Source organism: Dysgonomonadaceae bacterium zrk40, from assembly GCA_016916535.1.
In the GTDB taxonomy this organism is placed as follows: Bacteria; Bacteroidota; Bacteroidia; order Bacteroidales; family Dysgonomonadaceae; genus Proteiniphilum.
Window position 1 is genome coordinate 979,472 of record CP070276.1, and the last position, 57,671, is coordinate 1,037,142.

Genomic DNA, 57,671 nt, shown 5'->3' on the forward strand with positions numbered 1-57,671 from the left:
CAACTGGGGCGGTGCACACGGAACCCAGATTGAACAGCTGCTGGAAAACAGCATTGGCTGGCCGGGAGTCCTGCTGCTGATCATCCTCTTTATCGTCTCATTGATCGTGATTTTGCGCAAGAGCTCTATACAAACCATCCAGCAGAGTCTGATCAACAGCAAACCCTCAATGTTCCGGCGGGTGGAGGAAGAAGAGTTGCCCATTGAGGATGATTCAGATGATCCATACATTGAGCAACAACCGGGTCTGTTGAGCCGCCTTTTCAGTCGCATGAAAGCAATGTTTGCTGCTCATGCAGATGAAAAAAAGAACAGCAGTGCTGACGAGGGTTCCCCCGAGAGCGATGAGGATTCCACCGTGATACTCACCTTCAATGAGGAGAAGATTAAGCGTTCCCCATCAGATGTAGGTGAAACGATTGATGATGGCTTCCAGGTGATCGTTCCCAAGGACGACATTCCACAACCTGCTACAACAAGCGATGCTGAGCAGGAACCAGAACAGGATCAGGAACTGCATACCGGATTACAGGAAGATTATGATCCGCGCAAAGATCTCTCCACATTCCGATTTCCCACGATGAACCTGTTGAAGGTTTACAACACCTCCGACAGGGCTGTCGACATGAAAGAGCAGAACGACAACAAGGAGAAGATTATTCACACGCTTCGCAACTATGGTATCGAGATCACCTCCATCAAGGCAACCGTGGGTCCCACCATCACACTCTACGAGATTGTACCACAGGCAGGCGTGCGCATCTCCAAGATCCGTAACCTGGAAGATGACATCGCGCTGAGTCTCTCTGCCCTGGGCATCCGCATCATCGCACCCATGCCGGGCAAGGGAACCATCGGTATCGAAGTGCCTAACAAGGATCCCCAGATCGTTTCGATGCAGTCGGTAATCTCCTCACGCCGTTTCCAGGAGTGTGATTACGAGCTGCCGGTGGCACTGGGCAAGACCATCACCAACGAGGTGTTCATTTTCGACCTTACCAAGATGCCCCACCTGCTTGTAGCGGGTGCCACCGGACAGGGTAAGTCGGTAGGTCTGAACGCGATCATCACCTCACTGCTCTATAAGAAGCACCCCTCGGAGATGAAGATGGTGCTGATAGACCCAAAAATGGTGGAGTTCAACATTTACTCCACCATTGAGAAACATTACCTGGCCAAGCTCCCGGATGAGGAGAAAGCAATCATCACTGACGTGACCAAGGTGACACAGACTCTCAATTCGCTCACCAAGGAGATGGACGATCGCTATGAGCTGCTGATGAAGGCACATGTGCGCACCGTAAAGGAGTACAACGAGAAATATGTGAAGCGACGCCTCAACCCGGAGAAGGGACATCGCTACATGCCCTACATTGTGGTGGTGATTGATGAGTTTGGCGACCTGATCATGACCGCCGGCAAGGAGATAGAGATGCCCATCGCACGCATCGCGCAGAAGGCACGTGCCGTGGGAATGCACATGGTGATTGCCACCCAGCGACCCACCACCAACATCATCACCGGCACCATCAAGGCCAACTTCCCGGCCCGTATGGCATTCCGCGTAACTTCTCAGATCGACTCACGCACCATCCTCGACATGAGTGGTGCCAACCAGTTGATCGGTCGCGGTGACATGCTTTTCTCACAGGGGAGCAACCTGATTCGCATTCAGTGTGCTTTCGTAGACACCCCTGAAGTGGAGGAGATCACCCAGTACATTGGCAAACAGAACGGCTACGACAGGGCCTTTGCGCTGCCTGATGTGGCGACGGAGGCTGATGCAGCCCCCGGTGCTGTGGACCTGAACGACCGAGATCCGCTCTTCGATGAGGCTGCACGTCTGATCGTGGTGCACCAACAGGGCTCCACCTCGCTGATCCAGCGCAAGTTCTCGATTGGGTACAACCGTGCGGGGCGACTGATGGATCAACTGGAGGCTGCCGGTATCGTGGGGGCCACCCAGGGTAGTAAACCGAGGGATGTCTTCATCGCAGACGAATATTCACTGGAGAAACTGCTCTCCTCCCTGCACTGAGAGAAAACAACATCATCGGATCCGAATAACACTAAAAGGGAGTAACACTCAGTGTAATCAACCGTTGCTTTAAACCGGAGCACATCTTTGCTGTCTAAACGATAAACCAATTAAAAAGGATCATGATGAAGAAAAGAAATATACTCACCATCGCAGTTTTGCTCATCACCCTCATGGTGCATTCGCAGCAGCCTTCTGCCGAAGCAAAAGTATTGCTCGACAAGACCTACGCATCTTTTGAAGCATCAAAAGGCATCCGCCTCACCTTTCGTGCTGCCACCCTCGGCAACGACGGCAGCGAACAGGCGGCGATGGAGGGCACCGCTTTCATCAAAGGTAACAAATTCAGACTTGAAACCGACCAGATGGATGTCTGGTTCGATGGCTCCACACAGTGGGTATTGATGAAAGAGGTGAATGAAGTGAACATCAGCTCCCCTACACAGGATGAGATCACGGCTGTCAGCCCCCTGGCCCTGCTGGGCATCTACCGCAACGGTTACATCCGTACAGCTCCGGTCAGCAAAACCATCCATAACAAGCAGGTTCAATTGATCAGGATGGTACCAACCGTCGGAAACATGGAGTATAAAGAGGTGGAAGCTGCGATCGATCAAAAGAGCCACACATTGGTACAGGTGACGCTGACCATGCAAAACGGCAGCAAGCAACGAATCGACATCTCGGACTACAATGCCAACCACAACTTCGCAGACGGGGAGTTTCGCTTCGACAAAAACGGTCATCCCAACGTCGAGATAATCGACCTGAGATAAAGCATCAGGGGATGCAACTCCCTCCATATTTTCCATTTACCGCGGATAGATATTGCAAATATCGGTTCCCGGTGTAAGAGATAATTTGTACCTTTGAAACAATTATTCAACCAAACCCCTTCTCCCGATGCCTCCCTGACGGAGAAGGTTTTAAATTGTAACGAAACATATGAACGAGAAAGTAAGATGTCTGATCATTGGATCAGGACCGGCGGGCTACACCGCTGCCATCTATGCATCAAGGGCCAACCTGGAACCGGTGCTCTACGAGGGAATGGAACCAGGCGGACAGCTGACCACCACTACAGAGGTGGAGAACTTCCCCGGATATCCGGAAGGCATCACTGGTCCCGAGATGATGGAAGACTTAAAAAAACAGGCCAGCCGTTTTGGTAGCGACGTCAGGTCAGGCAGGGCTACCGCTGTTGACTTCTCAGTGCGCCCCTTTAAGGTCACCATCGACAATGAAAAGGTGATTGAAGCCGACACGGTGATCATCTCCACAGGTGCCACCGCAAAATACCTGGGGCTGGATGATGAGAAGAAATACGCCGGTCAGGGTGTCTCAGCATGTGCCACCTGCGACGGCTTCTTCTATCGCAAGAAAAAGGTTGCTGTTGTGGGCGGAGGTGATACTGCATGCGAAGAGGCCACCTACCTCTCAGGTCTGGCCGATAAGGTCTACATGATTGTACGCAAACCCTATCTCCGTGCTTCACAGATCATGCAGGAAAGGGTAATGAACAATCCAAAGATTGAGGTCCTTTTCGAGCACAATGCAGTAGGCCTCTTCGGCGAAAGAGGTGTGGAAGGTGTGCACCTGGTGAAACGAATGGGCGAAACAGATGAAGAGCGGTATGACATTGCCGTAGATGGATTCTTCCTGGCCATCGGACACAAACCCAACACCGAAATCTTCAAGGATTATGTGGAGCTCGACGAAGTGGGATACATCAACACCGAAGCACCCACTACGAAGACCAATGTGGAAGGTGTTTTTGCCTGTGGTGACGTAGCTGACCCAATTTACCGCCAGGCAGTGACTGCTGCCGGAACAGGCTGTCGTGCAGCCATGGATGCTGAACGTTATCTCACTGAAAAAAGTCTCTGAGCAAACGGAACATAACCATTCAAAATGATTTAACTCCCTGTACCACTACAGGGAGTTTTTTTAATCCGAAGTGCAAAATATCGTCAAAATGAAATAAACTCGTTTCGTTTTAACACTACCACGGTTCAAAACAGGCCTTTTTAAGTTTCATAAATGTTAAAGTGGATTTTTTTTGTAAATGAATTTAAATTGAAGTTGTATATTTGCGCAACATTTATGAAATAATGCGAATTCAATTAAGTAATTTTAATTTTTGGGGGAAATTTTTTATCAATGTCAATGAGCAATACAAAAGCAAGTCAAACCGAAAAGAGCCAACATGTGTTAATTCATTAATTTTCAAACAAAAAAGAATGAAACGTAGAAATTGTATTCCATCAAGAGGGCTGTTCACACTCCTGCTGAGCGTGATGACCCTGTCTCTGTTTGCACAGAATCTCACCGTGCGGGGTACGGTGACCGACAATCGACAAGAACAGGTGATCGGTGCGACCATCATCCTGGAGGGAGATGCGTCACGCGGTACGGTCACCGATATTGACGGCAACTATATATTGCCCAATATTCCATCTAACGCAACACTGCAGTTCAGCTATGTGGGCATGGTAACACAGAGTGTACCGGTGAACGGGCGCACCACTATCAACGTGGTGATGAACGAGGATTCCGAGATGTTGAGCGAGGTAGTGGTGACCGCCCTGGGCATCACCAAGCAAGCCCGTTCGGTTGGTTATGCCACCTCGAGTGTCTCCACCACAGAGATTGAACGGGTGAATGCCATCAACCCAATTACCGCCCTGCAGGGCAAGGTAGCGGGTCTGGACATCAACCTGACCGGTGCTTCGGGAGTCACCTCCAGTTCTTCCATCACCATCCGTGGTGCTAAATCGATCGACAAGAACAACTCCCCCATCTTCGTAGTCGACGGTATGATCATCCAGGAGCCGCTGCGTGGTGCATTGGACGGCACCGACTGGGGATCACAGCTGAAGAACCTCAACCCGGCCGATTACGAGAGTGTCACCGTGCTGAAGGGGGCTGCCGCCACCGCACTCTACGGATCACGTGGAGCCAACGGCGCCATTGTGATCAAGTCGAAAGGTGGTCGTTACGGCAAGCAGGGACTGGGTGTGGAAATCTCCCAGATTTTGGAAACCACTGACATCTACAAGTCTCCCATCGAACTGCAGAACGTCTATGGTGCTGGCGCACCCGGTAACGGATACGAAGGGGGCTTCCTTGCCGACGGTTCGTTGCAGCGCACAGCCGCGAGCTTTGGTCCGAAGATGGATGGATCGATGATTAACCAGTATCTGCCGCACGGTCAGGCCACACCCTTTGTGGCTCATCCCGACAACTGGAAATCGCTCTATCAGGCTGGACTGAACAGCACCACCAACGTTGCAATCAACGGTGGCGGTGAGAAATCCTCCTTCCGCCTCTCCTATTCATTTACCGACAACAACGGTGTATTCAAGCGGAACAAGTTCAGCCGTCATGCAATATCCTTCCGGGGGCTAACCGAATTAAACGATGTCTTCTCACTGGAGGCTGGTGTCAACTATGCCTTCTCACGCGCACAGAACGGTGCCAACCAGGGAGGATGGAACTGGGGCGGCAACCTTGGGATGATGACCACCTACTACACACCCCGTAACATGGATGTAGCTGCATACGAAGATCTCTATCGTGATCCGGAAACAAAAGCAGTGGAGACCGACAGCCCCTGGGGCACTCTGAGGGGATATCTCCACAACCGTGATATGAACCTGGACCAGCGGTCTGAGAACTCAATGCTGAGCAACCTGACACTCAGGGCCAAGATCGCCCCCAAGCTGACGGCCAGCATCCAGGGCAACTACAACTACTACGGTATCTCCACCATGTGGCAATCCTACGGACAGGGTGCCAACTACGGACCTACAGGCAGCGGCGGTTATGGCCGTGGCGGCAACAACTCAGGCTCCTACAACTTCCTCGGGATGTTGCAGAGCATGAACAATGAATTGCAGCTTGGTGATGAGACCATCACGATCGACGGCATCCTGGCCGCAGAATTGTATGGCAACACCGAGTCCCACTCCTGGAACAAGAGTACCAACGGTGGTCTGGTTTCACCTGCCGTGTTTGCCTTCTCCAACTCAGTGAACAGGATCACCCCGAACTTCGACTACACGCCACGCAACAACCAGGCGTTCGGTCTCTCGGCCATCCTCAACTTCGCCTGGAGGGACCAGCTCTTCCTCGAGCTCACCGGCCGTAACGACTGGCTCTCCACCCTCACCTACCCCTCGTACATGTCTACAGGGATGAACAACTACACCGTGTTTTACCCCTCGGCCAACGCCTCCTGGGTCTTCAGCGACACTTTTGAGGTGCCTGAATGGCTCTCCTACGGTAAGCTGCGCGCATCCCTCTCACGAGTGGGTATGGGCACTTCCGCTTATTACACCACCCGCGGTTTCGGTGTCTTCTCGCAGAGTGCACAATATGACCCCAACAGGGAGAGCGTACTGATTGCCAACCCCAACCTGGGAACGGCATGGAACAACGACCTGAAGCCTGAGGTACAACAGTCCATCGAATTAGGTACCGACCTGCGCTTCTTTGACGAGCGGTTCAACATCGACTTCGCTTACTACAAGACCAACACCCGCAACCAGATTCTTACGGTAGCTGCTGTTACCGAAGCCGGAGCCAGCAACCAGCTGATCAATGCCGGTAATATTCAGAACCAGGGTATTGAGCTATCTCTGGAAGCAACACCTCTACGTACGGCCGACTTACGCTGGACGGTGGGAAGCAACTTCTCACTCAACAGGGGCAAGATCATCGAACTGCACGAAAATGTGAAGGAGTGGCAGCTGATGGGTCAGTACGACGGTGGCCCCGAAATCTGGGCCTACGAAGGGGGTAAATTTGGTGTGCTCACAACCGCCTACAACAACCCCTACGGAGCTGCTATCGCACGTTTCAACAACGAGGCAGACCCCTCAGACCCCAGAAACGGTAAGCCACTGATCTCCTACTGGGGAGCTGCAGGCAGTCCCACCAGCGTACCGGTATATGGCTATACCACCAATTACGACAAGGGGGTACCCGACAGGGTGGAACTGGGCAAGGTGGAACCCGATTTCCTGCTTAGCTTCAACACCTCCTTCTCCTACAAAAGCTTCGACTTCTACGCACTGGTCGACGGCCGCGTGGGTGGTAACTTCTTCTCGAACACATACAAGTACGCCTCCTCCATGGGTACCCTTCAGTCATCGCTCTACGGACGAGACATGGAAAACGGTGGCTGGCAGCGTACCAACTACAAGGGTGAGGAGGTATACGATGTCTATCCGCTGGATGGAGTATTTGACGAAGGCGCTACCGCGCCGCTCGCAAGCGACCCCAACACACGGATTGATGTAAGTGGTCTCACCTATAAGGAGGGACTTGAAAAAGGTATCCGTCCGATGCCTGCAGGTGCTTTTTATTACTACAACCTGGGCTGGGGCATGCCGGGCGAACTGGGTATCCAGGACAACACCTGGTTCTCGCTGCGCGAAATCACTATCGGATACCGACTGCCGGAGAGCATCCTGAACAAGCTTGGTGCCAATTATTTCCGCATCGGTCTCACCGGCCGCAACCTGGGATACCTGGTAAACAAATTGACCGACGGACTCAACCCCGCTTCCATCTCGAACAACAACCCGTTGACCCCGATGGATATCGGTACCGTACCTTTTTCCCGTACTTATGCCATAAACTTTACCCTCAGATTCTAACATTTCATACATTATGAACAAGATAAAATATCTCATACTGGGAATTGCATCCCTCCTACTCTTCTCGGGATGCCTGGAGGATTATCAGGAGCTGAACACCAATCCGGAACTGCTGGGAACAGTTGATCCCAGAAACGCCTTCAGCGGAGCCACCGAAAACTGGAACAACTCACAGCGCCATCATCTCACCGGCAAATATAGCGGCGTGATGCAGCTGATGCAATACATCGTGGGCAGCGGCGGAGCCTCTGCCGGCATCTATGTCAACCCGAACGGCACCTCCCGCCCTTCTCCCTACACTCCCTACTACAGCGACTACTTCGGCCAGATTGGCCTGAGGCTGCGTTACCTTGTGAACACGGTCATTCCCCTGAATCCCGAAAAAGAACGGTATCAGGATGTGGCCGCCATTGCAACCATGCTGGAGACCTACCAGGCCTGGCTGATGTTTGACGTGAACGGAGCTGCCCCCTACACTGAAGGTCTCAAGCTGGCCAGCGAAGGGATCGCCACTCCGCGATATGACCTCTATCAGGAGGATATCAACGGCAATCCTCTCTACAAGGTGTTCGACGAAAAAGTAAAGGAGAGTGTGGCACAGTTGCAGGGCTCCGATGAAAGCCAGTACAACCTTGGCAGAAATGATTTCTTCTACGGAGGTGATGTGGCCAACTGGATCCGTTTCGGCAACACACTTCGTATCAAGATGGCCCAGCGACTGGAGAAAGCTGACAACTCCTTCTACAACAGCGTGATCACCGAAGTGCTGGCCCATGCCGGCGGCATCATCGTCTCGCACGAACAGTCAGCGGTTTACCATCACCCCAATGAACACAACAATAACACCGACGACATGCAGGGGTTAACCAACAACTATGTGGCCTCACGTGCATTGGTGAACTATCTGAAGGCATACGATGATCCTCGATTGCCCATCCTGGTGCGTAGAAACGGCTTCGGATACGGAAACAACAACGCCGAGAATGATGCGGTTTTTGCAACGCTGGAGAAGTACTACCCCGACTATGCCACCCAATTCGCACAATGGACGGACCGCTATACCGGCATGGCAGCCAACCCCGACAGCACCAACAGCCTATGGTCGACCAATGCCTATTTCACCATTCCCTATGTGGATGATGAGGGTGTGGATCAGACCATGACGGTACGCAACAACAGCCAGATCGAGAGTCGCTTTTACGTGAAAAACGGCGGCAAGGTAAGCAACACCCTGGGTGTGCGTGACAAAGAAGATCAGGCCCTTTATGATGTTTCACAAGATGAAATCACCCTCTTCACCCCACTAATCACCTACCCGGAAGTATGCTTCATGATGGCTGAGATTGCCCTGAAGAAAGGTAGCTCCGTGGGTGGCAAGAGCGACCTGAACTGGTATCGTGAAGGCATCCGTGCCTCAATGGAGCAGTACCAAAACTGGGCTGAGGCGATGGCTGTTCCCTCCGCGATGAACGAGAACAGTGACAACTACAACCCCATCACTACGGCGAAAATTGATGCCTACCTGGCTCAGCCGGAGTTCCAGAGCGTATCAATGGCAAAGATTGCCTCTCAGCAGTGGGTCAATCTCTTCATGCGTCCCGAGGAGGCGTGGGCTTCCTGGAAACGCACCGGGCTTCCGGCGTTCAAGGCGCAGCCGGAACCGGTTGATGGCATAGCTTATTTTGAAGAGATCAAGACCGGTGGCGACGGGTTGGTCATTCCCAGAAGAAATGTGCTGCCAACACCCAACACCGCAAACGTGGATAACTTCAACGCAGCGGTTGAAGCTCTCAAAACAGACCCCAACTACGGTACAGCTGTTGACAGAACCGAAGGGCGTATCTGGTGGGACAAACCCTGATATTGAAAGATTTCAACGAGAAGAAAAAAGAGAGGTCGACCAGCCTCTCTTTTTTTGTGTCAAAAAAGTTCATGTTGTTAAAAAAATTACAAGGATTTACAACCAAGATGGACCAAATGAACTTTAGAACAGTACAATATAGTTGAGGATGCCAATGTCATCACAACGTTATTTCATATTCTAATTAAAAATGAGTACATTTGCAACTTATTTTAAATTATGAGAACCATATCTGTATTATTATCTTTATTCATCCACGTTTAATCACATAAGATATCATGTTGTTAAAAGTTATCAGAGAGTAAAAATACTATTATGAAAATCAGTAAAATTATCAAACAAAAAAAGATGAAAGGTAGAAATTGTTTTACAAGCAGAGGGATATTCATGCTGTTGTTCGGCATGCTATCCGTTACCCTCTTTGCCCAGAATCTCACTGTCAGAGGTACAGTGACAGATGAAAGCGGGATGACCGTGATCGGAGCCACCATCATTGTGGAAGGAGATGCAAGCAGGGGAACTGTGACAGACATCGACGGGAACTACACACTTGAAGGCGTCCAACCAAACGGATCCCTGCGCATCAGCTATGTGGGTATGAAATCCCAGGTCATCCCGGTAAACGGAAGAGAAATAATCAACGTAGTACTCCTATCCGACACCGAACTGTTGGATGAGCTGGTAGTAGTGGGTTTCGGCACACAGCGAAAAGAGAACTTAACCGGAGCGGTATCTGCGGTCAGCGCAGATGATCTGACCGCACGCCCTGTGAACAATGTTGTGGAAGCATTGCAGGGTATTGTACCGGGTATGAATATCACCACCGGTGCAAACGGTGGTGCTTTAAATGCAACACAACGTTTTAACATTCGTGGGATAGGTACCATCGGAACAGGTTCGAGCGTATCTCCGCTGGTGTTGATCGACGGGATGGAGGGAGACATGAATACCCTCAATCCGAACGACATAGAGAACATCTCGGTATTGAAAGATGCAGCAGCCTCTTCCATATACGGTTCACGCGCTCCCGGAGGTGTTATTCTGATCACCACGAAGAAGGGTAAAAGTGGAAAACCAAGTATCAACTACAACAATAGCTTCCGCTTTCTATCGCCACTAAATATGCCGGAGATGGCTGACTCCTATAACTTTGCCCTGGCAGTGAACGACCAGCTGGGAAATGGTGGTCAGGCCCCCATGTACAGTGAAAACAAACTGCAGCAGATACTGGATTTTCAACAGGGCAAATCGACCCAGTTCATGTGGGAAAGAGGCGGACGATGGAACTCATTTGATGACCCCGAGAGACAGGACATCATGCCCGCAGGGAATACAGATTGGCTCAAAACACATTTCGGCAACAGTTTCACCCAGGAACATGCCTTGAGCATCAACGGTGGCAACGATGTGAGCCAATATTATTTCTCCGGCAATTATCTCGATCAGGGAGGATTGCTCAATTATGGTGATGACAGTAAAAAGAGATACACTGTAACGGCCAGATTGAACAGCCAACTGAGTGACTGGCTGGAGATGGGTTATACAGCTCGTTTTTCAAGATCTGACTATCAGGCACCCTCCTTCACCGGCGGTGATGACATCAGTTGGAACGTCTTTTACTTCGACCTGATTCGTTACTGGCCGGTTATTCCGGTGAAGGATCCCAACGGATACTATACCGCAGAGTCGAAAGTATACCAGATTCAGGACGGCGGCCACGAGAAGATACAGAACGATGTCTTCACGCAGCAGCTCTCCTTCCGCTTTGAACCCGTTGAAAAATGGATAACAAACGTGGAGTTAAACTACAAGACCGGAAATTACTTCAGACATCGTGATTGGCAGACAGCATACGCTTATGACGTAGACGAAATTCCCTACGCAATCGCCAATCAGACAACCGGTGTGAACGAATACGCCTACAAAAGTAACTTCTTCAATCCCAATATCTATTCGGAATACAGCAGGGAACTGGGAGAAGGACATAACATCAAGGGGATGGCCGGCTTTCAGGCGGAGCTTTACACCGATCGCAATCTTTCAGGATCACAGGACAACATAGCAGCGGGAATCCCCACTCTGAATACCACTACCACAAATGCCAGAACAGGTGGCGGTTACGGGCACTGGGCGACAGCAGGTTATTTCGGACGTGTCAATTATGATTACAAGGGTCGATATCTGCTGGAGGCAAACCTGCGGTATGACGGCACTTCACGGTTCCTGGAAGATCAACGATGGAACCTGTTCCCTTCCTTTTCTGCCGGCTGGAACGTAGCCAGGGAAGACTTCTTTGAAGATTACACCGACATCATCAGCAACCTCAAACCGAGGGTTTCCTGGGGGCAACTAGGAAACCAAAATACCGATAACTGGTATCCATTCTACAGGGTAATTGGCAGGGGTAATGCCAACGGAGGATGGCTGCTTGACGGCAAAAGGCCCAATACGGCATGGGAATCTTCACTTGTTTCAGCGTTGCTCACATGGGAGAAAACAGAGACATTGAATGTTGGGGTTGACCTTTCCATGTTTCGCAATAGGTTCAATGCCACCTTCGATTGGTTCCAACGTAAGTCAATTGACATGGTGGGACCAGCACCTGAGTTACCACATATTCTCGGCATTGCCACACCGCGTGTCAACAACCTGGATATGAAATCTAAAGGATGGGAATTGCAATTGATCTGGCGCGATATGATCGAAGAGTTCCGTTATGGAGCAAGCCTGAGCCTTTCGGACAATACCGTCACGATTGACAGATACCCGAACGAATCCAAATCGCTCTCTACTTATTACCCGGGAGCGATGATTGGTGACATCTGGGGATACGAAACGATTGGTATTGCACAGACAAATGAAGAGATGCAATCTCACCTGAGCTCGATGCAGAATGGTGCTCAGAGTGCCCTGGGTTCAAACTGGGGTGCGGGTGACATCATGTACAGAGATCTCAACGGCGACGGCAAAATTGACGGAGGAAGAAATACCGTTGAAGATTCGGGTGACCGCAGAATTATCGGGAACTCCAATCCGCGTTATAACTTTGGACTGAACATGGATGCAGCTTACAAGGGTTTTGACCTGAAGCTCTTCTTCCAGGGTACACTGAAAAGAGATTACATGCCAGGCAGTGGCACCACTCTCTTCTGGGGTGCGGTGGGTTATTGGCAGACCAACTTCTTTGAACCACATCTTGACTATTTCAGGCCGGCCGACACCAAAAGTCCGCTGGGGCCTAACCTTGATGCCTATTATCCCAGACCACTTGAAAACGGACGTAACCGTGTCAGTCAGACACGCTTCCTGCAAAATGCAGCCTATGCACGTCTTAAGAATGTCACACTGGGTTACACACTCCCTGAAAATATTACCGGTCGTTTCGCGGTGAATAACCTTCGTCTTTTCGTTTCAGGTGAGAACCTCTTCACCCTTACAGGCTTGAAGATCTACGACCCTGAAACAGCAGGTATTGGAGGTTGGGACGGAGCTACTTACCCTCTCTCTAAAAGCCTTTCAGTAGGCCTTAATGTAACGCTCTAATGCATTTCCAATTAATAAAATTAGATTTTATGAAGACTAAATATTTGTCACTAATCACTATTATAATCTTGTTGGGGAGTTGCGATTCCTTCCTCGACAGGGAACCGCTGGATCAGGTCACCCCTCAGATGTATTTCAGAACAGTAGATGACCTGGCTGCCTATACCATAAACAACTATACTTTTGAGACCGTGACATCCGGTTATGGCATCAATTTCTTTGGCATTGACAACCACACCGACAATCAGGCAGGAACGGGATACCCCATTTTCTGGCAGCCGGGTGAGAAGAAGGTTCCTTCCGGTGATGGAGGATGGAACTGGGGGAGTATTCGTTCCAACAACTACTTTCTCGAAAATGTGCTTCCTAAGTACGAGGCAGATGAGATCACCGGAAACAAGGATCATGTAAGACACTACATCGGTGAGATGTATCTCATCCGTGCATACAACTATTTCCAAAAATTGAAAAGTTTCGGTGATTTCCCAATTATAACGGAAGTGTTGCCTGACGATGAAGTGCAACTGATAGAAGCAAGCAAAAGAAAACCCAGAAACCAGGTTGCCCGTTTTATCCTGGAAGATTTGGATAAGGCAGCTGATTTTTTGATGGATACACCCCCGCATGGAAAAAACAGAGTATCCAAAAATGTTGCTCATCTGCTGCGTGCGCGTGTAGCGCTGTATGAAGGGACCTGGGAAAAATATCACAAAGGGACTGCATTTGTACCCGGAGGAACTGGATGGCCCGGCAATCAGACAGATGTACAGGGATTCAACATTGACAGTGAAATTGATTATTTCCTTGGAGAAGCGATGAAGTCTGCGAAGATCGTGGGTGACATCACCGTCAACAATTTGACAGAAAACAGTGATACTAGTGAAGGAATGGATGCATCCCTCAATATCCTCAATCCATATTACATGATGTTTGCCGATGAAGATATGGAAAAATATGATGAGGTACTGATGTGGAAAGACTTCAACAAGTCAATGGGTATAGTAAACAACCTTCAGATGGAGTTGGAACGTAACGGAGGCGGATCAGGCTGGACAAGAGGGATGGTAAATTCATTCCTGATGCGAAACGGTTTACCTATCTATGCAGAGGGGTCCGGATATGACCCATTATGGGAAACAGAAGGGGTCAATGAAACCCTTCAGGGAAGAGATTCCAGAATCGTGATCTTCACCAAAAAGCCCGGAGATGTTAATTTTTACCAGACCGACGGGACTCCCAACCTTACCAGTATCCGTCTCATATTTGGTGATGCAGGCAGTCAGGCTACAACCGGTTACATGATTAAGAAAGGAAAGCACTACTCACCCATCATGGCCAACGATCATGATTCAGGGACAAGTGGCGGCATTGTCTTCCGTGGAACCGAAGCGATGCTGATCTACATGGAAGCATCCTATCTGAAAAACAGCAGCATTGATGCCACAGCCGACAAATACTGGCGTGCAATTCGTCGTCGTGCAATGGTCAATGAAGACTACAACAAAACGATCAATGCAACGCTGATGAGTGAAGAGGCTAAATGGGATTTTGGGGCTTATTCACACGGACAATTGATTGATCCCGTACTCTATAATATTCGTCGTGAACGGCGAAATGAACTTGCCGCTGAAGCTTTCAGATGGGATGACCTGAAGCGGTGGCGTGCAATGGATCAGTTAAAAAATAATCCATACAAGGTTGAAGGCATGCAATTCTGGGGAAGCAGCTATGAGACAGAATTGGCCGATTTGACAATTGTTGATGCAGCTTCAGGGAACATGTCAGCACCCACGTTAAGCAATTACATTGTACCCTATGAAAAGATTACGGTCAACAACAATATTGCCGCACAAGGAGGTTGGCTATTCACACCGGCTCACTACCTGGAACCGATTGGCATGGATGTATTCAGGCTTACGGCCAGTGACAAATCCAACTTTGAATCATCGGTCGTTTACCAGAACCCGGGTTGGGGAATTCAGGCGCAAACAGGACCAACAGATGTAGAGTAAACTGTCATAACGAGCAATGCTTGCCGGGGGATAATTGAATGATTATTCCCCGGCTTTTTTATTCTAAGAAAGCAGATGGGCAGGTGGATGTAATTTACTTTTTATGGGAGATCACTCGCATCTCATGTAAAAAAATGTTACTTTTGTCCTACACTCACATAACAATACAACTCATGAAGAAAACGCTCATCTTGCTATACCTTCTCCTCCCCGCAATTTTGTTATATGCCCAGCTACCGGAAGGTACTTACCGTGAGGGCAATGACTCACTCTGCCTGAAAGATCAACATGCCATGTTTCACCTCAGTGGCTTTGCAGGACTATCTGTTGCACAGGTGGGAGAAGGGAAATATGAGCAGCTGGGAGATATATTGGTGGTTCACACCGGTGAGTATTCAGGTGAAAAATCCTCTTCCCGTACACTACCCGCATCACGGAAAGACAGCTGCATGGTGGAAGTTGTGGGTAGTAACAATTATCCCTTATACCCAATTCTGGTTGAGTCATACAGCAAATCGGGTAAACTGCTGGAAGGGAAGGTGACCTCTCAGGAAGGAAAACTGTTTCTCACGGAAACGGAAAAAATAGGTTCAATCGTTGTTTCGGCTTTGGGATACCATACCCATCGCATGCAATATGAACCGGAACTTGACTATCAGGTTCAGCTCGCAGAAAATGAGATCATTGAAAACAGGGAAGTGGTGTTTCGATGCAACATTATCGATGAGGAAACCATCTCACTGTTAATGTTGAGTGATGATTTCAAAGCAGGCAAAAATCGTGACCGCGAATTGCAGAAGTTACTCAAGAAAGCCCGACGCAACAACAAGATAGACAAACGGATGAAAAAGGTATACGTCCCTTACGAACGGAAGTTCTAGAAAGGGAGTACGTCAGGAGAGCAACTGCCGCACCTTTTCAGAGACTACCCGTCCCTCAGCGCTGCCCGCCAACCGTTTGGTAGCGACTGCCATCACCTTCCCCATCTCTTTTACAGAGGCAGCACCTGTCTCTGTGATAATCTCCTGGATGATTGCTGTCAGTTCCTCGTCGGTAAGTTGTGCCGGGAGGAACTGCTGGATTACCTTTATCTGTGCCAACTCAGGTTCGGCCAGATCGCTCCGATTTTGTGAAGCATAAATCTCGGCACTCTCTTTACGCTGTTTCACCATTTTTTGCATGATGGCCACTGTTGCTTCATCAGTGATCTCTTCGGGAGCACCCTTGGCGGTTCTTGCTTCCAACAACTCCTTCTTGATCCCGCGCAATGCTTCTAACCGCACTTTGTCTTTGGCCAACATTGCCTTTTTAATCTCTTCGCTTATTACATCCAAAAATGCCATATTCGTTTCTCCTCTTTCAATTACAACTCAATTCTATTTGTCAAATATTTCAGAACGTCAATCAAACAACGATCCTGATGCCTGAGGTGCATCGGTTTTAAAGATCCTCGGATTAAAATCCGGTTCGCGTTTGAAGACAGGAGTCTTCTCCAGTGCCTCCAGCACCTTGTCGTCGTCCAGTTCATCAATGCTGAGCACAAAAGGTTCCAGCCTGTAGTTGACGGTGGTGAGTGATTTGAGACCTTTCTTGCCGTAGTATTTCTCTATCAGTTCCTTGTCCTTACGCTCCTGCTCGATCCTGGCATCATGCTCAATCTGGCGCTGTATCTCCTCAGCCTTGGTACGTTCCTGATGTTGCTCTTCGATGCCGGGCACATCTGTGATGGAAAAGCCGGTGGCCAACAGTGTCACTTTCACCTCCTTATCAAGCTCCTCTTCTACTGCCGCACCCCATATTACCTCAATCTCCCTGCTGAACTTCGACATGAAGTCATGCAGCGCGTTCATCTCCTCCATCATAAGAGGGTTCTCCTCGCCGAAGGCGAGGTTCATCAGTATCTTCTTGGCACTGAACACATCGTTGTTGTTCAGCAACGGGGAGTGGAGTGCATTGCGGATGGCATCGTTGATACGATCCTCACCGCTGCCGAGGCCACTGCTCATGATCGCCACGCCACCGTCTTTCAGTGTGGTTTCCACATCGGCAAAGTCGAGGTTCACATGACCATGTATGGTGATGATTTCTGCTATGCTGCGGGCAGCTGTAGCCAGTGTGTCGTCGGCCTTGGCAAAAGCGTTGAGCATGGTCAGGTCGCTGTAGATATCGCGCAGCCGTTCGTTATTGATTACCAGCAAGGCATCAACGTTAGAAGCAATTTCCTCCACCCCTTTGAGGGCCTGCACAATTTTGCGTGGCCCCTCAAACATGAAAGGAATGGTAACGATCCCCACCGTGAGGATCCCCATCTCTTTTGCCACACGGGCAACGACAGGGGCTGCACCGGTACCGGTGCCACCTCCCATACCGGCAGTGATGAAGACCATTTTGGTACCATCATTGAGTAGATCCTCGATCAGCTGCACGCTCTCTTCGGCAGCCTTACGGGCCACCTCGGGCTTGTTTCCGGCACCCAGACCTCCGGTGGTGTGCTGTCCCAGTTGCACCTTCACCGGTACGGGTGATTCCTTCAGCGCCTGGTTGTCAGTATTGCATAATGCAAACGATACATCATGTATCCCACCCTCAAACATGTGGTTCACGGCGTTGCCACCGCCACCACCCACGCCAATCACCTTGATGATGGTATCGGTACGACTATCAATTAGAAATTCCAGTATCTCGTCATTCATCACACACAGTTGTTACTTGGTTATTCGTCATCTTCTGAGAAGATGTTGCCGAACATATCTTCCATTTTCGTGAAGAAACCACCCTCCGTCTTCTCCACTTTTTCTTTTTTCACCTTTTCCTTTTTAATCTTTTTCTCTTTCTCCGATTTGGAGCGCCACGGCCAAACAGAGGAGGAGGATTCTTCCTCCTCGGATGCAGCATCTGTCATCTCCACCTCATCTCTCTCACAGTTGTCAACCGCCGTGAGCAGCATTCCCAGCGCCAGCGTGAAGGAGGGATCACCAGTCAACTCCGGCGCGTTGTTTACGATGGCTTTACGTGCAGTTGCCTTGCGCACTGCCATCTTCAGTTTTTGCCCGAGGTAGAGGTCCAGGTTTTTGAGTAGAGAGGCGCCACCGGTGATGATTGCACCCGCCCCAAGCTGTCCCTCGTAACCGGAGAGGGATATCTGTTCGCGGATGTTGGCGATGAGCTCATCGAGCCGCATGACGATCACCTTGTTCAGTTCAGCCAGGTCGACATCTGGTTTGGAAGAGAAGGGTGAGGAGAAGAGTGGTCCCTCATGCGTCTCTATGGCTTTCCCAAACTTTATTTTGAGTTGTTCAGCATCGTTCTCGGTGAAGTTGAGCGCGCAAATATCTTTGGTGATGCTCCGTCCGCCAAAGGGAATCACCACCATCCGGCGCAGGATGCCCTCCTTGTAAACAGAAAGAGTGGTGGTACCGGCACCAAAATCAAGGAAAGCACATCCCAACTCTTTCTCTTCGTCGGTGAGGGCGATGGCGGCAGTTGCAGTAGGACCTACCACATATCCAGCAATCTCCAGTTCAGTTTTCGTAGAAATGCTCTTCTCAATATTGTTCATCAGGTTGGGACGTCCCACAATCAGCTCAAAACCGGCTTCAATCTGGCTGCCGGTCACCCCCACAGGACTTCTCTCCGGCTTATCGTCGATGTAATACTCCACATCAGCCACCTGGTAGTTTCGCTTCATGTCGGGCTGGTATTTCTCAGCAATATTGCGCAGTTGGGCAACCACCTCTTCGGTAACCATCCCGGCCGGCAGACGTCTCATCTCGTTGAACTCCATGGTGTGGAGCGACTGACCGGCCAGCGACACGTACACCCTGCCGATTTTACGATCGCTGCTGTTCTCCAGCATCCGCACCAGTTTGTGCACGTTAGCCCCTGCCTGTTCGATGTTGTAGATCACTCCCCTGCGGATGGAGTTGCCGGAGTCAATGCTTCCGCTGGCGATCACTGAGATGACGCCGCTGTCGTTCCTGCGCCCCATCACACCCTTTATTCTGGTGGTGCCCAAATCGATCACTGCAGTAAATCCTGATGAAGTCATATGATTGATGAACTTTTATTTATATCTTTTTTAACAAACACTCTCACAAACGCTTTTGTTTGCATCTTCACATCATTTAATGGAGGTTTCAGCGGTTAGTTACCGTTTGAAGAGCAACCAATTGTCAGCAGTGCCTGTTACTTCCTGGTGCAAACCACCTGGTTATCATACTTCAGGTTGATCTCACTGTATCGATTCCATCCCACTACGTTCAAACCCTCATCTACAAAACGGACAAATTTGGAGAGCTTGGCCGTGTAATCCTCAAGGCTCCCCATCACCACATGAAAATCACCCGCACGAGGAATCAGCACCACATCCCCATTGCTTCTCACATCGATCTGTTCGATCCATGCATCCCAATCGCCATTGCGACGCAGGAACATAGCAAAATCGTACAACTGATCGCTGGCAAACGCCTGAGAGACTGCCCCTGTTGCCAACGGCACATACACTGTAAAGGCTGATGAAACAGGCATGATACGTCGTTCCTGGTCCACGTAAAAACTTCCCTCTTTGTCGGAGATGACCCTCAGCACCGGCTCTCGTTGACGAATGAAAGCAACAATGCCACTGCCGGGTGTGGTATAAACCTCAGCCGACTCCACCAGTTGGTTTGTAAGAATGGTGTCACGGATTGCCAGGGTATTGATTTCACTGAAGGGTTTCCCTACCGGATAAAGCTTGTGACGCTTCACCAATCTTTCTACATCGCTCGCAAGCACAAACTGGGTCCTACTACTGTCTTCAATCACCACCTCAAAGGTTTCACACAGCTTGTTACGTGCAACCTTCCTGAAATAGGCGGCAGAGAAGACCAGGTAGCCAATAGTCACCAGTGCGACCAGTATGAGCAGGGTTTTTTTCAATTGTTGATTGGTTTGATTTGACATTGCAAAGATACATCAAGATGCGCAAAGGCCCTGCAAATTAATGTTCGTTAATCATTCATCAGATAGCGTTCACGCAACATCTTTTCTATTGCCGGCAGCAGCCGGTCGATGTCACCGGCACCAAAAGTCACAAGCACTTCCATCTCGAGGTTGCGCAGACAATCCAGCACCCCTTCTTTGCTGCACAACTGCTTCCGGGCAAGGGTGATCCTATCGAGGAGCATCCCGGAGGTAACCCCCTCAATCGGCTCCTCCCGTGCAGGATAGATGTCGAGCAGGATTACCTCGTCGGCGAGTGAAAGGCTCTCGGCAAACTGATCGGCAAAGTCACGTGTGCGGCTGTACAGATGGGGTTGAAAGAGAGCTGTCAACTTCCGTTCCGGGTAGAGCGCCTTGATCGATTCGATGGCTGCGGTCAGCTCCCTGGGGTGGTGGGCGTAATCGTCGATAAAGACGATCCTGTCGCTTTTGATATGGAAGTCGAACCGTCTTCGTGCACCTGCAAAGCTTGCCATTGCTTTCCTCATCTCATCAGCAGTCGCCCCGCATAGTTCAGCAGCTGCCATGGCAGCCACACTGTTCTCGATGTTGATCTTCACCGGCACCCCAAGGTTGATATCGTTGATCCTTTGTCCGGGCGAGACATAATCAAACCGGATCTCACCATCACCAATGCGAATATTATCGGCATGATAGTCACCTTCCGATTCTGAATAGCTCCTCACATTCACCCCTTGAACGGTTTTGGGTGTGAGTACTGTCCCTATCTTGAGGAGGAGTGTTCCCCCGGGGCGGATCAACGAGGTGAAATGTTCAAAGCTCTCTCGATAAGCCTCTGCCGTTCCGTAGATATCCAGGTGATCAGGATCGGCAGAGGTGATGATGGCAATATGGGGTCTGAGCCAGTGAAAGGAGCGGTCATATTCATCCGCCTCGGCAACGGTGATTTTGCTCTGTTCAGAAAGCAGCAGATTGGTGTTGTAGTTTTTCAGAATGCCTCCCAGAAAAGCATTGCAATCGACATGTGACTGACGCAGCAGGTGTGCAGTCATGCTCGAGACAGTAGTTTTTCCATGCGTTCCCGCCACACAGATCGCATCACTGGCACGGGTGATCTCACCCAGCAGTTCGGCTCTTTTCATCATCCTGAAACCATTCAACCTGAAGTAGGTGAGCTCACCATGACTCGCGGGAACGGCAGGGGTGTAAACCACCAGTGTCCGCTCCCTGTCGGTGAACGCGGCAGGGATCTCATCAATCTTATCATTGTAGTGCAGATAGGCCCCCTCACTTCGGAGCTGTTCCGTGAGGGCTGACTCGGTACGATCATATCCTCCTACCAACTTCCCCTGTGAGAGGAAATAGCGGGCCAGGTTGCTCATACCAATCCCGCCAATCCCAATAAAATAGATCTGATCGTAGTTGAACGACCTCTCTTCGTGGTTCTCCATCTTTTCTTTCATCATCAGTGACGCTTCACAAGTTTTTCAATCTCATCAACGATCCTATCGGCGGAGTTGTATTGAGCCAGCATTGCAATGTTGCGGCTCAACTCCTGCAGACGATGCTCGTCACGTACCAACGCAAGCGCTTCATCAATCAACCTCTCGGTGGCATCCCTGTCGGGAACCATCAGCGCAGCATCGTTTCTCACCAGTGATTCTGCATTGCGCGTCTGATGATCTTCCGCCACGTTGGGGGAAGGCACGAGGATCACAGCCTTTTGCAGGAGTGAGAACTCTGAGATGGAACCGGCACCGGCACGTGAGATCACCAGATCGGATACAGCATAGGCATAATCCATACGGGAGAGGAAATCGAACAGGTGGACATTGGTGGGTATGTTACCGTCACGCTGCAATTGCTGCATCTCTTTATAGTAATAGGTCCCACACTGCCAGATTACCTGCAGGTCATCGCTCTCTGCCAGTTTGCCGAATGCGGCCACGATGCTCTCGTTGAGGGTGCGGGCACCCAGGCTCCCACCTACCATCAGGATGGTTTTTCTTGCCGGATCCAGTCCGAAATAATTGTATCCCTCACTCCGTTTCTGATCTGTGATCGTCAGATCTTGCCGACAAGGATTGCCGGTGAGCACGATCTTCTCCTTCGGGAAGAAACGCTCCATGCCCTCATAAGCCACACAGATCACCTCCGCCCTCTTTGCCAGCACCTTGTTGGTGACACCGGCGTAGGAGTTCTGCTCCTGCAGGAGCGTTGGCACTCCTGCCGCGGCAGCCGCTTTCAGCAAGGGACCGCTGGCATAGCCTCCCACCCCTACTGCTACCTGTGGCCTGAAATCCTTCACGATCTTCTTCGCAAGGCGCATGCTTTTAAGGAGCTTCCAGGCAACAGGGATATTTTTCAGCAGGTTTTTCCTGTCGAAGCCGGCTACCGGCAGCCCTATAATGTTGTATCCTGCCGCGGGCACTCGTTTCATCTCCATCCTGCCGAGGGCTCCCACAAAGAGGATCTCAGCATCCGGCCAACGCTCCCTGATTGCGTTGGCAATAGATACGGCAGGGAAAATATGTCCACCGGTGCCGCCACCGCTGACGATGACTTTGGGTGCTTTCATATTTGCTTGATCTATTTTCTGCATCACATTCATGTTATCAATCTCTGTTGTCTTTCTGGGATTGAATCTACCGGGCATGATATACTTCAAAGGGAACCTCATCCGGTTGGGGTGACCGGTTCAGGATCTCCTGCGGCAACTCATCTTCACCTGCTGACTCCGTCTCTTCAATATCCTGATTGAGGTCACTCTCCGGTGTGTCCTCATTTTTCTTTTTACCGATACCGAAACGGTCGGCACTCAACATCAACCCGAAATAGGCACAGGTGATGAGCGTAGAGGTACCGCCGCGACTGATCAGCGGAAGCGGCTGACCGGTTACCGGTATCAGGTTGACCGCCACTGCCATGTTAATGAATGCCTGTATGGAGAGCATCATGGCGGAGCCCAAAACCAGGTATTTCGGAAAGAGCTTTTCCGTTTTACGGGCAATCATACCGGCACGGATCAGGATGATCACGTAGAGCATCAATACGAAGAGCCCTCCAATCAAACCCATCTCCTCGATGATGATCGCATAGATGAAATCGGAATAGGCTTGAGGGAGAAAATCACGCTCAGTGCTGTTACCGGGAAAAACGCCCAACAGTCCACCGTTTGAGATGGCGATCTTGGCATGGGCCACCTGATAATTATCGTCGGTGATGGTAAAATAGTCCTCTTCCGAGAGTTCTTTGGCCGAACCAAAATGCTCGATGCGGTTCTGCCAGGTACCGAGACGGCTCAGGGGACCGGAATTGGTCCAACTGTCAGGAATCACATTGAGTAAGAGCACAAAGAGTAGGACAAGCGCCACACCGGCGCCGGCAATTTTGATCAGGCGTATCAGTTTCACGTTGCCGATAAACATCAACAGAAAACAAACGCCAAAGAGCAGCACAGCAGTTGAGAGGTTGTCCATCGCGATGATGCCGGTTACCACCAGCATCAGACCGATCATCCACTTGAAGAGAAGCGCATCATTGCTCCCATTCTGTTTGCTAAGCAGGAAGGCGATGGTACCCATCAGTGAGATTTTCGCAATCTCGGAGGGTTGGATGGTGAACCCCATGAATGAAATCCAACGCTCGGCACCATTGACACTGGTTCCTATAAAAGGAGTGAGGATCAGCAGGATGATGGCTCCCAACAACACAAAAATGAGTGAGGAGAAAAAGCGATAGGGTATGTTGTGCACCAGCAGGATCACCCCCACCCCGGCAATCAGGAACATGGCATGCCGCAAGAGAGGCCCCCAGATGTTCTGCTGACGATAGACGATGGTGCTTGTGGCACTGAATATCTCCACCAGCGAAATCACACACAGGGCGATGAAAACCGACCAGATTACTTTGTCTCCCTTGAATATCTTTCTTCCGAAATCTCCCCAGGAGAACCCCTGTTCACTGAGATCCTCACCGGGGGAAAGAAATGGATTGTTACTCTTCTCCATATTTTTTAGCGTTTAGCTGTCAGCATTCATAAATTTCTGACACACTCCTTGAACTGGTCGCCCCGATCCTCATAGTTCCTGAAGAGGTCAAAGCTGGCACAGCAGGGTGAAAGTAATACGGTATCTCCTTTTTGTGCCAGCCGATAAGCAGTACGCACTGCATCTTCCATTGAGGCGGTATCGCAGATTGTTTCTACTTTCCCGTCAAAGAAGGCATGCAGCTTGCTGTTGTCGGCTCCCAGGAAGATCAAGGCCCTCACATTGCTGCGCACCAGCTCTTCGATCTCACGGTAGTCGTTTCCCTTATCGGTACCACCAAGAATCAATACCGTTTTTGTGCGCATGCTCTGAAGGGCATACCAGCAAGAGTTCACGTTGGTGGCTTTTGAGTCGTTGATATATTGCACACCGCGTACGGTTGCCACCTTTTCGAGACGATGCGGCACCCCCCGGAAGTCGGCAAGCGAGCTGCGAAGCTGCTCATCGGTGATATCCATCAGCTTGGCCACGATACCCGAGGCCAGAGAGTTGTAAACGTTGTGCATCCCCTCAAGGGCCAGTAATTCAAGCTCCATGTCAAATTGATAATCTTTTGTATTGATATACATTTTGCTGTTTGCCGTATAACCGACAGTGGCTGCTGTTTGCTTTTCCCCGAAAGGATAGCAAGTGGCTGCCGGTTTTAGTTTCTCTATCTCTCGTGTGATCACGGGATCGTCGATCCAGTAGATGAATGCATCCTCCATTTTTTGGTTGCGCATGATTCGCATTTTGGCATCTACATAATACTGCAAGTTATGGTCGTAGCGGTCCAGGTGATCAGGGGTGATGTTTAGCAGCACTGCGATATCGGCTTTGAAGTCATACACCCCCTCCAGCTGAAAGCTACTCAACTCCAGCACATAGCAATCATAATTCTCTTCTGCCACCTGGCGGGCGAAGCTCTTGCCGATGTTGCCTGCCAACCCCACATGAAGTCCGGCCTTTTTGAGGATATGCCAGATCAGGCTGGTGGTGGTGGTCTTACCGTTGCTGCCGGTGATGCAAATCATCTTGGCAGTGGTATACCTGCCTGCGAACTCAATCTCGGAGATCACCTTGATCCCCTTTTCAATCACTTTCTGCATCAACGGTGTAGTATCGGGGATGCCGGGGCTTTTGACAATCTCGTCGGCTTGCAGGATCCGCTCCTCGGTGTGACCGCCCTCCTCAAAGGGAATATGATGGCTGAGAAGCGTCTCACGATGATCCACCCTGAGACTGCCATTGTCGGAGAGAAATACCTCCAACCCCTTTTGTTGCGCCAGGATGGCAGTTCCCACCCCGCTTTCGCCACCACCCAGTATCACCAATCTATTCTTGCTCATCTCACACTCTCTTTACGTATAACAGGTTCTTTGCGTCATCTCATCTTCAGCGTGGCCAGTGCCAGCACAGCCAGTATCATTCCCACGAGCCAGAAACGGCTTACGATCTTGGGCTCTGCCAGTGGGGCAAAGGGCCTTTGAAAGAAGGCATCGATGCTGCCGTCACCCGGTTTCTGGTAATGGTGGTGCAGCGGTGTCATCTTGAAGATGCGTCGTCCGGCCCCATATTTCTTTTTGGTATACTTGAAGTAGGTGACCTGTGCAATCACGGAGAGTGCCTCCACGAAGAAGACACCACATAGGATTGGCAGCAGCAACTCTTTGTGAATCAACACGGCAAAGACGCCGATGATACCACCCAGGGTGAGACTGCCGGTATCGCCCATGAAAACCTGTGCCGGGTAGGCGTTGTACCATAGAAAGCCGACACATGCTCCCACGAAGGCAGAGGCGAACACCATCAGTTCATCACTGCCGGGGATGTGCATGATGTTGAGGTAGGAAGCAAAGTCGACACGGCCCGAAACATAGGCCAGGATTCCGAGAGCCACCCCGATGATGGCAGAGGAGCCAGAGGTGAGTCCGTCGAGGCCGTCGGTCAGGTTGGCACTGTTGGAGACGGCGGTGACGATCAGAATCACCATCAGGATGAAGACCACCCAGACTGCCTCGTCGGCATAATCGCCCATCCAGCTCACCAACCAGCGGTAGTCGAAGTTGTTGTTCTTCATGAAGGGAATGGTGGTACTGGTGGTTTTCACATCTTCGGTCTGGTAGGTAACCTCTTCAATGACGTTGTTGACCCGCACCTCCATATTTTCCCGTACCACCGCATCGGGACTGAAGTATAGCGTGAGACCCACAATCAGGCCCAGACCTACTTGTGCTACAATCTTGAACTTACCCTTCAAACCCTCCTTATCTTTCTTGAACACCTTGATGTAATCGTCTGCGAAGCCCAGCAGGCCTAGCCAGACTGTGCTGACAAGCATCAGGATGATGTAGATGTTCTCGAGCTTACCGAATAGCAGTGTGGATAACAGGATGGAGAGGATGATGATCACCCCGCCCATGGTGGGAGTGCCCCGTTTACTGTACTGACCCTCCAGGTCGAGGTTCCGTATGGTCTCGCCAACCTGTTTCTGCTGCAGCTTGTCGATGATTCTCTTGCCCACAAAGATGCCTATGAGCAGAGAGAAGATGACAGCCATGGCCGAACGGAACATCACATACTGGAACATGCCCGCCCCGGGGAAGTTAAGCGTGTCGAGATAGTCAAATAGATAGTAGAGCATAAGAATCTGATTATGTTGTTACGGATTGCGGTGGGAAGAGAAAATCTTCTCCACCTCCTCCCTGTCGTCGAAGTGATGTTTCACCCCCTTTATCTCCTGGTAGTCCTCATGTCCCTTACCGGCAATGAGCACCACATCACCCTCCTGCGCCAGGGCACAGGCGGTCTTGATCGCTTCACGCCGCTCCACGATGGTGAGCGCGGCCTGCCGCTGATCCTCGGTGAGTCCTTCAATCATGTCACGCAGGATATCTTCCGGTTCTTCGAACCGCGGGTTGTCGGAGGTGAGCAACACCTTGTCACTCCGTTCAGCAGCCTCACGTGCCATGATGGGTCGCTTGGTGCGATCGCGGTTGCCGCCGCACCCTACCACCGTGATGATCTGCCCCCTACTCCCCAGCACCTCGTGAATGGCATTCAACACATTGCTCAGCGCATCGGGGGTATGGGCATAGTCGACAATGGCGGTGAATCCCTTTGGGGAGGGGACTGTTTGAAAACGGCCTGCAACAGGTTGCAAGAGGGTGAGCTCACGCAAGACCTCCTCTTCAGGCAATCCCAACAGCAGCGCAGCACCATAAATAGCCAGCAGGTTGTACACGTTGAAGACCCCCACAAACTGCACCACCAGCTCCTTGCCGTTAATCTCGATATCGGTACCGTTAAAATGCTTCTCGAAAATGCGAGCCTTAAAATCGGCCATCCCTTTCACAGAGTAGCTTTTTTTGTCGGCACGACTGTTTTGCAGCATGACCGGGCCGTTTTTGTCGTCCAGGTTGGTGAGTGCAAAAGCATCCTCCGGCAGGTTGTCGAAGAAGAGCTTCTTCACGTTACGGTACTCCAACATATTCTTGTGATAATCAAGATGATCCTGCGTGAGATTGGTGAAGATACCGCCGGCAAAATGAAGGGCATCGACCCGTTTCTGATGGATGGCATGTGAGCTCACCTCCATGAAGGCAAACTCACATCCCGCATCCACCATGCGTCTTAGAAAGGCATTCAGGGTGAGCGGATCGGGGGTGGTGTGGGTGGTGGGATACTTTTCACCATCCACATAGTTGGCTACCGTTGAGATGAGTCCCGCGGCATACCCCCTGTTGCGGAAGAGCTGCCAGAGAAGGGTGGCGATGGTTGTCTTGCCGTTGGTGCCGGTCACTCCCACCAGCTTGAGCTGCCGTGAGGGATGACCATGCCAGGCAGCGGCAATGTGTGCCAATGCTACGGCACTGTTCTCCACCTGCACATAGGTCACTCGTGAAAAATACTCCTCGATCATCGGTTTGTCGTACACAACGACCAGGGCACCTTTTTCAATGGCTTTACCGATATAGGAATGACCATCGGTACAGATTCCCTCAACCGCAACGAAGAGTGCCCCCGGCTCCACCTGGCGTGAGTCGGAAGTGACGGTGGTGATCTCTGCCGCTTCGTTTCCGCGAAGGGAAAGGATTTTGCATGTTTCAATCAGTGAGGAGAGTCTCATATCTTCTGTTTATTTTAATGTGATTGCGATAGTCACCCCTTTTACCAGCCTGCTTCCGGGGGTGATGGATTGTGATACCACCCTGCCTGCACCACTGAGATACACCCTTAATCCTGCCTCTTCGAGAAGGTAGAGGGCATCACGGGCTCCCATGCCACGCACATCGGGTACCAGCGATCGGTTCAGTGGCAAGGGTTGTGGCAGATATGCGACACTGTCTTTCTTCACCTTCACCCACTCAGCCGATTCTTCCATTTCACCGGCCCGCAGTCCCAGGAGGGTAAGCAACTTGCGGTTTTGATCCCAGTTACCATGCTTCAGAGAGGGCTCCTTATGGAGCAACGAGTCCACGGGGCAATCATCCACAGTAAGCTGTACCTTTCGGATGTAGGTCTGTTCGGCAATGTTCTTGAAGACCATGCCCGCCATACCGCCACCTGAAGGAACACCCTTTGGTTTGCGTATCCCCACAAAGATGGTGTACATTGGTTCCTCGGCAGGGAAGTATCCGCAGAAGGAGACGTAGTAACCACCGTACCCGCCGCCGGATGCAATCTGTGCGGTGCCTGTCTTGCCGGCAACCTGGAAGTAGTCGGATGCAACAACCTTGGCTGTTCCCTCTTCAACCACACCTACCAGCATCTCATGAATTAGCTGCAGCGTGTTCGGTTTACATATCTTCGTGTTTACCACCTCTGCTTCTATCTTCTCAATCACCTTGCCATCTTTCACGAACTCCTTCGCGATAAATGGTTTGATCATTCTGCCGCCATTGGCAATGCCATTGTAGAACATCAGCATGTAGATGGGAGGCACCTGTGCCTCGTATCCGAATGACATCCAGGGGAGGGTGGTCTTCGACCAGTAGTTGCTCTTGTCGTCGGGGAAACGGATGGAGGAAGTACCTTCAATCCCCTTGAGAGGAACATCCCACTTCAACTGTTTCCGCAGGCCGATGCGATCGATCCCCTCCACAAACTTCTTCGGATTATCCTCATACCCTTTCAAAGCAATCTTGCTCATCACCACGTTCGAAGAAACGGCCAATCCCTCGGCAACAGTGAGATAACCACGATCCTGACCCCGTCGCCAATAATGGTCTCTTACCCATCGCCGGTTGTATTGGAACAACCCGTTGCCCACGTGAAATGAGTCAGTGGGGGTGATCACTCCATCGTCCAGTGCCACCATGGCGGTCACCGTTTTGAAGGTGGATCCCGGTTCATTCATGTAGGAAAATGCATTGGGGTTTCCTTCGGCATAGTTTCCGTTGCTCATGCGGTCGAGATTGGCAATCCCCTTGATTTCTCCCGTTTTCACCTCCATGATGATGGCGGTACCCGATTCGGCCTCAGTCTCTGTCAGCTTGTCCCTGAGGGCCCGCTCGGTGATATCCTGTATCTCGGCATCGAGGGTGGTGACGATGTCCCAGCCTGCTTCGGCAGGTTTCTCCACCACATCCATCCATTTGCCCTGTATCTTCTGGCGAAACTTCACCCCCTGAACACCACGCAAAAGCGAATCATATTTCAGTTCGAGACCGCTGGCTCCTCCTTTTTCAACATCCCTGAAGACGTTGCCCACGGTTCGTGTAGCCAGGTTGCCAAAGGGTTTCTTGCGCGCGTTCCGCTCTTCTGCAATCAGTCCGCTGCGGTTGGAGCGCTGATTCCAGAAGGGATAGGTACGCACCTCCTTGAGATCAACATAAGAGATGTCACCGCGCAGGATCTTCACGTAGCGCGACCGAATGGGCACCCGCTTGTCGATGCCCCTTTTCCGGTTCTCTTCTATCTGTCGCTGTTCCTCTTCGCGCATCTTCCAACCGTTGAGAATCACACTCTTGTATTGCGAGGCGGTGCGATCAGGAAATTTTTTCGCCAGTGCCAGGGAGAGCTCACCCACATACTTGTAAAGTGTATCTTTCTTCATCCCATCTGCCCAGAAATCCATGTATATGCTGTATAGCGGTTCGGTTGTAGCCAGTAGCCTGCCATCATGGGTATAGATGCTGCCTCTCTCCGGCAGGATCACCCGGTCGCGTATCACCGTCTCTTTCTCTCCCACCTCACGCCATCTCTTTCCTTCTGAGCTGAACGCAAGACGGCTTGCCGTGAAAAGTATCATCACGGCGAACAACAGCAGGAAGGAGACGATCAGGCCATAGCGTGCCAACGCCACTTTCTTTACTTTCTTGTTCTGTTCATTCTTCTCGTTCATTTTCATTATCGACTATTTTCCGAGATGATAGACCGGCTCATTGGTCACCTTCAAATCGAGTCCCGCCTCTTCCACACGACGCTCAATCTCTCCCTGACGGCTCGCTTCGGTAAGGGCGGAAGAGATGGTGAGTGATTCGTAGCGGGCATCTTTCAGCACACGTTCGAGACGTTCAATCTCAGACATCTTCTGCAACACCGTATAGCGATGGCTGATGAAGAGGAACATGATAAGCACGATAACCAGTATAAACCGCATGTTCCGGAGGAAGAAATTCTCAGTGAGAACACTTCCTCCAAAAACATGGACAAACGATTTGCGTATGTTATCGAACTTCACTTTCATTTTATATGGTTTAGGTCGTCAGCACCAATCTTCTTTGCAATCCTCAGCTTGGCACTTCTGGAGCGGGGATTAATCCGCTGTTCCTCTTCCGAGGGGACAATCACCTTGCGGTTCACCAGCTCAAAGGGAGTCTCTACGTTGCCGAAAAAATCTTTCACCAGCTTCCCCTCAAAATTACCGCTGCGGAAGAAATTCTTCACCATCCTGTCCTCAAGCGAGTGATAGGAGATCACGCTCATGCGACCACCGGGTTTCAACATCTCCAAGGAGCGTTGCAACATCTCGCCCAGGGCCTCCATCTCTCCGTTCACCTCTATGCGCAGCGCCTGAAATGCCTGGGCCAGCATCTTCTTCTCTTTGTCTCTGCCGGTGAAGGGTTGCAGGATGTCAAGCAACTGCCCTGTGGTAACAATCGGCGCAGATGCCCTGTATGACACAATTGCAGCTGCGATTGCTCTTGCATTCCTCAACTCCCCGTAGCGGTAGAAGAGATCGGCAAGTTTCTCGGAAGGGTAGTCGTTCAGGATATCAGCTGCACGTTTTCCCGCATCGCGGTTCATGCGCATATCCAGATCGCCCTCAAAGCGAAAAGAGAAACCCCGCTCCGAATCATCAAAATGGTGCGAGGAGACCCCGAGATCGGCCAGCACACCATCCACCTCATCAATACCGTAGTAACGAAGGAAATTTTTCAGAAAACGAAAATTACTCCTGACCAGCTGAAAGCGCGGGTCGTCAAGGGTGTTTCGTGCCGCATCCTCATCCTGGTCGAAGGCAATCAAACGACCATTGGGCCCCAAATGCTTCAATATCTCACGCGAATGCCCCCCACCTCCAAAAGTAACGTCAAGATAGACTCCCGAGGGTGCAATCTGCAATCCTTCGACGCTTTCGGCAAGCAGAGCCGGTATATGATATGCTTCACTCTCCTGCATGTTCGACTTCTACTCTATGATGTTAGCCATTCAAAAATCCAAAGTGTCCACAGGATGAGAAAACATCCTGCATTATCCGCGACACCCTTGTCAGGGTTTGTACTCCATCAGCTGCTGCAACCTCGATGCGAACTCTTCCGGCTCCACCAGGGGCTTCTCAAGCTTCTCTTTCGCCCAAAGTTCGATGGTCTCATCCACTCCGAGAAAACGAACGTCGGTATCGATAGATACCATTCGCAGGTAACGCTTCGGAATCAGCACCCGACCATTGGCATCCAGCTCCAGCTTTTCTGCATCCAGCACAAACTGCCGGAATAGTTGCTGCTGTTCGCGGTTCCATTTGTTGAGCCTGCTACGCAGTAGCTCCACCTCTTTCTCCCACACACTACCGGGATAGAGCACCAGGCAATCCTGAAAAATATCTTTCCGGAGCACCAGAAATTCCTCTCCCTCGCTCTGCAAACGCTTGCGAAAGATTGCCGGCACAAAGATCCTTCCCTTTGCATCGGCCCTGGCTTCCATATTTCCCAAAAACTGGATCAACACTGTGTAAATTTCAACTGCATAGCAGTTTGTTTGCGGTAAAAGTACAAAATTATCCACTTCTCCCCACATTTCCCCCCAATATTTTACAAAAAAGTTATCAACAACCTCAAAGCGCTACCTATCCATCTGTTTATCTTTACATTAACATTTTCCAAGTGCCAAATTCCGAGGAAACACAATTGGACAAGAGTGGCCACAGAAATCATTTTTTCTGACATGGTGATTCAATCTGTTTGGCGCAACCAAGTACATATTAAATGTAACACCACCCTCGTATCCCTGATATTTGCAGCCTATCTGCTTCTTTTTGGCAACTGTGTCTATATTCTAATCTTATTATACCCTTATACCCACTCCCATGATTTATGGAGTGGATATAAGGGTGCAATAAGGGTGCAATAAGGCTAGAGCTTTTCAGAACCCATGAAAGTCCTTGTTTCGTCCTGAAAAAGGTTTAAATAAAATGCACAAACAAAGCAAGGCTATGCAAACAAACCGCAACAATTCAAGGAGGAAAAGCTCTACCCAGTGGAGATCCTCTCCTCACAGCAATGGAAAAAAAGTTTTTTTAGCATGAGAGTTTACTGCTTAACCATATTTTTGTACATTTGCGACAAATTAGTAAGTAGCGAAATGCAATGAACCAACACAGTGCATTCAGGATTGATCTTGATAAGATTTTACGTGGCAAGGCCCCGAAACATTACAGGAAAATCCCCCGATTTTTGATCAGCTATCTCAAACGCATTGTCCACCAGGAGGATATCAACGGCATCCTGGAGCGAAACAGTGGCCTGGAGGGTGTTCCCTTTATGCATGCACTGGTAGAGAAAGAGTTCAACCTGACGTTGAAACTGAAAGGCGAAGAGAACATCCCTTCAGAAGGAAGATTTGTGTTTGCCTCCAACCACCCGTTGGGCGGCCTTGATGGTATTTGCCTCTCATCCGTGGTAGGAGATAAGTTCAACGGAAAAATCAAATATCTGGTCAATGATATCCTCTATTACATCGATCCGCTGAAACCTATTTTTGTCCCCATCAACAAGTACGGATCGCAAGCCAAAACATCGGCTAAAGCAATCAACGAAGCTTATGAATCTGACAACCAGGTAATCACATTCCCGGCGGGGCTCTGTTCCCGTAAAACAGGTGGTGAGATCATGGACCTGGAGTGGATGAAGAACTTCATCATCAAGGCGGTGGAGTTTCAACGGGATGTAATACCCGTTCACTTTGAGGGGAAGAATTCACGTTTCTTTTACAATCTGGCGAACCTGCGCAAGGCATCAGGCATCAAGTTCAATTTCGAGTTGGTCTATCTCCCCGATGAGATGTACAAGAACAGTAACCAAACGTTCACCATCACCTTTGGCAAACCCATACCCTGGCAAACGTTCGACAAAAGTAAAACAGCAGCCGAATGGGCACAGTTCGTTAAAGAGGAGGTCTATTCACTGAAGTGACCTCCGTTCATAAACATATAATTCAATATGGAAAAGATTATTGATCCGGTAAGCAAGGAACTGATTAAAAGCGAGCTGACCGTTCAGAAAAGGGTGAGAACGACCCACAAGGCGAACAACGAAATTTATGTCTTCACCGCCCACGACTCGCCCAACCTGATGCGTGAGGTGGGACGCCTGCGGGAGATCGCCTTCCGTCATTATGGTGGCGGCACAGGACTGGAAGCCGACATCGACAAGTATGACACGATGGAGGTCCCCTATCGCCAATTGATTGTCTGGGATCCGGAAAACGAGGAGATACTGGGTGGCTATCGCTTCATCTACGGTTCGGATGTGGAGTATGATGAAGAGGGCAAACCGATGCTGGCAACAGCTCACCTCTACAACTTCTCTCAGCAGTTTATCGATGAGTTCCTGCCCACCACGGTGGAGCTGGGTCGCTCTTTCGTATCGCTCGAATACCAGTCCACCCTTCTCGGCAGAAAAGGCATTTTCGCGCTCGACAACCTCTGGGATGGATTGGGAGCACTGACGGTGATTGACCCGGAAATTGAATATTTCTACGGCAAGGTAACCATGTACGGCACCTACAACAAGGATGCCCGCAACATGATCCTCTATTTCCTCAACAAACATTTCCCCGACAAGCTGAAGCTGGTAACCCCCATTGACCCACTGGTTACCGGAACCAACATCGAGAAGATGCAACAACTGTTTCACGGCAAGAGCTTCAAGGATGACTACAAGATACTGAACAAGGAGGTGCGGGCATTGGGTTACAACATCCCGCCGCTGATCAATGCTTACATGGGTCTCTCCCCCACGATGCGCTTCTTCGGTACCGCGATCAACGATGAATTCGGAGAGGTGGAGGAATCGGGGATCCTCATTCGCATCGACCAGATTCTGGAAGAGAAGAGGGCACGCCACATGGACACCTACATGAAGAGCAATCCCAGCAAACGTTTTCTGTTACGACTCAAACGGATGATCACTTCCAACAAAAGAAACAGGAAGATCGCTATCCCAAGTAAAAAGATTGAGAAAAAAGGAGGAAAACCAACAGAACATCCAATCAAAAAGTAAGCAGTAAGCAGATATTGACTGCTCTTTCATTAACACACATTCAGAAAATATTATCAATTTTTTACCGTGCTACAGAAGTAGGTAACTAATTGATAATATTTTTTTTATACCTGTAAAATGCAATCGATTGCATAGTCAATACAGGTTAATTATGCCTGTTTCGGTACCGTAACCCCTGAGAACCGATAACTTTGTATGGAGAGAACAGAAGATGTACGGATGAAAAATTAACCATTCATCTGTCAATTTTGTTATATATTTCGAGAATGAAGAGAGTATTAATCAGTTAATCTTATAACGTTAACAACATGTATCTAAAATTCAAAAAAAGTAGGAAAGCATTCCTGATGACTATCTTGTCGGGATTGCTGATGATTTTATCAGCCAATGCCCAAACCGGTACGCAGATAAATGTAAGTGGATCGGTTACGGACGTAAACGGTGAACCACTCATCGGGGTAAACATCCTGGTGGAGGGAACCTCTACGGGTACGGTGACCGACTACGACGGCAACTTCCAGTTGCGGGTACCCGCAGATGCAGTCCTGAACATCAGCTACATCGGCTATCGTCCGCAACAGATCGCCGTAAACAACAGTACAACCATTCAGATTGTACTTGTTGAAGACACCGAGCTGCTGGATGAACTGGTGGTAATCGGTTATGGTACTGTACGCAAGGATGATGCTACCGGATCGGTGGTGGCTGTCGATGCCACCAAACTGAACCGCGGTCTGGCCACCTCGCCTTCAGATCTGCTGGCCGGACAGGTTGCCGGTCTGAGCGTGGTCTCAGCCGGTGGTGCACCTGGATCCTCCTCGAGCATCCGCATTCGTGGCGGCTCCTCTATGTCGGCCAGCAACGACCCGCTGATCGTGATTGACGGCGTACCGGTGGACAACGCCACCGGCGTGAGCGGTATGGCCAACCCGTTGAGTACCATCAACTCGAACGACATCGAGACCTTCACCGTATTAAAGGATGCTTCCGCAACTGCCATCTACGGGTCGCGTGCTTCCAACGGTGTAATCATCATCACCACCAAGAAAGGTAAATCGGGAAAGTTACAAATGGCTTACAACGGCAATTTCTCCGTCAGCACCCGCACCGGCGCGGTGGATGTGATGGATGCACCCACCTTCCGCAACTACGTGGTCAACTCCTTCGGCGCTGACAGCCAACAGGCTGCAGCCCTTGGCAACAGTGAAACAAACTGGCAGGATCAGATCTTCCGTACCGCTGTCAGCACTGACCACAACATCAGCCTCTCCGGGAGTGCGGGCGAGAAACTGCCTTACCGCATTTCACTGGGTTACACCAACGAAAACGGTATCCTGAAAACATCCAACCTGGAAAGATACACCGGTAGCATAAACCTCTCCCCCAGCTTCCTCGACGGACAACTGAGGGTGCAGCTCAACGCTCGCGGGATGTACAACACCAACCGTTTCGCCGACCAGGGAGCCATCAACTCGGCCACCCAGTTTGATCCCACCATGCCGGTGTATGACACCACCGGATCACCTTACGGCAATGGCTACCATATGACGCTTAAAGCAGATGGTACCCCCATCGACATCGCACTGGCAAACCCACTCGCCATCCTGATGCAGAGACAAGACAACTCGAAGGTGATGCGCAGCATCGGTAACATGCAGGTGGACTACAACATGCCCTTCCTTGATGGACTGAGAGCCAATCTGAACGTTGGTTACGACATCTCCGACAGCAATGGTGATGTGATGGTGGAAGACAATTCACCCATGAGCTACACCTGGGGCAGCTACAAATCCGGTTGGGGTGAAAACAGCACCTACAGCCAGTACAAGTTAAACACCTTGTTGGACTTCTACCTCAACTACGTGAAGGAAGCAGGTGCACATCGCTTCGATGCGATGGGTGGATACTCATGGCAACGCTTTTACAATGAAACAGAGAACTTTTACCCCTACTCAGCTGCCATGGCTGCTGAAACGGGCAATGAATTCTACAGGGAAGGCAATGATTACTCCACCGAGAGTTACGTGATCTCTTTCTTCGGACGTCTGAACTACTCGCTGCTGGATCGCTACCTGCTCACCCTCACACTGCGTAACGACGGCTCGTCGCGTTTCAGTCCCGATAACAAGTGGGGTCTCTTCCCCTCTGCTGCCTTTGCATGGAAGATCATCAACGAACCCTTCATGGCTGACAGCGATGCAATGTCGGACCTCAAACTGCGACTGGGATACGGTGTGACAGGACAACAGAACCTGGGAAGCGGCGACTATCCCTGGATGGGCCGTTACAGCTACAGCCAGGCTGGTGCCAACTACTTCTTCGGAGACCAGATGATCCCGTTGATCCGCCCGCTGGCTTACGATGAGAACCTGAAGTGGGAGGAGACCACCACCTACAATGCCGGTCTCGACTATGGCTTCCTGAACAATCGTATCACCGGTGCCTTCGATGTGTACTACCGCAAGACCACCGACCTGCTTAACACCGTCGGGATTGCTGCCGGTACCAACTTCAGCAACCAGCTTCTCACCAACGTAGGCGAACTGGAGAACAAGGGTATCGAGTTCACCATCACCGGTCGTCCCATTGTCAGCAAGGACTGGAACTGGAACCTGAGCTACAACGTAACCCTCAACCAGAACAGGATCACCAAGCTGACCATCAACGACGACCCCAGCTACGTGGGTGTTCGTTTTGGCGGCATAGACGGAGGTACTGGTAACAACATTGCCATTCACGCCGTGAACTATCCGGCAGGCTCCTTCTATGTGTACGAACAGGTATACGACGAAGCAGGCAAACCGCTGGAGGGTGTCTTCGTAGATCAAAACGCAGACGGCTCCATCAACGAACAGGATATGATCCCCTGGAAGAATGCATCTCCCGATCTCTACATGGGCTTGTCCTCACAACTCTCTTACAAGAACTGGGACTTCAACTTCTCAGTACGTGGCAACATCGGCAACTACGCCTACAACAACATCCAGTCGAACCGTGAGTCGAAAAATACCACCTTCGACCCCTCGGGATGGCTCAAGAACAGGGTTAACAGTGCCACCTACACCAACTTCGATGCAGTGCACTATCAATCCAGCTACTACATTCAGGATGCTTCGTTCATGAAGGTAGACAATGTCTCCCTGGGGTACAACTTCACACACCTGCTGAACCACCAGCAGACGGGAAGGATCCACTTCACCGTTCAGAATCCATTGGTAGTGACCAATTACAGCGGTCTCGACCCTGAGTTCACCAACAACGGTATCGACAACAACATTTATCCACACCCCCGCGTCTTTATCCTGGGACTCAATCTTAATTTTTAACATCAGACAATTATGAAGACAGTAACATATAAAATACTAACATTCATCGCGATCATCCTGATGACCGGGGGGCTGGCCTCCTGTGTCGATGATCTGAATACCATTCCGCTGGATGAGGAGGAACTGGTCTCGGAAGTGGTCTTCGGCAGTGAGTTGGGGTCCTACCAGGAACTGCTGGCCAAGATATACGCCGGTTTGGCCGTCAGCGGCAACAGCGGCGGCGACGGCGACCCCGATGTGGCAGGTGTGGATGGCGGCAGCCAGGCATCCTTCCTCAGAGGACTCTGGAACCTTCAACAGCTACCCACCGACGAAGCACTTTGTGCATGGAACGACGTGGGTATCCCCGACCTGAACTACATCACCTGGACCTCCAGCAACGTGTTCATCAAGGGCTTCTACTATCGTCTCTACTACCAGATCAACCTTGCCAATGCCCTTCTCAGGGAGACATCTGAAGAGAAACTCTCCTCCCGTGGTGTGAGCCAGGCAGATCAGGATAAGATCAAGGCCTTCCGTGCGGAAGCACGCTTCCACAGGGCACTCGCCTACTACTACCTGCTCGACATGTTCCGCAATGTGCCCTTCGTAAACGAAGAGAGCCCGGTGGGCAGCACACTGCCCCCCCAGATCATGGCAGCCGACCTGTTCGACTACATTGAAAAGGAACTTACTGAATGCGAGTCCGATATGCTGGATCCGTTCGTCGGTTACAATGCAACCAACTATGGCAGGGCACACAAAGCCGCCAACTGGGCGCTCCTTTCCCGTCTCTACCTCAATGCAGAAACATATATCGGTGTGAAAAAATATACCGAGAGCATCACCAACAGCAAAAAGGTGATGGCTGTGAACTACCAGCTTGATCCTGTCTATGTAAACATCTTCAAGGCTGACAACCACAACTCACCTGAGATGATCTTTCCTGTACGTTATGATGGTTCAGACACACAAACATGGGGCGGGATGACCTTCCTGCTGAGTGCGATGGAACCCTCCGACCTGCAGGCCGAAGTGAATGCAGTGGGTGCCTGGCAGGGCAACCGTGCCACCAAGGCGATCCTCCATACCTTCGAACGGGAGTACCAACACGAAATGGACAGCCGTTTCTCGATGATACGCATCGACTTCACTGAGAATGTGGAGATCATAGACCCCTCGCTCTTCACCAACAACGGCATCCCCGTGGTGAAGTACTCCAACCGCAACAGCGACGGCACACTGCCCCCGAGCAACATCGCCTATACCGACTTCCCGCTCTTCCGCCTGGGTGAGATCTACCTCAACTATGCCGAGGCGGTACTCAGGGGGGGCACCGGTGGTGATGCAGCCACAGCGTTGCAACTCATGAACAACCTGCGCCAGCGTGGTTACAACGGCAGCAGCACTGCGACCCTTACCGCAGGTGAACTGACACTCGATTACATCCTGGACGAAAGGGGACGTGAGTTCTTTTATGAGGGACAGCGCCGTACCGACCTGATACGTTTTGGCAAACTCACCGGATCATCTTATCTATGGCCCTGGAAAGGCAACGTGCCAGAAGGACGTTCGGTAGACGATTACTTCAATGTCTACCCTATTCCGGCAGACGACCTGGGAGCCAACGAGAACCTGGTGCAAAACAGCGGATACGAATCTAGTAACGCCAATTAAATATCACACAGACAATGAAAAATATCATTCATATATTAGCAATACTGGCCGGTATCACACTGTTCTGGTCCTGCCAGGAAGATGAGAAAGTGGTTCTTCAGCAACCGGAGAGCTTTGTGCTCAACACGCCGAAATATGCTTCTGCCATCTATGACCTGAAGAATACCGAATCGATTGAGTTCACAACCTCTCAACCCGATTACGGCTTCACCGCTGCCGCCATCTATAGCGTGCAGGTAGCGTTGACCTCCGACTTTACAAATCCGGTGACGCTACCCGGCAGCTACACCACTGCAAAGTTTGCCATCAACGCAGCCGACCTTGCACTGGCACTTGTCGGGATGCATGGAGTGACCCTCGAAGAGGATTATCCCACCGATCCCCATCCCCTTTATGTGCGGCTGATCTCTAAGCTCAACGCAAAGAATGCTGGGGAGGTCTTCTCCAATGTGATCACCCTCCCACAGGTGAAGGGTTACTTTGCCCTCGACCCGATGGTGATGCCGGAAGAGATGTTTATCATCGGCAACGTGGCCGGCAACTGGAGCTGGGATGGTGCTACCGCGATGGTTCCCGTTTGGGGCTCTCCCGGCAAGTTCTGGGCGATGCAGTACCTGGGACAGACCGGTGACGGCGGCAATGCAGAGATCAAGTTCAATTTTGCCAAGGCATGGGATGGCAACGAGTTCGGCTACGGACAGGCAACAGTAAATGCCAATGGCACTGCTGATCCGGGAGCATCTGACTCCGGTGGCAACATCGGTATTGGCAATCCGGGATGGTACATCGTGGTGGTGACCACCGCCATCAATGGCCGTGACTATGAATTTGCCGTGGACTTCTATCCGCCGCATCTACACCTGCAGGGAAATGTTGCTTCCGGCAACTGGGGCACCACCGATGAAGCATATCGCTTTACGGTTCCGGCCCTCTCGCTGGGTGCCGATGCAGCCTTTGTTTCACCACCCTTCACCAACACTGGTGAGATACGTGCCAGCATCCAGCTGCCCGGTCACGAGTGGTGGCACACCGAATTTATCGTCTTAGACGGTGTATTCGCACCCCGCGGTGCAGGTGATGACCAGGAGCGTGTAACCGGCAATGCAGGTCAGAAGCTTCACATTAACTTCACCACCAATACAGGTAAGGTTGAATAAACAGGCAGAACCGGAAAACCTCTTTCAACAGAGGGAGGTTTTCCATAAAAATATTACACAAGATGAATAAAATAAAATACCTTTTTGCCACACTGCTTGCAATCACACTGTTGAATGCATGTGAGGATGTGTACGAACATGTGGCAGCCCCACCACAGGCCTATGAACAGGAAACGGAACAGAGTGTAAGCGGCTTCAATTTTGCCCTGGGTGCTGGTGTATCTGCGCCGATTGTCTTCACTGAAGAGATGCTGGCAGATGAGACGCCACTGGAAGCCATCAAGACAACTGCTACGCCCCAGCTTGCTGAGGGTGTGACAATGACCTTCATTCTGGAGGCATCCGATACAGAAGATTTCGCCCAGGTGGTGGAACTCACCTCTGTAAGTGACCAGAACAGTGCCTATGTTACGGCGGCCACGCTCAACGAAGCAGCCAAAAGCCTATACGGGAAAGCACCCGAAGCGAGAGACCTCTACCTGCGTGCAGCCTCTTTCATCAATGAGGGCAGCAGCACGGTAAGGGTTCCGGGCAATGTGGTACTGGGACCGGTGACCATTACCCCCGTGGGACCGGTGATCGAGACCGAGTATTATCTGATTGGCGACATCAACGGATGGAACATCGAGAATCTGGACGCATTCAAATTCAACCACAGCGGCAATGATGTCTACGAAGATCCCATCTTCACCATCCTGGTGAACAATGTGACAGGTTATTTCAAGATTGTACCCAAGTCGAGCAAAGATGCCGCCTCCTGGGATGGCGTACTCGGCAATCCTGTTGACGGTAACACTGCGCTGGAAGGGGATATCATCCTGGATGGAGCACAGGCGATGCGCGTCACTGAACCGGGATGGGTGAAAATCACCCTCAACATGATGGAATACACCTACACCATCGAGATCATCGGTGAGATGAACCTGACACTCTATGTGCCCGGTGGTCACCAGGGATGGGATCCGGCAAACGCCCCCACCCTCTACAGCAGCAACTTCGACTTTAAATATAGCGGTTATGTTTACTTTGCCGATGGCAACACCGAGTTCAAGTTCACTTCACAACCAAACTGGGACGGACCCAACTACGGTGATGGGGGCAATGGCACCCTCTCAGACGATGGCGGTGCCGGTAACCTGGTGGTGAGCGAAGCCGGTATGTACAAGATTGATGTAGACCTCACCGCGAACAGTTACACACTGACCAAAACGGAATGGGGACTTATTGGTGACGCTACTGATGGTAGTTGGGACAACTCCACACCGATGAGCTACGATCCTGTAACCGGTCTCTGGAGCGTGACCACAACCCTGAAAGATGGCACCTTCAAGTTCAGGGCCAACAACGCGTGGGACATCAACCTGGGAGGTGATCTGAACAACCTCAGTTATGGTGGTGACAATATCCAAGCCACTGCCGGCACCTACACCATTACACTCGATCTCTCCGATCCGGAAGCTTTTAAGGCGACTGTGGTGAGTGCTGTATAATATGCTAAAAAGCGCGGTCAGCCAACCGCGCTTTTTTTATCTTTTTCAAATCATCAGACACAATGAAAAGCTTTTACACCCTGATTCTCTCATCACTACTACTGCTCTCCTGCAGCCGTACCACCGAAGAGGTTAAAACCGATTCCACTTTCGCAAAAGGAGCCGATATCAGTTGGCTTCCACAAATGGAGGCGAGTGGTTACATCTTCCGCAACGACAAAGGAGAAGCGGAGGATTGTTTTAAGATCTTGAAAGATCACGGCATCAACGCCATCCGCCTACGCACCTGGGTCAACCCTTCAGACGATCCGCACAGCGGCCACTGCAGCACCGAAGAGACGGTTGAGATGGCCAAGCGTGCAAAGGAATGGGGCATGCGGGTGATGATCAACTTCCACTACAGCGACAGCTGGGCCGATCCGGGAAAACAACACAAGCCAAAAGCCTGGGAGGGGATGACGTTCGATGAACTGAAAAATACCCTTTATGATTACACGCAGGGTGTGATGAACGCCCTGAAGGAAGCGGGTGTGAGCCCGGAATGGGTGCAAATTGGCAACGAGATTCCCTCCGGTATGATCCACCCTGAAGGTCATACCGACAACTGGCCACAGCTGGTGCAGCTGATCAACCGGGGCTACGACGCCGTCAAGGAGGTGAGTCCCACCAGCAAGGTGATCCTGCACGTGGACCAGGGCAACAACAACGATCGTTTCCGCTGGTGGTTCGACAATGCCACCCAACTGGGTGCAAAGTATGATGTGATTGGCATGTCATTCTATCCCTACTGGTTGGAAAGTAAGCCCGATTACAGCGAGGTGATCGATGACCTTGGAAACAACCTGCAGGACATGACCTCCCGCTACGGCAAGGAGGTGATGGTAGTGGAAGTAGGGGGTGTTGACGTGCTGCCTGACAACACCTATGAGATGCTGCGCGCGGTGATCAACAAAGTGAAACAAGTCCCTTCTGAAAAGGGCCTCGGCGTCTTTTACTGGGAACCGCAGGGTGCTCGTACCTGGAGCCATTATGCACTGAGTGCCTGGGGTGATGACGGACGTCCCACCAAAGCGATGGATGCTTTCATCAATTGAACGCCTGTCCTTTCCGGTCGCGATACAAAAAACCGAAAGGAGCACTCAACTGTTATATCTAAAAGAACAAACATAAATATGAAACGAGCATGATAATTATTATCGCCCCGGTAAATGATTAAAGCGAGTTCCATATGATACCTTTGAAAATAAAAGTTTTAATCATATGAAAAAACATATCCTTCTTATTGTACTATTCTCTGTGTCGATCTTCATGGTACGCGGTGAGACACCCCGCGTGGAACCCTCCTTCTGGTGGAGCGGCATGGCGGAAACCGATCTGCAACTGATGGTGAGCGGTGACAACATCGCCGACTACGTTCCTGAAGTCACTTCAAAACATGTCACCATCAGGGAAGTGGTGACGTTGCAGAACCGTAATTACCTGCTGATTTACCTCGATCTCACCGAAGCTGTTCCGGAGACCTTCGACCTGGTCTTCACCAACGGCAAGAAAAAGATCAACGTACCCTATGAGCTGAAGGAACGCAACCCGGAACGGTTGTCGATCGAGAGCTTTGGCCCGTCGGATGTGCTCTACCTGATCATGCCCGACCGCTTTGCCAACGGCGATCCCACGAACGACCAGATACCGATGCGCACCGAATATAAGGTGGATCGCAACAATCCCAACGCCCGCCATGGCGGCGATCTCAAGGGGATCTCCGACCGCCTGGGATACCTCTACGACCTGGGAGTCACCGCCATCTGGCTCAACCCGGTGCTGGAGAATGACATGGAGGGTGGCTCCTACCACGGTTACGCCACCACCGACTACTACCGGGTGGATCCCCGCTTCGGTAGCAACGAGGAATACCGTCAGCTGATCAGCAACGCCCATGAGAAAGGGATGAAGGTGGTGATGGACATGATCTTCAACCATTGCGGCAGCGACCACCCCTGGCTGACAGAGGTGCCCTCACCCGACTGGTTCAACAACCTGGAGGAGTATGTGCAAACCTCTCATATGAAAGAGATGTACTTCGACCCCTATGCATCGGAGTATGACAAGAGCAAGATGGTGGATGGTTGGTTCGTACCCACCATGCCCGACCTGAACCAACGTAACCGCCATGTGGCGAAGTACCTTATCCAGAACAGCATCTGGTGGATCGAGTACTCCGGTGTGGATGGCATCCGACAGGATACCTATCCCTATGCCGACTATGAGATGATGGTCGACTGGCTCATGGCGGTGGAAAAGGAGTACCCCGACTACAACATCGTGGCGGAGGCATGGCTCAATAACCCCATTGGCACCGCTTTCTGGCAGGGCAACAGTCCCCTCAACCCCAACAACACCCATCTCAAATCGGTGATGGACTTCCGCTTCATGGGGCTATCGCACAGTGCTTTCTTCGAAGAGACCACCGAGTGGAACGGGGGACTGCACGGCATCTACGACCACATGACCTACGACTTTATCTATCCCGATATCTACAACGTGTTGCGCTTCCTCGACAACCACGACACCGACCGTTTCCTGAAGGAGTACCCGCAGGAGCTCTCCGGTTGGAAACAGGCGGTCACCTTCCTGCTCACCATGCCCGGCACACCGCAAATCTACTACGGCACGGAACTGTTGATGCATGGCAACAAAAGCAGGCATGATGGTTATGTCCGGCTTGATGTGCCCGGTGGTTGGCCCGGTGATGAAGTGGATCACTTCACCCGTACGGGACGCGATGCAATTCAGAACGAGGCGTTCGACTACCTCAGCAAGTTGCTCCACTGGCGGCAGGACAATGAGGTGATCGCCCGTGGTGGCATGAAACATTACGTGCTGCAGAAGGGGGTCTACCTCTACGAGCGCTTCCTGGGTGATGACAAAGTACTCGTTTTCATGAACGGAACATCGGGCGAAGTGACAGTAAACCTTGACCGTTATGCAGAGTCTATACAAGGGATGAGCAGTGCCAGGGATTTTCTTTCGGGCAAAACCATCACCCTGGGTGAGACGCTGACGCTTTCTCCCAAGGAGGTACTGTTGCTGCAATAAGCAACGATGATTGCATAATACATAACAAACCATTTTCAAATGAAATATCCAGCTAAAAGCTTTTTCTATCTGTTGTTGCTCCTCTTCGCCCTCTCCTGCGGTGAGGATCCGGTGGTGACGCCGGAACCCCAACCGGAACCGGAGCCGGAACAACCGGGTCCCGAGGAACCTGCTCCATTATCTGACTGGTTCTCCTGGGAACCTGCTGCCGCCGATGCCGACAAGGAGTTGACCATACGATTCAAAGCTCCCAACAAAGAATCGGGATTATTCAACTACACCGGTGAGGTCTATGCCCATATTGGTGTGGTGAGTGAGGGCACCTGGAAGTATGTGCCGGCAGAATGGAAAGAGAACATTGCGAAATGCAGGATGCAGAAGATAGAGGGCGAGGCAAATGCATGGGAGCTCAAGCTCACCCCCACCATCCGCGAATGGTTTGGCTCCGGCGAGACACCGGTCAACAAGATCGGTATTGTGGTCAGAAGTGCCGATAGCGAAAAGAAAGGCAACAAGGATGGCAATGATTTCTTTATTGAAAACATCACCGACAGCAAGTACAAGCCATTTCAGCCGGGAGCGGTGAAGAGTGGCACCATGACCGCCGGGCTGCAACATGGCATCAACATCGTTGACAACAGCACCGTGACACTGATGCTCTATGACAAGGACAAGTATGGCGCACGGAAGGATTTCGCCCATGTGGTGGGCGACTTCAACAACTGGACGCTGAGCAACGACGAGCAGTCGCAGATGTTCCGCGACGATGCTGCCGGCTGCTGGTGGATTACCCTCACGGGGCTTGACCCCGCGAAAGAGTATGCCTTCCAGTATTACCTGGGCAACACGGGGCAGGATGCCATCCGCGTGGCCGACCCCTATGCCCGTAAGGTACTGGATCCAAACAACGACACATATATCTCTGCCTCCACCTATCCGGAGAACATGACTTACCCGGAGGGAGCCATAGGGATCGTTTCTGTTTTCAGGATTCAACAAGAAACATTTAACTGGCAGGTACCCCAATTCGAGAGACCGTCACGAGACAACCTGGTGATCTATGAGATGCTGCTGCGTGATTTCACGGAAAGTAGTGATATCAATGGAGCGATGGCGAAGCTGGATTACCTGCAGTCGCTCGGCGTGAATGCCATTGAGCTGATGCCGGTGCAGGAGTTCGACGGCAACGACAGCTGGGGCTACAACCCCGCCTTCTTCTTTGCCATGGACAAGGCTTACGGCACCGACAGGATGTACAAGGAGTTTATCGATGAGTGTCACAGCAGAGGTATCGCAGTGATCCTCGACGTGGTCTACAACCACGCCACAGGCGCCAACCCTTTTGCCAGGATGTGGTGGGATGCGAATCATAAGAATCCTGGAACGGGTCAAATAGAACCTACTACTGCGCCTAATAATCCCTATTTTAACGCAGATGCACCGCACCCCTACAGCGTCTTCCATGACTTCAACCATGAGTCTGACCTGGTGCGTACCTTCGTGAAGCGCAACCTGCAGTTCCTGCTGGAGGAGTACAACATCGACGGCTTCCGGTTCGACCTCACCAAGGGATTTACCCAACGTTCTTCAACCGAGTCAACCGCAAGCAATTATGATGCTTCCCGCATTGCGATCCTAAAAGATTACAACCAAGCCATCAAGGCGGTCGATCCGGAGGCCTGGGTGATCCTGGAGCATTTTGCCGACGACAGGGAGGAGACCGAGCTCTCTAACGATGGCATGATGGTGTGGCGCAATCGCAATCACGTCTACTCACAGGCTGCAATGGGCTGGAAGAGTGAATCAGATTTCAGGGGAGTCTATAACCACACATCGGCGCGCCCCGTAAACAGCCTGGTAAGCTACATGGAGAGCCACGACGAAGAACGGGCCGCCTACAAACAGGCACAGTACGGCAACGGGATCCTGAAGACAAGCCTCGATGCACAGATGTCACAACTGGGCGTCAATGCCGCCTTCTTCTTCACCGTACCGGGACCGAAAATGGTGTGGCAGTTCGGAGAGATGGGATATGATGTATCGATTGATGAAAATGGCCGTACCGGTCGCAAACCGTTGAGGTGGGAATACCTGACGGTGACTGAGCGAAAGGAGCTGCATGACACCTATGCAACACTTATCGGGCTAAGGCGCGATCATCCCGAGCTGTTTAACTCCACCGCTACGCTCAATTGGCAGGTGACTGACACCTTCTGGGAGCAGGGCCGTTTCCTTACCCTTTCCTCGTTTGGAAACAGCAAGCAAATCGTTGTTGTGGGCAACTTCACCAATGAATCGATCAATGCGGCGACAACCTTTCCGCAACTGGGAGACTGGTACAATTATCTCAACCCGACGGAGGTGACCACAGTTCACTCAAAACCCATGACGATCTCCGTGCCGGCCAACAGTTTCCGGATCTTCAGTAATTTTCCGGAATAGAGTTTCGACTGTTTCTATTGAACGTTTGAAAAGAGGGAGTAACCGACTCGGTCACTCCCTCTTTTTTTCGGATAAAAAGCGGATAGAATAAACATATTCCATCATTCCGGTGTTTAGAGTGGTAATCACAGTAACGACAACATCAAAATGAAATCTATCGCAATTATTTACGGTTCCAGCACCGAGAACACCAAAAGAGCCGCTGAGAAGATCGCGGAAGTGATGGCAGCATACAGCCCCACCCTGGTCGATATCTACGACGGGGACGAACAACCCTTCCTCACACACGATGTGCTGATCATGGGGGTCTCCACCTGGGGAGTACAGGATTTGCAAGACGACTGGAACGACTTTTACCCGAAGCTGGAGAAGCTGGACCTCTCCGGTAAGACCGTGGCCATTTTTGGCATGGGCGATGCCTCCATCTACCCAAGTTCATTCGTGGATGCCATCGGCATCCTCTATGAGATCGTGAAAGAAAAAGGAGCAACTGTCGTGGGACAGGTATCCCCCGAAGGGTATGACTTCGAATATTCACGTGCGTTGGTGGACGACATGTTCGTGGGGCTTCCGCTCGACGATGACACCGAACCTGAGCTAACTGATGAACGAATTGCAGCCTGGGTGGAACAACTGAATCCCTATCTGCAATAAACTGCATAAAAAAATCCCGGTCAATAGTTGCCCGGGATTTTTTTATACCTGATTGCGATGTTATAGGCTACAGGATCACTTGTAGTAAATCCTGTACTCCCACGGTTGCAACTGCATTGTTGCTGCAGCCGTTGTTTCCTCACCACTGGGAAAGAGTCGGTATCCCTCACCCGGCAGGGGCTCTTCGAAGGTTACCTCAACCGTTTCGTCGCTTAGGTTGAGCAATGCGACCACCTCGCTGCCTTCGTTCGTGCGACGGAAAGACCATACCGATTTCGGACGATCATTTCCGATCTCGCTCATCACACCACTGCGGCCGGGCGCCTGCAACGCCTTCTGTTCCTTCTTGAAACGATTCAATGCGGTGTAGAAAGAGGAGAAGTCCTGCGGATCACTCCAGTCGATCTCATCTTTCTCGAAAAATGCCAGTCTGTGGTCGAAACCTGCTTCCTGTCCGCTGTATATCAGCGGCATGCCGGGCAGCAGATAGGTGAGCACCGCAAAGCTGCGTGCCGCCTCACCCATTCGTTCAAACTCGGTACCGTTCCAGGAGTTCTCGTCGTGGTTGGAGGTGAAGAACATCGGAATGGCATCCGGAGCAAAACGATCGGTCATACGGTTAAACGATGCCCGCAATGAGTCCACATCCTCCACACCCTGAGCCACCGCATTCATTCGGTGGTGGAAATCCCATGCATAGTATGCGTCGAACAGCGATTCATTCAACTCAGGCTTCTCCGCCTCGGCAAGCATAAAGATATCGGGCTTCAAGGCGATTAGTGAATCTTTTGCCGCCACCCAGAAGTCGGTCGGCAGTTCACCTGCCACATCGCAGCGGAAGCCGTCGATACCGGTTTCACGCACCCAGAAGCGCATCGACTCGATCATCGCCTCACGCATCTCCGGCTTGCTGTAATCGAGCTGGGCAATATCGGTCCAGTCATACATCACGTTCAGCTCACCCAGGCTGTCGCGCACGTACCAGTCGGGATGAGCCTCCACCCACACGGCATCGCGAGAGGTATGGTTGGCCACCCAATCGAGAATCACCTTCATACCCAGTGCGTGTGCCTGATCGACCACCGCCCGGAAATCATCCAACGTGCCAAACTCACTGTTCACCGCTGTGTAATCGCTGATGGAGTAGTAGCTCCCCAGGGTACCTTTTCGATCTTTTTCACCGATCGGCTGAATGGGCATAAACCAGAGGATATCGACTCCCAGTTCATCGAGACGGGGCAGCTCATCTGCAAAAGCGGGGAATGTCCCTTCGGGAGTAAACTGTCGCGTGTTGACCTCATAGAGTACCGCGTCATAAGCCCATTCGGGGCGTTCAGGTTCAGCTGTGGCAAAAGGTTCAGCTTGTTTGGTCTTGTTTCCGCATGCCATCAGAAGGGTGATGAGCAGGGTGTAAAGTAGAAATCTTTTCATTTTTTATGATAGGTCAGTTATTTTTCTGCAATTTGTAGACATCATCCTTGTCCTGTACCATGAAAACGCTCAGGGCACCCACTATCAGGGAACAGCCTGCGAGCACCAGCGTGAGGATCACCCGTCCCTCAAAGAGTTCACTGGTGATGTATCCCAGGATGCTGGCAGCGAGGATCTGCGGGATGACAATGAAGAAGTTGAAGATGCCCATGTAGGTACCCATCTTATCTGCCGGCAGTGAGCCGGTGAGGATGGCGTAGGGCATAGAGAGGATGCTCCCCCAGGCAAAGCCTACCCCCACCATGGGGAGCAGCAACAGCTGAGGGTCTCTGATAAAGAAGAGCGAGATGAAGGCTACCCCTCCCATGCTCAGAGCGATGGCATGAGTGGCTTTACGGCCAATCTGCTTAGCCAACGCCGGGAGCAGGAAAGCGCTAATGGCCGACACTCCGTTGTAGACGGCGAAGAGCACTCCTACCCAGTTGGCTCCCTGGTTGTAGAGCTCGCTGCTGGAATCGGTAGTACCATAGACGTGCTGCGTGATAGCCGGTGTGGTATAGATCCACATGGCATAAAAAGCGAGCCAGGAGAAAAACTGAACCACCGCCAGCTGCCCCATGGTCTTGGGCATATGCAATAGATCATTCATGATCCCCACCATGCCGTTTGGCCTTGATGAACTTTTGGTGATCAACCCTGAGAGCAGCAGGATGATGCCGAAGACCAGCAACAACCCACCCACGATGTAGAGCTGCTCGTTTTGCTCCCCCAGGGAGGAGAAATAGATCAGCGCACTGGCGGCTACACCTACAAGGGTCCAGATTAGACCTTTGTGCAGAAACTGACCAGAGGTGACCGGTGCTTTCGGGACACTCTTCACACCGCTCAGTTTCTCCTTCTCCTCCTCAAAGGCAGCCAGCTCTTCCGGCGAATACTCCTTCGAAGTGAGCACCGTATAGAGCACCGAGAGGAAGAGCACCACCCCGCCGATATAGAAGGAGAGCTTCACCGACTGGGGAATCATCCCCTCTTCTGCCGTGTTGGGCACGCCGAACCAGTTGGACAGGATGTAGGGGAGCGCCGAAGCTACCACTGCACCGGTACCGATGAAGAAGCTCTGCATGGCAAAACCCATCGTACGCTGTTCGGAAGGAAGATTGTCACCCACGAAAGCACGGAATGGTTCCATCGAAATGTTGATTGATCCATCCATGATCCAGAGCATCCCTGCAGCAATCCAAAGGGCCGGGGAGTTGGGCATGATGAAGAGTGCCAGGGTGGTCAGGAGGGCCCCCACCATGAAGTAAGGGCGTCGCCGTCCGAAACGGTTCCAGGTGTTGTCGCTCAAATGTCCGATGATGGGCTGAATGATCAGGCCGGTGATGGGTGCAGCAATCCAGAGAATGGGAATATCCTCTACGCGGGCTCCCAGTGTCTCAAAAATGCGGCTTACGTTGGCATTCTGGAGGGCGAAGCCAAACTGAATGCCCAGGAATCCGAAACTCATGTTCCAGATCTCCCAAAAGGAAAGGTGTCTCTTTTTCATGTGGATGATGCTATTTGATCTCTGCTGATTTAGATAAACGAAAAGGTTGAAATGATTCAAACGTTTATGGAATAGGCAAATATAAAGAGTAATCCCGGTCGGGGCGACTCTCTCTGCAGTAAACCGTTGCTATTTCTATGCAAACGTATGCATGTGTGGTATTAGCGTGTGGAGCCTCTTATCACCAGGTCGGTTTTAATCAGTCGGCTCACAACACCCTGCTTTGTTTCACTGCCTTCGATGCGGTTGATCAGAAGCCTGGCAGCCGTACGACCCATCTCAAAACCGTGCTGGTCAACGCTTGTAAGCGTAGGATCGGTCACCTCGGCGAGGTAGCTGTTGGTGAAACCGCATACCGAGATATCATCCGGGATACGATAACCGGCAGCTTTGATGATCTGAATACAGGAAGATGCGACCTCATCATTGATACAAAAGAAGGCATCCGGCACCGATTGCTGTTGCAACATCTCAGGCACCACCTTGCGCGCCAACTCGACCGTGTCGCAGATCCTGCTCATCCCGCTCTCCACCGGAAACTTATGTTTTCGCAAAGCATCCTCATATCCCATTCTACGGTTGTTCGCGATGGGTAGCGTGCTTGTTGCCCCCAAAAAGGCAATCTGTCGGCATCCGGACTGAATCAGATGTTCCACCGCATGATAGGCACCAGCATAGTCATCGACCACCACCTTGTCGGTGTTGATGCCGGTGCAGATGCGATCAAAAAAGACCAGGTGCACCCCATCGTCGATGATTTCACGGAAATGATCAAACTGAGCCGTTGTCTTCGATTGTGATGCCAGGATTCCGCATACTCGTGCATCGAGTAGTGTCTCCACGCTTCGCACCTCACGATCAAAGTCCTCATTTGATTGACAGAAAAGAACATTGTAACCGTCATTCTCCGCTTCCATCTGGATACCCGACAGCACCGTGGAGAAAAAATAATGCACAATCTCCGGCACAATCACTCCGATGGTATTGTTCCTGTTGGTGCGCAACTGCATGGCAAGTGTATTGGGCTTATACTTGTGTTCCAAAGCATAAGCCTGCACCAGTTCACGTGTCTCATGACTGATGGCGGGATGATCTTTCATCGCCCGTGAAACGGTGGATGGCGACAAGTTGAGTGCTTTTGCGATATCCTTTAAGGTGATCTGCCCCATTGATGTATTCCCCTTCTTTTGTTGATGGCAAGTGAACATCTGCTGCCACTGCTTCTAAAAGGAAACCCCATCGGAAGCAGAATGGCAGGGTGCCACAGTTCCCAAATATAGATAAAAAAATGTGAATGCACTTCTTGCTCCTGCAAAAAAGAGCTCTTTTTACGTGAGTTCGGGATAAGAAAAGCATAAAAAAAGTTGTGATATAGGGAGATTATTTGTATATTTATAGCTGATAATCAAACAAATAACAAACATCAGCCCTATGATCACAACAGACAAAGTTATTGAAATATTTTGTATTGCCGACGATTTTTGTGCAGAATATGAGAATGAAATTCAGAATCATCAACTTCAAGCCGGGGGTACAACTAAAAGGAGAAACAGGAAAACGCAAATGTCCCAGAGCGAGATTATTGCCGTGATGGTCTGTTTCCACTGCGGAACCTTCCATAATTTCAAGAATTATTACCTGTTTTATATTTGCAAACACATGAAGAGCTATTTTCCAAATGCCGTTTCCTACAACCGTTTTGTCGAGTTGCAACCCAGGGTGATTGTACCTTTCATGCTCTTGCTCAAACTCTTTGGATTTGGTGAATGCACAGGCATTACATATGTGGATAGCACTCCCATTAAAGTATGTCATAACAAGCGTATACACTCGAATAAAGTATTCAGGGATCTGGCACAAAGAGGGAAAAGTACGATGGGCTGGTTTTTTGGATTCAAGCTTCATCTGGTCTGTAACGAAAAGGGTGAATTGCTGAATTTCTCTCTCACAAAAGGCAATGTCGACGATAGAAACCCTGACGTAATCAATGTTCTTACCAAAGATCTTTTCGGTAAACTATATGCAGACAAGGGTTACATCAGCACAAAGCTCTTCGAGATGCTGTTTGACCAGGGTGTTCATTTAGTGACCGGTATACGCTCAAATATGAAAAATTCCCTGATGTCATTCCGCGACAAGATTCTCTTACGCAAAAGATCTGTAATTGAGTCCATCAATGATGAACTGAAGAATATCTGCCAGATAGAACATTCAAGGCATCGTTCCACACATAATTTCATCATGAACATAATTGCTGCATTGGTGGCATATTGTTTCTTTCCCAAAAAGCCTTCAATCAAATTTGAAGTGGAAAAGTCAAGTCAATTAACCATTTGGGGATAATATGTTATCCCGAACTCACGTCTTTTTGTAAAGAAATAGTGTCGATTCTCCCAATTTGTTTATATTTGTTTGTAAAAATCAATTTATATGAAGGAAAATAAACCATTGCCCCTTTCGGTGCAATCTGAGATTGGCCACTTGGAAGCAGTATTGATGCACTATCCGGGTGCAGAGGTGGAAAATATGACCCCCCGTAACGCACAGAGAGCGCTATACAGCGACATCCTGAACCTCTCAATTGCCCGCAGGGAATACAACCAGCTGCTGGGGGTGTTGCAGAAACATTCTTCTGTATACAAGGTAACTGAACTGCTCACAAAGCTGTTGACATCGGAAGAGCATAAAAAAAGACTGATTGGACAGATCTGTGCAGCAGAAGAGGTACCCGACTATTTTGATTATCTGACCAATTTACCACCGGTAACACTTGCCACCATTTTAATCGAGGGGCTTCCCCTAAAGGTCAGTACGCTTACCGATTTTCTCAGGGAAGAGTACTATGCCCTCAAACCGCTCTACAACTTCTATTTCACCCGCGATGCTTCTGCGGTGATTGGCAACAGTGCCCTCATTTGCAAGATGGCCAACAGTGTACGCATGCGGGAAGCAATGATCATGAATGCCATCTTCGGCAGCGGCCTCTTTTTCGAGGGTAAGAAACTCAATAGCTATGAAATTTCACATCACAACCCGGAGGTGAAAATTGAGGGGGGTGACCTGCTGGTGTTGAGAGAGGACATACTTCTGATTGGCAACGGTTCCAGAACAACCACCCAGGGCATTGACATGCTGGTGAAGGAATTCTGCCGGAACGGATCGGGGAAAAAACATGTGATCGTGCAACAGCTGCCTGAATCACCCGAATCATTTATTCATCTCGACATGGTCTTTACCATGCTTGACAGGGATAAGGCGATGGTCTACAAACCACTGATCCTGGATAGCTCCCGTTACCAAACCGTTCACATCCAGATCGACAACGGAAAGGTTGCCAAGATCAGCGCTGCAGGAGGCATCCTGAGTCTGCTCAGGAAGTTGGGATTGGAGCTGGAGCCGGTGGTATGTGGCGGCAAGGCTGACGATTGGGATCAGGAGCGGGAGCAGTGGCACAGTGGTGCCAACTTCCTGGCAATTGCACCTGGCAAAGTGCTCTCCTATGCACGCAATGTTCACACCTTGGAGGAGCTCAACAAGCATGGTTTTCAAGTGGTGAGCGCAGCGGAGGTGATTGATGGCCGTTACGATGTCACTTCTCCCGGCCGTTGTGTGATCACCCTTGAAGGATCTGAACTGCCGCGCGGTGGTGGCGGTCCCCGTTGTATGACCATGCCGCTGCGTCGTTCAACCGTGAGTTGGTAAGCCAATACTTCAACCAGTGAGATGGGGAATCAGTAACTTTAGAAAAAACCGGTTGTTTCAGATCAGAGAATATCCCTGATCTCAGCGAGACTTCGTACAGTGTGCGTGGGTTGAAAATCAACCGCAGGTTCACCTGTCGGATTAAACCATATCTGGTCTATACGGCTGTTACGTGCCCCCACAATATCAGCTTCCCAGCTGTCGCCAATCATCAGCGTCTGGTTGCGCCGTGAGTTTGTGTTTTTGAGCGCATAGGTGAACATATCGGGGTGAGGCTTGTTGATCCCTGCATCTTCCGAAAGGATGATCTTATCGAAGAAAGGTTTCAATCCTGAGTTTTCAATCTTCTTGTACTGCACCTCCCTGAATCCGTTGGAGAGGATATGCATTCGGTACCTGGGTAGCAGGTATTCCAACAGCTCCATGGTCCCATCGATCAAACGTGTTTTGCGGGTGGTGCGATCCAGAAAATCATCACTGAGCCGTTTTGCATATTCAGGGTCGGTGATACCAAACGGTCTTACGGGAGCCAGAAAACGTTCTACAATAAGTTCCTCTTTGCGGATCTCACCCTGACGGTACTTCGCCCACAGCCGATGATTGCCCGGCATGTATACGTTGTAATACTCCTCGAAGGTTGGATAAAATTCCGCGTAATTATAATCATGGTATATCTCTTCGAGGCACTCTTTACCGTTTTGATGGATATCCCAAAGGGTGTCGTCCAGATCAATGAATAAATTTTTGTACTGCATTTTTTTAAACAGTCACGGAGTGATTTACATTCACTCCGTGACAATCTTTTATGTGATAATAATTATACAGTGCTACGTCGCAAATCAGTTAACCTCTATGATCAAAAACTTTGTGAGGCTCCAGAAGCGCTGAGTGTCGGTAATCACAAAAGTGAGGTTGCCGTCATCACCCTTCACGAATTCATAGGTTCCTTCAGGATGGGTTGACCATAGTTTACCTTTGGGAGCATAGAGCGGGATCTGCGTGACTTCACGGATGTCGATCTTCAGGAAATACTCCTTGTTGAAGGTGTCCTCCAAAACACGTGTCTGCTGCAGAAAGCCTCCGGAGAGAATCTTTTGTTCCTTGAGTTCTCCCGCAGTCCCAAAGACGTAATAGGCAGTATGCAGCGTCTTCTCCTGCTCACGGATGGTGGCTGATTGTTGTTCGGCCTCCTGGGCGAGTGCCGTCACATCTTCTGCAAGCAAAGCAATCTGTTCATCTTTTCGTGCCAACTCTTCCTGCAGTTGAGTCAAGCGGTTGCTACTCTCCAGCATCTCAGCGTTGAGCCGGCTGATGGTATTCTTCAGAGATACAATCTCTCTGCTTCCCGCGCTCTGCTTCCTGTTGAGTTGCTCCAGCTGTTCCTTGTTGCGCTGCAGGATCTCATTGATCATCTGAAAATTATCCTGAACACGCTGTTTGGTATCCTGTGTCATCTCTCCTCCCTGAGCCGATTGGGTGGCTATGTATTTCTCCGCTTCCCTGATCTTGGCAAAGTTGGCTTCAACCTCGCTGATCACTGCCATCATCTCGGAAGCTTCCGACTCGGCACCTGTCGAGCGCATCAGAAGTGAATCACGTTGTGCCTGGAGCTCTTTATACTCCTTCGATTCCTTCACGTTCGTACACGAGACCACGATGAGTCCCATGACCAGAAACATAATCCAGTTCTTTTTCATAACATTGTCTTTTTACCTTATCAATAAACAATCACTCGTTGCTAATTGTTTGTTCACATCCTCTACTTACCTGCAACCACGATCACGAACTCACCTCTCGGCTCATTCGCTGTGAAATGGCTGAATAGGCTTTCCAGGCTACCTCTCACCGTTTCGGCGTAAAGCTTAGAGATCTCTCTCGAGACCGATGCCTGCCGCTCTGCTCCCAGATGCTCGGCCAACTGGCCCAGTGTCTTCACCACCCTGTAGGGCGACTCATAGAAGATCATGGTACGCGTCTCATCGGCCAGCTGCTTCAATCGGGTCTGACGTCCTTTTTTGGGGGGAAGGAACCCTTCAAAACAGAAACGGTCGCTCGGCAAGCCGGACTCTACAAGTGCCGGCACAAAAGCAGTTGCCCCCGGCAGACATTCAACCTCTACACCAGCCTCTACGCATGCCCTGACCAACAGAAAGCCTGGATCGGAGATTGAGGGTGTGCCGGCATCCGAGATCAGTGCAATCTGTTCCCCGCCCTGTAGTCGCTCCACAAGGTTTGACACTGTTCGATGCTCGTTGAACTTGTGGTGTGATTGCATCCGCGTTTCAATCCCATAATGCTTCAACAAGAAACTGCTGGTACGTGTGTCCTCTGCCAGGATCAGGTCACATGTCTTGAGCAGATTGA

General features: G+C 50.7%; 40 protein-coding genes (2 of these 40 running past the window's edge). 20 read left to right on the forward strand and 20 right to left on the reverse strand.

Annotation, left to right across the window (positions count from 1 at the left end; translation table 11 throughout):
- From JS578_04265 to JS578_04300, 8 genes are all read left to right on the forward strand, one after another.
- On the forward strand, positions 1 to 2,038 hold the 3' portion of the coding sequence (locus JS578_04265; GenBank protein ID QRX64467.1) for a DNA translocase FtsK. 461 nt of this gene lie to the left of the window's left edge; the window shows 2,038 of its 2,499 coding nt (coding positions 462–2,499); its start codon lies beyond the left edge, outside the window; its stop codon occupies positions 2,036 to 2,038.
- Between the two features lie 122 nt (positions 2,039 to 2,160).
- The gene (locus tag JS578_04270; GenBank protein ID QRX64468.1) at positions 2,161 to 2,814 is read left to right on the forward strand and encodes an outer-membrane lipoprotein carrier protein LolA; all 654 of its coding nucleotides are present in this window, start codon (positions 2,161 to 2,163) and stop codon (positions 2,812 to 2,814) included.
- A gap of 169 nt (positions 2,815 to 2,983) precedes the next feature.
- A complete protein-coding gene (gene trxB / locus JS578_04275; protein ID QRX64469.1) occupies positions 2,984 to 3,925 on the forward strand; it encodes a thioredoxin-disulfide reductase in 942 nt (313 codons plus the stop codon).
- A gap of 353 nt (positions 3,926 to 4,278) precedes the next feature.
- Positions 4,279 to 7,701 carry a SusC/RagA family TonB-linked outer membrane protein gene (locus JS578_04280; GenBank protein QRX64470.1) on the forward strand — a complete coding sequence of 1,141 codons (3,423 nt, stop codon included), beginning with the start codon at positions 4,279 to 4,281 and terminating at the stop codon, positions 7,699 to 7,701.
- A gap of 13 nt (positions 7,702 to 7,714) precedes the next feature.
- Positions 7,715 to 9,562, forward strand: coding sequence for a SusD/RagB family nutrient-binding outer membrane lipoprotein (locus JS578_04285; protein QRX64471.1), 1,848 nt, complete (start codon positions 7,715 to 7,717; stop codon positions 9,560 to 9,562).
- A gap of 348 nt (positions 9,563 to 9,910) precedes the next feature.
- Positions 9,911 to 13,105: a TonB-dependent receptor gene (locus tag JS578_04290; protein QRX64472.1), complete on the forward strand. Its 3,195-nt coding sequence runs from the start codon at positions 9,911 to 9,913 to the stop codon at positions 13,103 to 13,105.
- Between the two features lie 29 nt (positions 13,106 to 13,134).
- Positions 13,135 to 15,117 carry a RagB/SusD family nutrient uptake outer membrane protein gene (locus JS578_04295; GenBank protein QRX64473.1) on the forward strand — a complete coding sequence of 661 codons (1,983 nt, stop codon included), beginning with the start codon at positions 13,135 to 13,137 and terminating at the stop codon, positions 15,115 to 15,117.
- Positions 15,118 to 15,290: 173 nt separating this feature from the next.
- Complete coding sequence (locus JS578_04300) at positions 15,291 to 15,998, forward strand: hypothetical protein (protein ID QRX64474.1); 708 nt, start codon at positions 15,291 to 15,293, stop codon at positions 15,996 to 15,998.
- 12 nt (positions 15,999 to 16,010) lie between these two features.
- Here JS578_04300 and JS578_04305 read toward each other — a convergent pair whose 3' ends face one another.
- From JS578_04305 to JS578_04370, 14 genes are all read right to left on the reverse strand, one after another.
- Positions 16,011 to 16,460, reverse strand: coding sequence for a GatB/YqeY domain-containing protein (locus JS578_04305; GenBank protein ID QRX64475.1), 450 nt, complete (start codon positions 16,458 to 16,460; stop codon positions 16,011 to 16,013).
- A gap of 57 nt (positions 16,461 to 16,517) precedes the next feature.
- Positions 16,518 to 17,810 carry a cell division protein FtsZ gene (gene ftsZ, locus JS578_04310; protein ID QRX64476.1) on the reverse strand — a complete coding sequence of 431 codons (1,293 nt, stop codon included), beginning with the start codon at positions 17,808 to 17,810 and terminating at the stop codon, positions 16,518 to 16,520.
- A gap of 20 nt (positions 17,811 to 17,830) precedes the next feature.
- Positions 17,831 to 19,165: a cell division protein FtsA gene (gene ftsA / locus JS578_04315; protein QRX64477.1), complete on the reverse strand. Its 1,335-nt coding sequence runs from the start codon at positions 19,163 to 19,165 to the stop codon at positions 17,831 to 17,833.
- A 137-nt stretch (positions 19,166 to 19,302) separates the two neighbouring features.
- Complete coding sequence (locus tag JS578_04320; GenBank protein ID QRX64914.1) at positions 19,303 to 20,013, reverse strand: hypothetical protein; 711 nt, start codon at positions 20,011 to 20,013, stop codon at positions 19,303 to 19,305.
- 92 nt (positions 20,014 to 20,105) lie between these two features.
- On the reverse strand, positions 20,106 to 21,509 hold the full coding sequence (locus JS578_04325; GenBank protein QRX64915.1) for a UDP-N-acetylmuramate--L-alanine ligase: 1,404 nt from the start codon (positions 21,507 to 21,509) through the stop codon (positions 20,106 to 20,108).
- Between the two features lie 14 nt (positions 21,510 to 21,523).
- Positions 21,524 to 22,636, reverse strand: a complete 1,113-nt coding sequence (gene murG, locus JS578_04330; GenBank protein QRX64478.1) for an undecaprenyldiphospho-muramoylpentapeptide beta-N-acetylglucosaminyltransferase — start codon at positions 22,634 to 22,636, stop codon at positions 21,524 to 21,526.
- 67 nt (positions 22,637 to 22,703) lie between these two features.
- The gene (locus JS578_04335; GenBank protein ID QRX64479.1) at positions 22,704 to 24,068 is read right to left on the reverse strand and encodes an FtsW/RodA/SpoVE family cell cycle protein; all 1,365 of its coding nucleotides are present in this window, start codon (positions 24,066 to 24,068) and stop codon (positions 22,704 to 22,706) included.
- A 26-nt stretch (positions 24,069 to 24,094) separates the two neighbouring features.
- Positions 24,095 to 25,435, reverse strand: coding sequence for a UDP-N-acetylmuramoyl-L-alanine--D-glutamate ligase (murD, locus tag JS578_04340; GenBank protein QRX64480.1), 1,341 nt, complete (start codon positions 25,433 to 25,435; stop codon positions 24,095 to 24,097).
- A 35-nt stretch (positions 25,436 to 25,470) separates the two neighbouring features.
- Positions 25,471 to 26,730 (reverse strand): phospho-N-acetylmuramoyl-pentapeptide-transferase, encoded by a 1,260-nt coding sequence (locus tag JS578_04345; protein ID QRX64481.1) that lies wholly within the window; start codon positions 26,728 to 26,730, stop codon positions 25,471 to 25,473.
- Between the two features lie 18 nt (positions 26,731 to 26,748).
- Positions 26,749 to 28,215, reverse strand: a complete 1,467-nt coding sequence (locus JS578_04350) for a UDP-N-acetylmuramoyl-L-alanyl-D-glutamate--2,6-diaminopimelate ligase (GenBank protein QRX64482.1) — start codon at positions 28,213 to 28,215, stop codon at positions 26,749 to 26,751.
- A 9-nt stretch (positions 28,216 to 28,224) separates the two neighbouring features.
- The gene (locus JS578_04355; protein ID QRX64916.1) at positions 28,225 to 30,432 is read right to left on the reverse strand and encodes a transpeptidase family protein; all 2,208 of its coding nucleotides are present in this window, start codon (positions 30,430 to 30,432) and stop codon (positions 28,225 to 28,227) included.
- Between the two features lie 12 nt (positions 30,433 to 30,444).
- Positions 30,445 to 30,777, reverse strand: coding sequence for a hypothetical protein (locus JS578_04360; protein QRX64483.1), 333 nt, complete (start codon positions 30,775 to 30,777; stop codon positions 30,445 to 30,447).
- Positions 30,774 to 31,712 carry a 16S rRNA (cytosine(1402)-N(4))-methyltransferase RsmH gene (rsmH, locus tag JS578_04365; GenBank protein ID QRX64484.1) on the reverse strand — a complete coding sequence of 313 codons (939 nt, stop codon included), beginning with the start codon at positions 31,710 to 31,712 and terminating at the stop codon, positions 30,774 to 30,776. Before rsmH ends, JS578_04360 begins: the two co-directional genes overlap by 4 nt.
- A gap of 90 nt (positions 31,713 to 31,802) precedes the next feature.
- Entirely contained in the window at positions 31,803 to 32,255 is a 453-nt protein-coding gene (locus JS578_04370; protein QRX64485.1) for a division/cell wall cluster transcriptional repressor MraZ, read from the reverse strand.
- A gap of 641 nt (positions 32,256 to 32,896) precedes the next feature.
- Here JS578_04370 and JS578_04375 point away from each other — a divergent pair.
- The 10 genes from JS578_04375 (at position 32,897) to JS578_04420 (ending at position 48,628) form a co-directional block, all read left to right on the forward strand.
- Positions 32,897 to 33,721, forward strand: coding sequence for a 1-acyl-sn-glycerol-3-phosphate acyltransferase (locus JS578_04375; protein ID QRX64486.1), 825 nt, complete (start codon positions 32,897 to 32,899; stop codon positions 33,719 to 33,721).
- A 27-nt stretch (positions 33,722 to 33,748) separates the two neighbouring features.
- A complete protein-coding gene (locus JS578_04380; protein QRX64487.1) occupies positions 33,749 to 34,810 on the forward strand; it encodes a GNAT family N-acetyltransferase in 1,062 nt (353 codons plus the stop codon).
- 308 nt (positions 34,811 to 35,118) lie between these two features.
- Positions 35,119 to 38,136, forward strand: coding sequence for a TonB-dependent receptor (locus tag JS578_04385; protein QRX64488.1), 3,018 nt, complete (start codon positions 35,119 to 35,121; stop codon positions 38,134 to 38,136).
- Between the two features lie 12 nt (positions 38,137 to 38,148).
- On the forward strand, positions 38,149 to 39,792 hold the full coding sequence (locus JS578_04390; GenBank protein QRX64489.1) for a RagB/SusD family nutrient uptake outer membrane protein: 1,644 nt from the start codon (positions 38,149 to 38,151) through the stop codon (positions 39,790 to 39,792).
- Positions 39,793 to 39,806: 14 nt separating this feature from the next.
- The gene (locus JS578_04395; protein QRX64490.1) at positions 39,807 to 40,949 is read left to right on the forward strand and encodes a SusF/SusE family outer membrane protein; all 1,143 of its coding nucleotides are present in this window, start codon (positions 39,807 to 39,809) and stop codon (positions 40,947 to 40,949) included.
- 62 nt (positions 40,950 to 41,011) lie between these two features.
- On the forward strand, positions 41,012 to 42,439 hold the full coding sequence (locus JS578_04400) for a DUF5115 domain-containing protein (GenBank protein QRX64491.1): 1,428 nt from the start codon (positions 41,012 to 41,014) through the stop codon (positions 42,437 to 42,439).
- 62 nt (positions 42,440 to 42,501) lie between these two features.
- Entirely contained in the window at positions 42,502 to 43,533 is a 1,032-nt protein-coding gene (locus JS578_04405; GenBank protein ID QRX64492.1) for a glycosyl hydrolase 53 family protein, read from the forward strand.
- A 166-nt stretch (positions 43,534 to 43,699) separates the two neighbouring features.
- The gene (locus JS578_04410) at positions 43,700 to 45,532 is read left to right on the forward strand and encodes a glycoside hydrolase family 13 protein (GenBank protein QRX64493.1); all 1,833 of its coding nucleotides are present in this window, start codon (positions 43,700 to 43,702) and stop codon (positions 45,530 to 45,532) included.
- Between the two features lie 39 nt (positions 45,533 to 45,571).
- Positions 45,572 to 47,974, forward strand: coding sequence for an alpha-amylase (locus JS578_04415; protein ID QRX64494.1), 2,403 nt, complete (start codon positions 45,572 to 45,574; stop codon positions 47,972 to 47,974).
- Between the two features lie 147 nt (positions 47,975 to 48,121).
- Positions 48,122 to 48,628: a flavodoxin gene (locus tag JS578_04420; protein QRX64495.1), complete on the forward strand. Its 507-nt coding sequence runs from the start codon at positions 48,122 to 48,124 to the stop codon at positions 48,626 to 48,628.
- Positions 48,629 to 48,703: 75 nt separating this feature from the next.
- On the opposite strand, the gene JS578_04425 is transcribed toward JS578_04420, so the two are convergent.
- From JS578_04425 to JS578_04435, 3 genes are all read right to left on the reverse strand, one after another.
- Positions 48,704 to 50,059, reverse strand: coding sequence for an alpha-amylase (locus JS578_04425; GenBank protein QRX64496.1), 1,356 nt, complete (start codon positions 50,057 to 50,059; stop codon positions 48,704 to 48,706).
- Positions 50,060 to 50,072: 13 nt separating this feature from the next.
- Entirely contained in the window at positions 50,073 to 51,605 is a 1,533-nt protein-coding gene (locus JS578_04430; protein QRX64497.1) for an MFS transporter, read from the reverse strand.
- Between the two features lie 161 nt (positions 51,606 to 51,766).
- Positions 51,767 to 52,774 carry a LacI family DNA-binding transcriptional regulator gene (locus tag JS578_04435; protein QRX64498.1) on the reverse strand — a complete coding sequence of 336 codons (1,008 nt, stop codon included), beginning with the start codon at positions 52,772 to 52,774 and terminating at the stop codon, positions 51,767 to 51,769.
- 262 nt (positions 52,775 to 53,036) lie between these two features.
- Between JS578_04435 and JS578_04440 the strand changes: the two genes are divergently transcribed.
- Together JS578_04440 and JS578_04445 are read left to right on the forward strand one after the other, a co-directional pair.
- On the forward strand, positions 53,037 to 53,948 hold the full coding sequence (locus JS578_04440) for an IS982 family transposase (GenBank protein ID QRX64499.1): 912 nt from the start codon (positions 53,037 to 53,039) through the stop codon (positions 53,946 to 53,948).
- 87 nt (positions 53,949 to 54,035) lie between these two features.
- Positions 54,036 to 55,307: an arginine deiminase gene (locus tag JS578_04445; protein QRX64500.1), complete on the forward strand. Its 1,272-nt coding sequence runs from the start codon at positions 54,036 to 54,038 to the stop codon at positions 55,305 to 55,307.
- Positions 55,308 to 55,369: 62 nt separating this feature from the next.
- Here the strand turns inward: JS578_04445 and JS578_04450 are convergent, their stop codons facing one another.
- The 3 genes from JS578_04450 to rsmI all read right to left on the reverse strand — a co-directional run.
- Positions 55,370 to 56,062 (reverse strand): YjjG family noncanonical pyrimidine nucleotidase, encoded by a 693-nt coding sequence (locus JS578_04450; protein QRX64501.1) that lies wholly within the window; start codon positions 56,060 to 56,062, stop codon positions 55,370 to 55,372.
- An 84-nt stretch (positions 56,063 to 56,146) separates the two neighbouring features.
- On the reverse strand, positions 56,147 to 57,004 hold the full coding sequence (locus tag JS578_04455) for a hypothetical protein (protein QRX64502.1): 858 nt from the start codon (positions 57,002 to 57,004) through the stop codon (positions 56,147 to 56,149).
- 62 nt (positions 57,005 to 57,066) lie between these two features.
- Positions 57,067 to 57,671, reverse strand: the 3' portion of a protein-coding gene (gene rsmI, locus JS578_04460) for a 16S rRNA (cytidine(1402)-2'-O)-methyltransferase (protein QRX64917.1). 64 nt of this gene lie beyond the right edge of the window; the window shows 605 of its 669 coding nt (coding positions 65–669); its start codon lies off the right edge, out of view — the gene reads right to left on this strand; its stop codon occupies positions 57,067 to 57,069.

Coding starts and splice junctions, on each gene's coding strand:
- JS578_04270 (QRX64468.1), top strand. CDS start 2,161: ATGATGAAGAAAAGAAATATACTCACCATCGCAGTTTTGCTCATCACC.
- trxB (QRX64469.1), top strand. CDS start 2,984: ATGAACGAGAAAGTAAGATGTCTGATCATTGGATCAGGACCGGCGGGC.
- JS578_04280 (QRX64470.1), top strand. CDS start 4,279: ATGAAACGTAGAAATTGTATTCCATCAAGAGGGCTGTTCACACTCCTG.
- JS578_04285 (QRX64471.1), top strand. CDS start 7,715: ATGAACAAGATAAAATATCTCATACTGGGAATTGCATCCCTCCTACTC.
- JS578_04290 (QRX64472.1), top strand. CDS start 9,911: ATGAAAGGTAGAAATTGTTTTACAAGCAGAGGGATATTCATGCTGTTG.
- JS578_04295 (QRX64473.1), top strand. CDS start 13,135: ATGAAGACTAAATATTTGTCACTAATCACTATTATAATCTTGTTGGGG.
- JS578_04300 (QRX64474.1), top strand. CDS start 15,291: ATGAAGAAAACGCTCATCTTGCTATACCTTCTCCTCCCCGCAATTTTG.
- JS578_04305 (QRX64475.1), bottom strand. CDS start 16,460: ATGGCATTTTTGGATGTAATAAGCGAAGAGATTAAAAAGGCAATGTTG.
- ftsZ (QRX64476.1), bottom strand. CDS start 17,810: ATGAATGACGAGATACTGGAATTTCTAATTGATAGTCGTACCGATACC.
- ftsA (QRX64477.1), bottom strand. CDS start 19,165: ATGACTTCATCAGGATTTACTGCAGTGATCGATTTGGGCACCACCAGA.
- JS578_04325 (QRX64915.1), bottom strand. CDS start 21,509: ATGGAGAACCACGAAGAGAGGTCGTTCAACTACGATCAGATCTATTTT.
- murG (QRX64478.1), bottom strand. CDS start 22,636: ATGAAAGCACCCAAAGTCATCGTCAGCGGTGGCGGCACCGGTGGACAT.
- JS578_04335 (QRX64479.1), bottom strand. CDS start 24,068: ATGGAGAAGAGTAACAATCCATTTCTTTCCCCCGGTGAGGATCTCAGT.
- murD (QRX64480.1), bottom strand. CDS start 25,435: ATGAGCAAGAATAGATTGGTGATACTGGGTGGTGGCGAAAGCGGGGTG.
- JS578_04345 (QRX64481.1), bottom strand. CDS start 26,730: ATGCTCTACTATCTATTTGACTATCTCGACACGCTTAACTTCCCCGGG.
- JS578_04350 (QRX64482.1), bottom strand. CDS start 28,215: ATGAGACTCTCCTCACTGATTGAAACATGCAAAATCCTTTCCCTTCGC.
- JS578_04355 (QRX64916.1), bottom strand. CDS start 30,432: ATGAACGAGAAGAATGAACAGAACAAGAAAGTAAAGAAAGTGGCGTTG.
- JS578_04360 (QRX64483.1), bottom strand. CDS start 30,777: ATGAAAGTGAAGTTCGATAACATACGCAAATCGTTTGTCCATGTTTTT.
- rsmH (QRX64484.1), bottom strand. CDS start 31,712: ATGCAGGAGAGTGAAGCATATCATATACCGGCTCTGCTTGCCGAAAGC.
- JS578_04375 (QRX64486.1), top strand. CDS start 32,897: ATGAACCAACACAGTGCATTCAGGATTGATCTTGATAAGATTTTACGT.
- JS578_04380 (QRX64487.1), top strand. CDS start 33,749: ATGGAAAAGATTATTGATCCGGTAAGCAAGGAACTGATTAAAAGCGAG.
- JS578_04385 (QRX64488.1), top strand. CDS start 35,119: ATGTATCTAAAATTCAAAAAAAGTAGGAAAGCATTCCTGATGACTATC.
- JS578_04390 (QRX64489.1), top strand. CDS start 38,149: ATGAAGACAGTAACATATAAAATACTAACATTCATCGCGATCATCCTG.
- JS578_04395 (QRX64490.1), top strand. CDS start 39,807: ATGAAAAATATCATTCATATATTAGCAATACTGGCCGGTATCACACTG.
- JS578_04400 (QRX64491.1), top strand. CDS start 41,012: ATGAATAAAATAAAATACCTTTTTGCCACACTGCTTGCAATCACACTG.
- JS578_04405 (QRX64492.1), top strand. CDS start 42,502: ATGAAAAGCTTTTACACCCTGATTCTCTCATCACTACTACTGCTCTCC.
- JS578_04410 (QRX64493.1), top strand. CDS start 43,700: ATGAAAAAACATATCCTTCTTATTGTACTATTCTCTGTGTCGATCTTC.
- JS578_04415 (QRX64494.1), top strand. CDS start 45,572: ATGAAATATCCAGCTAAAAGCTTTTTCTATCTGTTGTTGCTCCTCTTC.
- JS578_04420 (QRX64495.1), top strand. CDS start 48,122: ATGAAATCTATCGCAATTATTTACGGTTCCAGCACCGAGAACACCAAA.
- JS578_04425 (QRX64496.1), bottom strand. CDS start 50,059: ATGAAAAGATTTCTACTTTACACCCTGCTCATCACCCTTCTGATGGCA.
- JS578_04430 (QRX64497.1), bottom strand. CDS start 51,605: ATGAAAAAGAGACACCTTTCCTTTTGGGAGATCTGGAACATGAGTTTC.
- JS578_04435 (QRX64498.1), bottom strand. CDS start 52,774: ATGGGGCAGATCACCTTAAAGGATATCGCAAAAGCACTCAACTTGTCG.
- JS578_04440 (QRX64499.1), top strand. CDS start 53,037: ATGATCACAACAGACAAAGTTATTGAAATATTTTGTATTGCCGACGAT.
- JS578_04445 (QRX64500.1), top strand. CDS start 54,036: ATGAAGGAAAATAAACCATTGCCCCTTTCGGTGCAATCTGAGATTGGC.
- JS578_04450 (QRX64501.1), bottom strand. CDS start 56,062: ATGCAGTACAAAAATTTATTCATTGATCTGGACGACACCCTTTGGGAT.
- JS578_04455 (QRX64502.1), bottom strand. CDS start 57,004: ATGAAAAAGAACTGGATTATGTTTCTGGTCATGGGACTCATCGTGGTC.